Origin of the sequence: Pseudomonas sp. 14P_5.3_Bac1, from assembly GCF_025466135.1 — a bacterium.
In the GTDB taxonomy this organism is placed as follows: Bacteria; Pseudomonadota; Gammaproteobacteria; order Pseudomonadales; family Pseudomonadaceae; genus Aquipseudomonas.
The window spans coordinates 1-56848 of sequence record NZ_JANLOF010000038.1; the positions used below are offsets into that span (position 1 = coordinate 1).

At 60.4% G+C, this 56848-nt stretch carries 53 protein-coding genes and 1 other RNA gene (1 of these 54 cut by a window edge); 25 read left to right on the forward strand and 29 right to left on the reverse strand.

The annotated features are described in order from the left end of the window. Positions 1 to 75: 75 nt before the first annotated feature. Together NTD89_RS08650 and NTD89_RS08655 are read right to left on the reverse strand one after the other, a co-directional pair. Positions 76 to 714: a peroxiredoxin gene (locus NTD89_RS08650; protein WP_003195267.1), complete on the reverse strand. Its 639-nt coding sequence runs from the start codon at positions 712 to 714 to the stop codon at positions 76 to 78. A 273-nt stretch (positions 715 to 987) separates the two neighbouring features. Further along, positions 988 to 2346 carry an OprD family porin gene (locus tag NTD89_RS08655; RefSeq protein WP_145157909.1) on the reverse strand — a complete coding sequence of 453 codons (1359 nt, stop codon included), beginning with the start codon at positions 2344 to 2346 and terminating at the stop codon, positions 988 to 990. Between the two features lie 370 nt (positions 2347 to 2716). Between NTD89_RS08655 and tauA the strand changes: the two genes are divergently transcribed. Beyond that, positions 2717 to 3703 (forward strand): taurine ABC transporter substrate-binding protein, encoded by a 987-nt coding sequence (gene tauA / locus NTD89_RS08660; protein ID WP_262207125.1) that lies wholly within the window; start codon positions 2717 to 2719, stop codon positions 3701 to 3703. Positions 3704 to 3834: 131 nt separating this feature from the next. On the opposite strand, the gene argA is transcribed toward tauA, so the two are convergent. Both argA and argE read right to left on the reverse strand, forming a co-directional pair. Continuing rightward, the gene (gene argA, locus NTD89_RS08665) at positions 3835 to 5133 is read right to left on the reverse strand and encodes an amino-acid N-acetyltransferase (RefSeq protein ID WP_119737335.1); all 1299 of its coding nucleotides are present in this window, start codon (positions 5131 to 5133) and stop codon (positions 3835 to 3837) included. Positions 5134 to 5266: 133 nt separating this feature from the next. After that, positions 5267 to 6415, reverse strand: a complete 1149-nt coding sequence (gene argE / locus NTD89_RS08670) for an acetylornithine deacetylase (protein ID WP_262207127.1) — start codon at positions 6413 to 6415, stop codon at positions 5267 to 5269. 158 nt (positions 6416 to 6573) lie between these two features. On the opposite strand from argE, the gene NTD89_RS08675 reads away from it, so the two are divergent. Next, entirely contained in the window at positions 6574 to 7941 is a 1368-nt protein-coding gene (locus tag NTD89_RS08675; protein ID WP_242199752.1) for an inorganic triphosphatase, read from the forward strand. A gap of 49 nt (positions 7942 to 7990) precedes the next feature. Here the strand turns inward: NTD89_RS08675 and NTD89_RS08680 are convergent, their stop codons facing one another. Next, positions 7991 to 8461 carry an Lrp/AsnC family transcriptional regulator gene (locus tag NTD89_RS08680; RefSeq protein WP_145157919.1) on the reverse strand — a complete coding sequence of 157 codons (471 nt, stop codon included), beginning with the start codon at positions 8459 to 8461 and terminating at the stop codon, positions 7991 to 7993. Between the two features lie 127 nt (positions 8462 to 8588). Between NTD89_RS08680 and NTD89_RS08685 the strand changes: the two genes are divergently transcribed. From NTD89_RS08685 to NTD89_RS08715, 7 genes are all read left to right on the forward strand, one after another. After that, entirely contained in the window at positions 8589 to 8927 is a 339-nt protein-coding gene (locus tag NTD89_RS08685; protein ID WP_262207128.1) for a hypothetical protein, read from the forward strand. A gap of 82 nt (positions 8928 to 9009) precedes the next feature. Continuing rightward, positions 9010 to 10701, forward strand: coding sequence for a GspE/PulE family protein (locus NTD89_RS08690; RefSeq protein WP_262207130.1), 1692 nt, complete (start codon positions 9010 to 9012; stop codon positions 10699 to 10701). A gap of 77 nt (positions 10702 to 10778) precedes the next feature. Further along, complete coding sequence (locus tag NTD89_RS08695; protein WP_024077991.1) at positions 10779 to 11699, forward strand: SPFH domain-containing protein; 921 nt, start codon at positions 10779 to 10781, stop codon at positions 11697 to 11699. Positions 11700 to 11709: 10 nt separating this feature from the next. Further along, positions 11710 to 12156: an NfeD family protein gene (locus NTD89_RS08700; protein ID WP_242199742.1), complete on the forward strand. Its 447-nt coding sequence runs from the start codon at positions 11710 to 11712 to the stop codon at positions 12154 to 12156. 69 nt (positions 12157 to 12225) lie between these two features. Continuing rightward, entirely contained in the window at positions 12226 to 12540 is a 315-nt protein-coding gene (locus NTD89_RS08705; RefSeq protein ID WP_003176799.1) for a DUF2388 domain-containing protein, read from the forward strand. 176 nt (positions 12541 to 12716) lie between these two features. Next, entirely contained in the window at positions 12717 to 13382 is a 666-nt protein-coding gene (locus tag NTD89_RS08710) for an outer membrane protein (RefSeq protein WP_262207132.1), read from the forward strand. 156 nt (positions 13383 to 13538) lie between these two features. After that, entirely contained in the window at positions 13539 to 14681 is a 1143-nt protein-coding gene (locus tag NTD89_RS08715; RefSeq protein ID WP_145157933.1) for a DegT/DnrJ/EryC1/StrS family aminotransferase, read from the forward strand. Positions 14682 to 14826: 145 nt separating this feature from the next. On the opposite strand, the gene gcvH is transcribed toward NTD89_RS08715, so the two are convergent. The 9 genes from gcvH to NTD89_RS08760 all read right to left on the reverse strand — a co-directional run bounded on the left by gcvH (position 14827) and on the right by NTD89_RS08760 (position 24250). Next, positions 14827 to 15210 (reverse strand): glycine cleavage system protein GcvH, encoded by a 384-nt coding sequence (gene gcvH / locus NTD89_RS08720; protein ID WP_262207134.1) that lies wholly within the window; start codon positions 15208 to 15210, stop codon positions 14827 to 14829. A gap of 52 nt (positions 15211 to 15262) precedes the next feature. Beyond that, positions 15263 to 16345, reverse strand: a complete 1083-nt coding sequence (gene gcvT / locus NTD89_RS08725; RefSeq protein WP_262207136.1) for a glycine cleavage system aminomethyltransferase GcvT — start codon at positions 16343 to 16345, stop codon at positions 15263 to 15265. 156 nt (positions 16346 to 16501) lie between these two features. Further along, positions 16502 to 18118, reverse strand: a complete 1617-nt coding sequence (locus tag NTD89_RS08730) for an ABC transporter permease (protein WP_145157942.1) — start codon at positions 18116 to 18118, stop codon at positions 16502 to 16504. Between the two features lie 178 nt (positions 18119 to 18296). Further along, positions 18297 to 19301, reverse strand: a complete 1005-nt coding sequence (locus NTD89_RS08735) for an extracellular solute-binding protein (protein ID WP_119737320.1) — start codon at positions 19299 to 19301, stop codon at positions 18297 to 18299. 159 nt (positions 19302 to 19460) lie between these two features. Next, positions 19461 to 20678 (reverse strand): 2-octaprenyl-3-methyl-6-methoxy-1,4-benzoquinol hydroxylase, encoded by a 1218-nt coding sequence (locus NTD89_RS08740; RefSeq protein ID WP_262207257.1) that lies wholly within the window; start codon positions 20676 to 20678, stop codon positions 19461 to 19463. 9 nt (positions 20679 to 20687) lie between these two features. After that, a complete protein-coding gene (locus NTD89_RS08745) occupies positions 20688 to 21173 on the reverse strand; it encodes a DUF4442 domain-containing protein (protein WP_262207137.1) in 486 nt (161 codons plus the stop codon). Beyond that, entirely contained in the window at positions 21166 to 22353 is a 1188-nt protein-coding gene (gene ubiH, locus NTD89_RS08750; RefSeq protein WP_262207138.1) for a 2-octaprenyl-6-methoxyphenyl hydroxylase, read from the reverse strand. The genes NTD89_RS08745 and ubiH overlap by 8 nt, the downstream gene beginning before the upstream one ends. Continuing rightward, a complete protein-coding gene (gene pepP, locus NTD89_RS08755; RefSeq protein ID WP_106575773.1) occupies positions 22350 to 23672 on the reverse strand; it encodes a Xaa-Pro aminopeptidase in 1323 nt (440 codons plus the stop codon). Before pepP ends, ubiH begins: the two co-directional genes overlap by 4 nt. 20 nt (positions 23673 to 23692) lie before the next feature. Then, a complete protein-coding gene (locus tag NTD89_RS08760; protein WP_106575774.1) occupies positions 23693 to 24250 on the reverse strand; it encodes a YecA family protein in 558 nt (185 codons plus the stop codon). A gap of 138 nt (positions 24251 to 24388) precedes the next feature. Between NTD89_RS08760 and NTD89_RS08765 the strand changes: the two genes are divergently transcribed. From NTD89_RS08765 to NTD89_RS08780, 4 genes are all read left to right on the forward strand, one after another. Further along, positions 24389 to 24598: a TIGR02449 family protein gene (locus NTD89_RS08765; RefSeq protein WP_003177365.1), complete on the forward strand. Its 210-nt coding sequence runs from the start codon at positions 24389 to 24391 to the stop codon at positions 24596 to 24598. Then, a complete protein-coding gene (locus tag NTD89_RS08770; protein WP_003213956.1) occupies positions 24595 to 24912 on the forward strand; it encodes a cell division protein ZapA in 318 nt (105 codons plus the stop codon). The genes NTD89_RS08765 and NTD89_RS08770 overlap by 4 nt, the downstream gene beginning before the upstream one ends. 30 nt (positions 24913 to 24942) lie before the next feature. Further along, a non-coding RNA gene (gene ssrS, locus NTD89_RS08775) (6S RNA) lies at positions 24943 to 25121 on the forward strand. Between the two features lie 57 nt (positions 25122 to 25178). Then, positions 25179 to 25808 carry a 5-formyltetrahydrofolate cyclo-ligase gene (locus NTD89_RS08780; RefSeq protein WP_145158576.1) on the forward strand — a complete coding sequence of 210 codons (630 nt, stop codon included), beginning with the start codon at positions 25179 to 25181 and terminating at the stop codon, positions 25806 to 25808. A gap of 6 nt (positions 25809 to 25814) precedes the next feature. On the opposite strand, the gene NTD89_RS08785 is transcribed toward NTD89_RS08780, so the two are convergent. Then, positions 25815 to 25964 carry a hypothetical protein gene (locus NTD89_RS08785; RefSeq protein WP_010207387.1) on the reverse strand — a complete coding sequence of 50 codons (150 nt, stop codon included), beginning with the start codon at positions 25962 to 25964 and terminating at the stop codon, positions 25815 to 25817. Between the two features lie 194 nt (positions 25965 to 26158). On the opposite strand from NTD89_RS08785, the gene NTD89_RS08790 reads away from it, so the two are divergent. The 4 genes from NTD89_RS08790 (at position 26159) to NTD89_RS08805 (ending at position 31547) form a co-directional block, all read left to right on the forward strand. Continuing rightward, entirely contained in the window at positions 26159 to 26608 is a 450-nt protein-coding gene (locus NTD89_RS08790) for an EVE domain-containing protein (RefSeq protein WP_262207141.1), read from the forward strand. A gap of 141 nt (positions 26609 to 26749) precedes the next feature. Beyond that, positions 26750 to 27715: an HlyD family secretion protein gene (locus NTD89_RS08795; RefSeq protein ID WP_262207143.1), complete on the forward strand. Its 966-nt coding sequence runs from the start codon at positions 26750 to 26752 to the stop codon at positions 27713 to 27715. After that, positions 27712 to 30429, forward strand: a complete 2718-nt coding sequence (gene rbbA / locus NTD89_RS08800; RefSeq protein ID WP_262207145.1) for a ribosome-associated ATPase/putative transporter RbbA — start codon at positions 27712 to 27714, stop codon at positions 30427 to 30429. The genes NTD89_RS08795 and rbbA overlap by 4 nt, the downstream gene beginning before the upstream one ends. Then, positions 30429 to 31547: an ABC transporter permease gene (locus tag NTD89_RS08805; RefSeq protein ID WP_262207147.1), complete on the forward strand. Its 1119-nt coding sequence runs from the start codon at positions 30429 to 30431 to the stop codon at positions 31545 to 31547. The genes rbbA and NTD89_RS08805 overlap by 1 nt, the downstream gene beginning before the upstream one ends. A gap of 31 nt (positions 31548 to 31578) precedes the next feature. Here the strand turns inward: NTD89_RS08805 and NTD89_RS08810 are convergent, their stop codons facing one another. Further along, complete coding sequence (locus NTD89_RS08810; protein WP_106575780.1) at positions 31579 to 31986, reverse strand: flagellar basal body-associated protein FliL; 408 nt, start codon at positions 31984 to 31986, stop codon at positions 31579 to 31581. Positions 31987 to 32136: 150 nt separating this feature from the next. Here NTD89_RS08810 and NTD89_RS08815 point away from each other — a divergent pair, with 150 nt between their 5' ends. Then, positions 32137 to 33114 carry an NADPH:quinone oxidoreductase family protein gene (locus NTD89_RS08815; RefSeq protein WP_145157970.1) on the forward strand — a complete coding sequence of 326 codons (978 nt, stop codon included), beginning with the start codon at positions 32137 to 32139 and terminating at the stop codon, positions 33112 to 33114. 232 nt (positions 33115 to 33346) lie between these two features. Then, on the forward strand, positions 33347 to 34684 hold the full coding sequence (glpT, locus tag NTD89_RS08820) for a glycerol-3-phosphate transporter (RefSeq protein WP_145157973.1): 1338 nt from the start codon (positions 33347 to 33349) through the stop codon (positions 34682 to 34684). Here glpT and NTD89_RS08825 read toward each other — a convergent pair. Both NTD89_RS08825 and NTD89_RS08830 read right to left on the reverse strand, forming a co-directional pair. Continuing rightward, positions 34681 to 35334 (reverse strand): gamma-glutamylcyclotransferase, encoded by a 654-nt coding sequence (locus tag NTD89_RS08825; protein WP_145157976.1) that lies wholly within the window; start codon positions 35332 to 35334, stop codon positions 34681 to 34683. The genes glpT and NTD89_RS08825 overlap by 4 nt on opposite strands. A 40-nt stretch (positions 35335 to 35374) precedes the next feature. Next, on the reverse strand, positions 35375 to 37762 hold the full coding sequence (locus tag NTD89_RS08830) for a TonB-dependent receptor plug domain-containing protein (RefSeq protein WP_262207151.1): 2388 nt from the start codon (positions 37760 to 37762) through the stop codon (positions 35375 to 35377). 322 nt (positions 37763 to 38084) lie between these two features. Between NTD89_RS08830 and NTD89_RS08835 the strand changes: the two genes are divergently transcribed. Then, a complete protein-coding gene (locus NTD89_RS08835) occupies positions 38085 to 38567 on the forward strand; it encodes a sn-glycerol-3-phosphate transporter (RefSeq protein ID WP_262207153.1) in 483 nt (160 codons plus the stop codon). On the opposite strand, the gene NTD89_RS08840 is transcribed toward NTD89_RS08835, so the two are convergent. The 6 genes from NTD89_RS08840 to NTD89_RS08865 form a co-directional block, all read right to left on the reverse strand. Further along, complete coding sequence (locus tag NTD89_RS08840; protein WP_262207155.1) at positions 38564 to 39532, reverse strand: CDP-6-deoxy-delta-3,4-glucoseen reductase; 969 nt, start codon at positions 39530 to 39532, stop codon at positions 38564 to 38566. The genes NTD89_RS08835 and NTD89_RS08840 overlap by 4 nt on opposite strands. Continuing rightward, complete coding sequence (ubiD, locus tag NTD89_RS08845) at positions 39532 to 40998, reverse strand: 4-hydroxy-3-polyprenylbenzoate decarboxylase (protein WP_145157988.1); 1467 nt, start codon at positions 40996 to 40998, stop codon at positions 39532 to 39534. The genes NTD89_RS08840 and ubiD overlap by 1 nt, the downstream gene beginning before the upstream one ends. A gap of 59 nt (positions 40999 to 41057) precedes the next feature. Further along, entirely contained in the window at positions 41058 to 43061 is a 2004-nt protein-coding gene (locus NTD89_RS08850; protein ID WP_262207156.1) for an acyltransferase family protein, read from the reverse strand. Between the two features lie 156 nt (positions 43062 to 43217). Further along, positions 43218 to 44477, reverse strand: a complete 1260-nt coding sequence (gene rho, locus NTD89_RS08855; protein ID WP_003176825.1) for a transcription termination factor Rho — start codon at positions 44475 to 44477, stop codon at positions 43218 to 43220. A 234-nt stretch (positions 44478 to 44711) separates the two neighbouring features. Beyond that, positions 44712 to 45041, reverse strand: a complete 330-nt coding sequence (gene trxA / locus NTD89_RS08860; protein WP_106575789.1) for a thioredoxin TrxA — start codon at positions 45039 to 45041, stop codon at positions 44712 to 44714. Between the two features lie 121 nt (positions 45042 to 45162). Beyond that, positions 45163 to 45858, reverse strand: coding sequence for a FadR/GntR family transcriptional regulator (locus tag NTD89_RS08865; protein ID WP_242199665.1), 696 nt, complete (start codon positions 45856 to 45858; stop codon positions 45163 to 45165). Positions 45859 to 46113: 255 nt separating this feature from the next. On the opposite strand from NTD89_RS08865, the gene NTD89_RS08870 reads away from it, so the two are divergent. Genes NTD89_RS08870 through NTD89_RS08885 form a run of 4 tightly spaced genes read left to right on the forward strand, consistent with a single transcriptional unit; the run spans position 46114 to position 48956 of the window. Further along, positions 46114 to 46899, forward strand: a complete 786-nt coding sequence (locus NTD89_RS08870; RefSeq protein WP_106575791.1) for a transporter substrate-binding domain-containing protein — start codon at positions 46114 to 46116, stop codon at positions 46897 to 46899. Between the two features lie 17 nt (positions 46900 to 46916). Next, positions 46917 to 47585 (forward strand): amino acid ABC transporter permease, encoded by a 669-nt coding sequence (locus NTD89_RS08875; protein ID WP_064454658.1) that lies wholly within the window; start codon positions 46917 to 46919, stop codon positions 47583 to 47585. Then, positions 47582 to 48232: an amino acid ABC transporter permease gene (locus tag NTD89_RS08880; RefSeq protein ID WP_262207159.1), complete on the forward strand. Its 651-nt coding sequence runs from the start codon at positions 47582 to 47584 to the stop codon at positions 48230 to 48232. The genes NTD89_RS08875 and NTD89_RS08880 overlap by 4 nt, the downstream gene beginning before the upstream one ends. Next, complete coding sequence (locus tag NTD89_RS08885) at positions 48219 to 48956, forward strand: amino acid ABC transporter ATP-binding protein (protein WP_242199663.1); 738 nt, start codon at positions 48219 to 48221, stop codon at positions 48954 to 48956. Before NTD89_RS08880 ends, NTD89_RS08885 begins: the two co-directional genes overlap by 14 nt. Here the strand turns inward: NTD89_RS08885 and NTD89_RS08890 are convergent. The 4 genes from NTD89_RS08890 to NTD89_RS08905 all read right to left on the reverse strand — a co-directional run bounded on the left by NTD89_RS08890 (position 48928) and on the right by NTD89_RS08905 (position 53447). Beyond that, complete coding sequence (locus tag NTD89_RS08890; protein WP_262207160.1) at positions 48928 to 49479, reverse strand: hypothetical protein; 552 nt, start codon at positions 49477 to 49479, stop codon at positions 48928 to 48930. The two genes, NTD89_RS08885 and NTD89_RS08890, sit on opposite strands and share 29 nt — an antisense overlap. Beyond that, positions 49469 to 51907: a fimbria/pilus outer membrane usher protein gene (locus tag NTD89_RS08895; RefSeq protein WP_262207162.1), complete on the reverse strand. Its 2439-nt coding sequence runs from the start codon at positions 51905 to 51907 to the stop codon at positions 49469 to 49471. The genes NTD89_RS08890 and NTD89_RS08895 overlap by 11 nt, the downstream gene beginning before the upstream one ends. A gap of 70 nt (positions 51908 to 51977) precedes the next feature. Continuing rightward, positions 51978 to 52664, reverse strand: a complete 687-nt coding sequence (locus NTD89_RS08900) for a fimbria/pilus chaperone family protein (RefSeq protein ID WP_262207163.1) — start codon at positions 52662 to 52664, stop codon at positions 51978 to 51980. Between the two features lie 135 nt (positions 52665 to 52799). Next, complete coding sequence (locus NTD89_RS08905; protein ID WP_145158009.1) at positions 52800 to 53447, reverse strand: DUF1120 domain-containing protein; 648 nt, start codon at positions 53445 to 53447, stop codon at positions 52800 to 52802. A gap of 483 nt (positions 53448 to 53930) precedes the next feature. On the opposite strand from NTD89_RS08905, the gene ppx reads away from it, so the two are divergent. Further along, complete coding sequence (gene ppx / locus NTD89_RS08910) at positions 53931 to 55433, forward strand: exopolyphosphatase (RefSeq protein ID WP_106576072.1); 1503 nt, start codon at positions 53931 to 53933, stop codon at positions 55431 to 55433. A 138-nt stretch (positions 55434 to 55571) separates the two neighbouring features. Here ppx and ppk1 read toward each other — a convergent pair whose 3' ends face one another. After that, positions 55572 to 56848, reverse strand: the 3' portion of a protein-coding gene (gene ppk1 / locus NTD89_RS08915; RefSeq protein WP_106575798.1) for a polyphosphate kinase 1. 946 nt of this gene lie beyond the right edge of the window; the window shows 1277 of its 2223 coding nt (coding positions 947-2223); its start codon lies beyond the right edge, outside the window; it ends in the stop codon at positions 55572 to 55574.

The following is a 56848-nucleotide window of genomic DNA, read 5'->3' on the forward strand; positions in this document are numbered from 1 at the left end:
GGCCCCCCCCCCCCCCCCCCGGGGGGGGGGGGGGGGGGGGGGGGGGGGGGGGCCCCCGCGATGGCGGTGCCAGTGTTAACGGTTAGGCTGTGGGGTAAGGCGCAGGTACGGCTTCACGGCGCGATAGCCCTTGGGAAAGCGCTTCTTGATCTCTTCCTCATCCTTGAGCGACGGCACAATCACCACCTCATCACCGTCCTGCCAATTGGCGGGCGTGGCCACCTTGTGGTTATCGGTCAGTTGCAGCGAGTCGATGACCCGGAGGATTTCGTGAAAATTGCGGCCGGTGCTGGCCGGGTAGGTAATCGTCAGGCGGATCTTCTTGTTCGGGTCGATCACGAACAAGGAGCGCACGGTGAGGGTGTCACTGGCGTTCGGGTGGATCAGGTCATACAGGTCCGAGACTTTGCGATCGGCGTCGGCGAGGATCGGGAAGTTGACGACCGTGTTCTGGGTTTCATTGATGTCTTCGATCCACTTGTGGTGCGAGTCCACCGGGTCGACCGACAGGGCAATGGCCTTGACGCCGCGCTTGGCGAATTCGTCCTTGAGCTTGGCGGTAAAGCCAAGCTCGGTGGTGCACACCGGGGTGAAGTCCGCCGGATGGGAAAACAGCACGCCCCAGCTATCGCCCAACCATTCGTGGAAACGAATCTTGCCGGCGCTGGAATCCTGTTCGAAGTCGGGGGCGATGTCGCCCAGTCTTAGGCTCATGGTGTGGCTCCTGGTGAGTGCTTATGGAGCCCACTGTGCATGGGTTGAAGATTATTTAAAAAGAATAAATATCGATTTATTTAGACGATAAACGAATATTAAAAATCAATTCATTGGACGCGGGAAAGGCCGAGGATCAACATCCATCACAAGGTTCGAGAAGGCCTTGAGACGCTGTACAAAGATGGGATTCAGGAAGGGCTTGCGGGGGTTGAGCCCGACTTGAAAGTAAAGCACCTTGCCCGGCGTTGCGCCGGGCAAGGTTTTACGCTCTTACTTGAACGCGTAGCTGTAGCTAACGATTACGCGGTTTTCGTCCTGGGCACGGGTGTTAACCAGGTCGGTACGCCACATAGCGTTTTTCCAGGCGACGCCGAGGTTTTTCAGCGGGCCTTCTGGAACAACGTAAGCCAGAGTCAGGTCGCGTTCCCACTCGGTTTTATCACCGGCGGTGGTCTGGATGTTGCTGCCTTTGAGGTAGACAACACCAGCAGTCAGGCCTGGCAGGCCAACCTTGGCGAAGTCATACGCGTAGCGAGCTTGCCAGGTGCGTTCGCCAGCACGGGCAAACTTCTGGATTTGCATGTCGGTGGTGGTGCTGTTCGAAGAGCCATCACCTTGGTTCAGCCAAGGGAAGTCGCTGTCGCCCTTGGTGTACTGGTAGCCACCGCCGAAGGTGTGACCGGCAACCGAGTACAACGCCAGGTAGCTGTACAGATCGTTGTCGACCTTGCCTTTAACCTTGGTGGCGTTGGTCGGGTGATCCGAGTAGTAACCCGAAGTGTAGTAGCCCGCTTCGTTGCCGTTGGCGCCGTTGTCGCGGCTGCGGTAGTAACGCAGGTCACTTTTCAACACGCCAGGACCGATAGCCCAGTTGTGGACCAAGCCCAGGAAGTTCTGCGCGTAAAAGTCTTTCAGCTCGCCGTAGTAGTACGAAGCGGTCAGATCTTTGGTGATTTTGTAGTCAGCACCGGCGTAGTAGAACTTGTTGACGAAGTTGCCAGCGTCATAGTTCGAGCTACCGTTGGCACCCGCCAGCGACAGGCCTTCGTTGTTGCTGGAGTTACGGCCCTTGGAGTGCTCGATCTGACCGGCAGTCAGGGTCAGGTCCTTGATCTCGTTCGAGGAGATCTCGCCACCTTGGAACGTTTGCGGCAGCAGACGACCGTCGTTGGTTTTGATAACCGGGTTGTTTGGCTGCAGGGTGCCGATTTTCAGCACGGTCTGGGAAACCTTGACCTTACCGGTCACACCCAGGCTGGCGAAATCGTTGACCGCTTTGTTGCCATCGCTTGGGAACACGGTGCCGCCAGACGCGGTGCCCGTGTAGTTACCGTGATCGGCACGGCTGGAATCCAGACGTACGCCGTACAGGCCGATAGCATCAAGACCGAAACCAACGGTCCCTTCGGTGAAGCCGGAGATGAAACGCAGGTCAAAACCTTGGCCCCATTCAGCGTTCTTGCTGCGGGTGTTCGAGGTCGCCGAAGGCTTCAAATCACGGTTGTCGGTGTTGATGTAAAAGTTACGCAGACCCAGTGTTACTTTGCTGTCATCGATGAAACCGGCGGAGTTTGCCTGTTGGGCAATCGCAGCGACAGCCACGGCCAACGCCAATGTTGACTTCTTCATGTACCGCTCCTCTCATTTCTAATTTTTGTATTTCTTAGGTCCTGGGTCTGACGCCCCGGATCCACAGATGCGCGATTAGCGCCAGATAGTGACTACCAAGTCAATCGTAACTTTGTATGTCTACTACCTTCGTCTAACCGCAGTTAATTTGGTCCCTGCAGGGTAATGAGTTTTTCATACACCCAAAAAGAATTGTTTCATTCTTTTTCATACGATCCAGGAATAAGCCTTTCCATGAGGCGAGCCGATCAGCGTAGACCAACCGCTCCATAAGCTAATTCCTAAAGGGTATTTAATAGCCTTTTTTTAGATCGATTAGTGTGGCCGTACTGTTGCATACGTCACCCACGATCAAAAAGGCGACGCCATCATGGCCAAAGGCACATCCTCCCGTCAATTTGTTACAGTTTTTGTGTCACTAATACTTTCTTTTGGTGTCAAAGCGGCCGATTTAACCATCGGCTACCAAACCGGCATCGACCCCAGCAAAGTCCCACAGGCCGACGGCCTCTACGAAAAAGCCCTCGGCGAGAAGATTGCCTGGCGCCGTTTCAACAGTGGGCCCGACGTTGTAACCGCGATTGCGTCTGGCGATGTGCAAATCGGCAACCTCGGTTCCAGCCCCCTCGCAGCGGCGGCTTCACGCAATCTACCCATCGTGGCCTTTATCGTATCGGCGCAGATCAATGCTTCTGAAGCCCTGGTTGTGCGCAATGGCAGTGGCATCGACAAACCGCAGGACCTGATCGGTAAAACCATCGCTACGCCCTTCGTCTCAACCTCTCATTACAGCCTGCTCGGCGCGCTGAAACATTGGGGGCTGGACACCAAACAAGTCAAAGTAGTGAACCTGCAGCCCGCGGAAATTGCGGCCGCGTGGAAACGTGGCGATATCGACGGCGCCTTCGTGTGGTCACCGGCGCTGGGAGAAATCCGCAAGACCGGAAAAACCCTGACAGACGCAGCCCAGGTGGGCCAGTGGGGGGCGCCGACATTTGAGGTGTGGGTAGCGCGCAAAGATTTCGCGGAAAAACATCCTGACGCAGTGGCCAAGTTTGCCAAGGTCACGCTGGATGCATTCGCCGACTACGCCGCCCATAAAGACGGCTGGACAGTGGATTCGGAGCCGGTGCAGAAAATCGCCAAACTGACAGGTTCAAATGCGGCCGATATTCCTGAGCTGTTGGCCGGCAGCACCTTCCCGGACGCCCAGGCGCAACAAACCGATGCCCTGCTTAAAGGGGGCACGGCGAAAGCGATTGGGGAAACGGCGAAGTTTTTGAAGGAACAGGGGAAGGTTGAGACGGTGTTGCCGGACTACTCGGCCTTTGTGACCGATAAATTCATCAGCCAATAAGGTAATCAAATGTGGGAGCTGGCTTGCCTGCGATAGCATCACCTCGGTTTATCTGAAAAACCGAGTCGGCTGCATCGCAGGCAAGCCAGCTCCCACATGAGCCAGCTCTTTATCAGGCAGGAAGATCAGGCTTACAGAGCCTTCTCGAAAATCTTCGAGTTACGCTGATAGTTGTACAGCGACGCCCGCGCTGACGGCAGGCGGTCGACGCTGCTCGGCACAAACCCGCGCTCGCGGAACCAGTGTGCGGTTCGCGTGGTGAGCACAAACAGCGTCTTCAAACCCTGCGCCCGCGCACGGGTCTCGATGCGCTCCAGCAACACGTCGCCGCGTGCGCCGTGACGATACTCCGGGTTGACCGCCAGACACGCCAGCTCCCCTGCATCCGAATCCGCGATCTGATACAGCGCCGCACAAGCGATGATCATGCCTTCGCGCTCAACCACACTGAACTGCTCGATCTCACGCTCCAGCACTTCCCGCGAACGCCGCACCAGAATGCCCTGCTCTTCCAGCGGGCTGATCAGGTCGAGCAAACCGCCGACGTCCTCAATCGCCGCCTCGCGCACCTGTTCGAATTGCTCCTGGGCCACCAGCGTACCGCCGCCGTCCCGGGTGAACAGCTCGGTGAGCAACGCGCCGTCTTCGGCGTAGCTGACGATATGGCTGCGCCCTACCCCGCCACGGCACGCTTCGGCGGCAGCGTCCAACAGTTCAGCTTGATAGTTGCTGCCCAGGCGCTGCAGGTGCGCCGGCACTTGCTGCGGACGCAGCTCGCGGACCAGGCGACCATGTTCGTCGATCAGGCCCAGATCGGCGCCAAACAGCAGCAGCTTGTCGGCGCCCAGGTCGATGGCGGCGCGGGTGGCGACGTCTTCGCAGGCCAGGTTGAAGATTTCGCCGGTCGGTGAGTAACCCAACGGCGACAGCAGCACGATGGAGCGCTCGTCCAGCAGGCGGTTGATGCCCTTGCGGTCGACCCGGCGCACTTCGCCGGTATGGTGGTAATCCACGCCTTCAAGCACTCCGATCGGCCGTGCCGTAACCAGGTTGCCGCTGGCGACGCGCAGGCGCGAGCCCTGCATCGGCGAGGAGGCCATGTCCATCGACAGGCGTGCTTCGATAGCAATGCGCAGGTGGCCGACCGCGTCGATCACACACTCCAGCGTCGCGGCATCCGTGATGCGCAGGCCTTCGTGATAAGCCGGGGTAAGGCCGCGCGCTTCAAGGCGCGCTTCGATTTGTGGGCGCGACCCGTGAACCAATACCAACCGCACGCCCAGGCTATGGAGCAGCACCAGGTCGTGGACGATGTTGCCGAAGTTGGGATGTTCCACACCATCGCCGGGCAGCATGACCACAAAGGTGCAGTCGCGGTGAGCGTTGATGTAGGGCGAAGCGTGACGAAGCCAATTGACGTATTCGGGCATAAAACCTGGGCCTGTAATAAAAAGCAGCCAAAAAAGGATGAAACATAAAAGCGCACAGCGGGCTGATGGTTATCGTCGGAACAGGCTTGGCGACACGCTCGCTCTCCTTATGTACGAATGGGCAGGGGTTAATTTATGCAGGTTTCAGGCAGTAATGGTCGATCAGTTCCCGCAATAGACGCACTGTAGGCGTCAAGCGTGACATTTCGAGGTACTCGCCCGGCTGGTGGGCGCAGGCAATATCGCCAGGGCCAAGCACCAGAGTTTCACAACCAAGGCGCTGAAGATAAGGCGCTTCGGTGCCGAACGCTACTGCTTCGGCACGATGACCGGTCAATCGTTCCGCCACCCGCACCAGCTCGGCGTCTTCGGCCTGCTCGAACGGCGGCACTTCGGGGAACAACGGCGCGTAGTCGATCTTGACTTTATGGCGCTCGGCCAGGGGTTCGAGCTTTTGCCGGATAGCGTCGCGCAGCACCTTGGGGTCCATGCCCGGCAGGGGCCGCAGGTCGAACTCCAGGGAACATTGGCCGCAGATACGGTTGGGGTTGTCGCCGCCGTGGATACAACCGAAGTTCATGGTCGGTTGCGGCACGCTGAATTGCGGGTTGCGGTACTCGCGCTGCCAGGCCAGCCGCAGGCCGCGCAGTTCACCAATGGCATCGTGCATGGCTTCCAGAGCACTGTGGCCCAGGCTTGGGTCCGACGAATGGCCGCTTTGCCCAAGGATGTCGATGCGCTCCATCATCACGCCTTTGTGCAGGCGGATCGGCTTGAGGCCCGTCGGTTCGCCGATCACCGCCGCGCGGCCCAACGGGCGCCCGGCCTCGGCCAGTGCGCGGGCGCCGGACATCGAGCTTTCTTCATCGCACGTGGCGAGGATCAGCAGCGGTTGTTTGAACGGCTGGTCCAGCAAGGGCAGCACGGCTTCGATGATCAGCGCAAAAAAGCCTTTCATGTCGCAACTGCCCAGTCCTACCCAACGGCCGTCAACTTCCGTCAACTTGAGCGGATCGGTCGTCCACAGCGCGGCGTCGTAGGGAACGGTATCGCTATGCCCGGCCAGCACCAGGCCGCCAGGGCCACTGCCGAAGCTGGCGAGCAGGTTGAACTTGCCCGGGCTGACTTGCTGGATGTCGATGGCGAAACCCAGGTCGCCCAGCCACCCGTCGAGCAGGTCGATCACCGGGCGGTTGGTCTGGTCGAGAGACGCTTGGGTGCAACTGACCGACGGCGCGGCAATCAATGCGGCGAATTGCTCTTTCATGGACGGTAACGGCATGCGCGGCCTCTCAACTTCCCGGATGAGCCCCACTATAGAACCATCTGCACGCCACAATAAACCGTTGCGGCGCGTTGCCGGGCTCAGTCCTGTACACTGCACGACCTTGGCAGCCACTCTTTTCCCCGGCTGCGCTCCCGATCCTGGATTTTCCGGCCATGCAGAAAGAAACCGAAATCAAGCTCCGCGTCAGCCGCGAAACACTCGCCGCGCTGCGTGAGCACCCGCTACTGAAAAAACGCAACAAAAGTGGCTGGGAACGCCGTGAGTTGATGAACCAATACTTCGACACCCCCGAGCGCGACCTGGCTCAGGCCAAAGTCGCCCTGCGTTTGCGCAAGGACGGTGACGAAATCATCCAGACCCTCAAGACCCGTGGCCAAAGCGTCGCCGGCTTGTCGGAACGCAACGAGTACAACTGGGACCTGCCCAAAGCCAAGCTCGACGTGAAGAAGCTCGACGGCGAATGCTGGCCCGAGCAACTGGCCGAGTTGGACAAAAAGACCCTCAAGCCGATTTTCACCACCGATTTTGTGCGCGAACGTGCCGAAATCGCCTGGGGCCGTGGCAAGGCCAAGGTCGTGATCGAAGCCGCTCTGGACCTGGGCCACGTCGTGGTCGGCAAGCAGAAAGAAGAAATCTGCGAGCTGGAACTGGAACTGCGCGAAGGTGAACCGGCCGCCCTGCTGGAACTGGCCGCCGAACTGGCCGCCACCCTGGCGCTGATGCCGTGCGATATCAGCAAGGCCGAGCGCGGCTACCGTCTGTATGACGCCAGCAGCTACTCGCTGAGCCTGCCGGCGCCGCAGATCCACGCCGAAATGCCGCTGGACGACGCCTTCGCCGCGATCATGTGGCACCTGTTGGGCAGCAGCCAGCGCCTGGCCGAGCAATATCGCTTCAATGGACACTGGCGCTTGCTGCAGGACTGGGTCGAAAACCTCGGTGAACTGCGCGCGCTGATCGGCAGCCTCGGTCAGGCCGCCCCGCGTCAATCCACCAGCGAGCTGCGCAGCGCACTCGATGCATTGCTGGAAGACTGGCGCCCACTGGTGCAGGCCGGTGACGACGATGAAGACATCCGCAAAGCCGCGCCGGAACAGTTTGTTGAAGAACTGCAAGACGTGCGCTGGGGCTTGTTCTCGCTGAACACCTCGCGCTGGCTGCTGGCCCGCACCTGGACCGCCGACCGCAACGTACGTGGCAACCGCCAGGGCGCTGCGCAAATCACCAACTGGCTGCCGCGCCTGCTGGCTGACGACGCCGTTGCCCTGCAACTGCAACGTTACCAGCAACAACCGGAAGACCTGGCCGAGCAGCTGCCGCGCATTGAACGCATCCAGGCCTGGCTGCACCACGCGCGTCAGGTGGTGGATATTCCGGAACTGGACCGCTTGTACGGCGAGCTGAACAAGCTGGCGGTACTGGCTAATCAGCCGATTACCGACGAGTCGCTGGATGCGCGTATGCATCAGGCGATTGCGGTGTATCAGAACCGTGCATGGAAGACGTTGCTGCGTCTGTAATACCAGGCAACTCGGTCAAATGTGGGAGCGGGCTTGCCCGCTCCCACAGTCAGCGCAACACTGGCAGGCTGGTGGTGGACTTGATCTCCGACAGGGCCACAATCGAGTTCACCTCCTGAATCCCCGGTACCATCGACAGCTTCTCGAAGAAAAACCGCTCATACGCCTCGATGTCAGAGGTAACGATGCGCAGCAGAAAATCCACCGCCCCCATCAGCACATAGCACTCCAGGACTTCCGGAAACCCGCGAATCGCTTCGGTGAATTCGGTGAAGTTGGACCGTCCGTGAGCATTGAGTTTGACCTCGGCAAAAATCTGCGTGTTGAGGCCGATCTTCTTGCGGTCCAGCAGCGTGACCTGCGCGCGAATCACGCCCTCCTCTTTAAGCCGTTGAATACGCCGCCAGCATGGCGATTGCGAGAGACCCACCTGCTCGGCGATCTGCGCGCTGGAAAGCGAGGCGTCCTCTTGCAGCAGGGCCAGAATGCGGCGGTCGTAGGCGTCCAACTCACTGTGCATAAAAATACCTATGAAGGCGCTAAGCCTGAATTACTTGAGTCGTTTTTTCACCAATAGGGCGCATCTTAGATAAGAAATCTCCGCGTGCGAATGTAAAAATTTCTCCAGTCGAATCTGGAGAGTCAGCATGCACGCCGTCGAAACCACCTGCCCCGCTACGCGTCTCGATGCATGGGCCGTCAACAGCGCCCACTGCCAAGCGCATTATCAGATCACCGCCGAGGCAGAACCGGACCTGCTGTGCCGGGTACTGAATTACTTCGCGCTGCAGTTCCTGACGCCGCAACAGGTCAATGTGCGCCGTGACGACGACCTGCTGAGCATTGATATCGTGATGAACGGCCTGAGCTGGCACCGTGCCCAGGTGATCGGTGAAAAGATTCGAAACCTGATCAGCGTGTGCTCGCTGGAGGTGTGGCAGGCCGATTCCCCGCGGCCTCACGCGGTGGCGGCGGCCAATCAGTAAAAACCTGCAATACACCCTGAGCGGTGGGCGTTCAGAGGATGGCTAGCCTGAGATTACGCCCGCCGTCACTCAGGAATTCTTCATGCTCGCCGCCTTGCACGATCATCGATTGGAACTGCATCAACTGTTACCTGCATTGGTCGAGCAGGGGCTGATTACAGCGGACGAGGCCCAAAGGTCAGCGAAAGCACCCGCCACTCGACATCCGTTGGAAAGCATCGCGGCTGAAGGGCCTTGCCTCGAAACGTTGACTCAATGGCTTGCCGGGCATGTCGGGCAACCTTATCTGCGTATCGACCCGCTGAAGATCGACGTGGCGGCGGTGGTGCCGTTGATGTCCCACGCGTTCGCGCAACGCCACGCCATCCTCGCGGTGGCGGTGGATGCGCAGACCGTCACCGTCGCCAGCGCCCAGCCGCATATCCGTGGATGGGAGGCCGGTTTGGCACAGGTGCTCAAGCGCTCGATCAGGCGCGTGGTCGCCAACCCCCGAGAGATTCAGCGCTGTATCGGTGACTTCTACCGGCTGGCCAAGTCCGTCAGCGGTGCCGATCAAAAAGTCGCGGTGGCTGGCAACTTCGAACTGCTCAACCTCGGCACCGGTGATCAGGAGCCGGACGCCAATGACGCGCATATCGTCAACATCGTCGACTGGCTGTTGCAGTACGCCTTCGGCCAGCGAGCCAGTGACATTCATATCGAACCCTGTCGCGACCAGGGCCGCGTGCGTTTTCGCATCGACGGGCTGCTGCATGACGTCTATCAGTTTCCACCCCAGGTCACCATGGCGGTGGTCAGCCGCCTGAAAAGTCTGGGCCGTATGAATGTGGCGGAAAAACGCAAACCCCAGGACGGCCGGGTCAAGACCAAGAGCCCGGCGGGCATCGAAGTGGAGTTGCGCCTCTCCACACTGCCGACAGCGTTTGGCGAAAAACTGGTGATGCGGATTTTCGACCCGCACGTCTTGCTCAAGGATTTTGACCAGTTGGGTTTGTCTGCAGATGATCAGCAACGCTGGCATGCCATGGCCGGTCAGGCCAACGGCATCATCCTGGTCACCGGGCCTACCGGTTCAGGCAAGACCAGCACGCTCTACACCACGCTCAAGCACCTGGCGACCCGCGAGGTCAACCTGTGCACGGTGGAAGACCCGATAGAAATGGTGGAACCCGCCTTTAACCAGATGCAGGTGCAGCACAACATCGACCTGACCTTCGCCAGCGGTGTTCGCGCACTGCTGCGCCAGGACCCGGACATCATCATGATCGGTGAGATTCGCGATCAGGAAACGGCAGAAATGGCCATCCAGGCTGCGCTCACCGGGCACCTGGTGCTATCGACCCTGCACACCAACGATGCACCCAGCGCTATCAGCCGTTTGCAGGAACTTGGCATTGCTCATTATTTGATCAAAGCTACGCTGATAGGTGTGATGGCGCAGCGCTTGGTGCGGCTTTTGTGCCCTCACTGCAAACGTGGGGTGACTGGGCACGGCAATACCCATGAAGCGGTCGGCTGCGCGGACTGCCGTGATAGCGGTTATCGAGGCCGCGCCGGGCTCTACGAAATCATGGTGATGGACGAGAAGCTCAAGGCGCTGATCACACCGGGCGCCGACGTGCAGGCCTTACGTCGGGCATCGCGGAGCCAAGGCATGCGTAGCCTGCGGATGAGCGGCATCGACAAAGTGAATGCCGGGCTGACAACGATGGCAGAAGTATTACGGGTAACGCCTGGGGATTCAGAAACAAATGATTTGCTTGTTGCACCCTGAAACCGTCCTTATCAGTGACCAGACCGTTACAATCGGCCGCACGTCGCTTCACTGACACCATCAGATAGGGAATCGCTATGCAGATCGGAACCGTACTGCTTCTTTTCGTGGGGTTGGCCGTGGCCATCCTTTTCATGGGTTTCAAGGTGGTGCCTCAGGGTTACCAGTGGACGGTCGAGCGTTTCGGCCGGTACACCAACACCCTTAAACCTGGCCTCAACATCATCATCCCGGTCATGGACCGCATCGGTCGCAAGATCAACGTGATGGAAAGCGTGCTGGATATCCCGCCCCAGGAAGTGATCACCGCCGACAACGCCACCGTGCAGATCGACGCCGTGTGCTTCTTCCAAGTGGTCAACACCGCCCAGGCCGCCTACGAGGTCAATAACCTCGAGCATGCCATCCGTAACCTGCTGCAAACCAATATCCGTACCGTGCTCGGCTCCATGGAGCTGGACGCGATGCTTAGCCAGCGTGACGGCATCAACGAAAAGCTGCTGCGCACCGTGGACGAAGCCACGGCGCCGTGGGGCATCAAGATCACCCGGATCGAGATCAAGGACATCAGCCCACCCGCCGACCTGATGGCCGCCATGTCCGGCCAGATGAAAGCCGAGCGGATCAAGCGTGCGCAGATCCTGGAAGCCGAAGGCCTGCGGGCATCGGCGATCCTGACCGCCGAAGGCAAGAAGCAGGCGCAGATCCTTGAAGCCGAAGGTGGACGCCAGGCAGCCTTCCTCGAATCCGAAGCCCGTGAACGCCAGGCAGAAGCAGAGGCCCGTGCGACCCAGGTGGTGTCCGAAGCAATCGCCACCGGTAACGTGCAGGCCATCAATTACTTCGTGGCGCAGAAATACATCGATGCATTGGGCAAGCTGGCGTCGGCCAACAACAGCAAAGTCATCCTGATGCCGCTGGAAGCCAGCCAGGTGATTGGCGCCGTCGGTGGGATCGGCGAAATCGTCAAGGCAACGTTCGACAACAAGAAAGGCTGAGGCGATCGCCATGTGGGATTTCCTGCAGCATCTGTCGTTCTGGGATTGGTTGGCACTGGGTACGGTGCTGTTGATTCTTGAAGTATTCGGCGCCGGTGGCTACCTGCTGTGGATGGGGATCGCTGCAGCTGCTGTGGGCGTGATCAAGTTTTTGATCCCACCGCTCGGGCTGGAATGGCAGCTGCTGCTATTTGCCGTGTTGTCGATCCTCACAGCGGTGTACTGGTGGAAGCGCCAGCGCAGCAGCGCCAAAGTCAGCGATCAGCCGGGGCTGAATATGCGCGGCTCGGAATTGATAGGTCGCACCTTTGTGGTGCATCAAGCCATCGTCGATGGCCGAGGCAAGATAAAAGTCGGCGATGGCGTGTGGATGGCAACCGGGCCGGACAGCCCCGTGGGCGCTCAAGTACGTGTCATTGGTCAGGATGGCGTGGTTTTACAGGTCGAAACTGTTTAGTCAGTGATGGAACTCGCCTGGGTTATCTACAATCAAACTGTTCAGATAACCCACCCGGAGTCACCCACCATGCGTCTCAAATATGCTGTCGCGACCCTCGCTGTGCTTTCCCTACCTGTCGGTTCAGCCATGGCCGACAGCTTCTGGCGCAATGTCATCTCGTCGGGCGCCACGACTGGCTCGACGTACCTGACCTTCAAGGACCACAAGCTGGTGGTCGCCGCCCAAGACGACGCCGGTAGCTTTGTCGCCAGCGACGGCGGCATCCGCGGCCCGTACCTGGAAGCTGCCATGCAGAAAGTTCGCGCCGACAACCCTGGCCTGCAGGCCACGGACATGGAGTTGGCCAACGCCATCCTCGCGAAAAATGCTGTGACCGAGTAATACCTGCCCATAAAAAATGCCGCTTTTTAAGCGGCATTTTTTATGCCTGTTTCTCTACGATCGCCGCCGCCGCCCAGACCTTCTGCTTTTTCCCGTTGAAAGCGGAAAACTCCTGCCGAACACAAAAGTACCAAGCGCCACACTGAGATTCTCTTAGTTAAAGTGAATCCTCTCCCATGCAAAAACTTGCTTACGCTTTGGCTCTCTCTGCGTTAGCTGCACCTTTGGCTCAAGCAGAAAATTGGTACGGGTCGGCAAAACTCAACAGTGCCCGTCAGAACCTCTCCAGTGCGCAATTGACCAGCCCACGCGTCACTGATCGCGTGGAGGCCCCTGACAGTAACAAGGCGTTCACTGGGTCATTGGCTCTAGGTTACGCCTTTGCCGATGGCTGGCGCCTGGAAGGGGAATACACCACGCGCAGCAGCTCGACGTTCGACTCCTATTGGGCCCCTTTCAATACCAACGTTAACCGCCTGGAGGTCGACAGCCAGCGCGTGATGCTCAACGGCTATAAAAATATCCCGGTCAATGACTGGCTGTCGTTCTACGCAATGGCCGGTATCGGCATGGCGCAAATCGATGCCGCGGGGTACCAGAGCAATGCGACTCGCCAGTTCGCCAGTAACCGCCACTACAACTTTGCCTACAGCGCAGGCTTGGGCCTGGAGGCCAAGGTCAGCGAAAAGGTCACTTTGGGCACAGGTTGGCGTTACGTGGACATGGGCAAGGTCGAAACCGGCTACAACACCTTCGCTAACCGGATAAACGCCCGCGATGAACAGCTCAAGGGCAAACTCAAAGAGCAGAATGTGTTTCTTGAAGCGCGCGTTTCATTCTGACCTGCAACAGAAAATGCCGCTGATAAGCGGCATTTTTTATGCGCAACATGACAATTCGTTCACCGACGACAGGCTATATTCAGTCGAGCCGTGCAACCATGCGGTACTGATACCTCTATTACTCATCGCCTATCTGAAACGGATGCCTTCGTCGTTATGAGCCAACAGCCCTTTCTGCCGTTTTCCAAACCTACCATTGACGAAGCGACCATCTCGGCGGTCGGCGATGTACTGCGCTCGGGCTGGATCACCAGCGGGCCGAAAGTGCAGGCGTTCGAAGCACAGCTTTCGGAATACTTTGGCGGCCGTCCGGTGCGGACCTTCAATTCCGGCACCTGCACCATGGAGATCGCGTTGCGCATCGCCGGCATCGGGCCTGGCGATGAAGTGATCACCACGCCGATTTCCTGGGTCGCCACGGCCAACGTGATTCTGGAAGTAGGGGCCACGCCGGTATTTGCGGATATCGACCCAGTCACCCGCAATATCGACCTGGCTCAGGTAGAAGCCGCGATCACCCCACGCACCAAGGCGATCATTCCGGTGTACCTGGCGGGCCTGCCCCTGGATATGCCGATGCTCTACGCGCTGGCCAACAAGTACAACCTGCGCATTGTCGAAGACGCCGCCCAGGCGTTGGGCTCCAGCTGGGATGGCGAGCGTATCGGCGCGACCGGCGACTTCGTCTCGTTCAGCTTCCAGGCGAACAAGAACATCACGTCTTCCGAAGGCGGTTGCCTGGTGTTGAACAACGCCGAGGAAGCCCGTCTGGCTGAAAAGTATCGCCTGCAAGGTGTGACCCGCACCGGCTTCGACGGCCTGGACGTGGATGTGCTGGGTGGCAAATTCAACATGACCGACATAGCCGCAGCCATCGGCCTGGGGCAATTCGCGCATATCGAGAAAATCACTGCGCATCGCCAGAAACTGGCACGCCATTACTTCAAGTGCTTCGGCAGCGATTTTGAAGCGCAATACGGCGCGCAACTGCCGCCAGCGGATTTCGAAAACAGCAACTGGCACCTGTTCCAGCTGGTATTGCCGGAGCGTCAGGATGGTCTGCCCGCCCGCGCTACGTTCATGGAACAGATGCAGGCCCACGGCGTCGGCATTGGCTATCACTACCCGCCAATCCACCTGCTGAGCTTGTACCGGGCACAGGGTTTCAAGGAGGGCATGTTCCCGGTGGCTGAGCGTGTTGGGCGTTTGATCGTGTCGTTGCCGATGTTCACGGCGATGACAGAGGCGGATGTCGAGCGGTCGGTTGCGGCGGTAAAAGCGGTACTGAAAGCGAGCTGAAAACGAACTGCCAGCTATCCGCAATCAACTGTGGGAGCTGGCTTGCCTGCGATGCCGGCACCGCGGTGATTCAACCACACCGCAGTGATGCTATCGCAGGTAAGCCAGCTCCCACATTGATTTGTGCTGTTGCGACGGCTTGCGTTTACTCGCCGATGGCCGCTTTGTAGCCAGCAGCATCAAGCAGTTTTTCCAGGTCAGCCGGGTTGCTTGGCTTGAGCTTGAAGATCCAGGCGCCATACGGGTCGGAGTTCAGCAGTTCAGGGCTGCCACTCAGTTCCTCGTTAACGGCGATCACTTCGCCAGCAACCGGTGAGTAGATATCCGAAGCGGCTTTCACAGACTCAACCACACCAGCCTGGCCTTCAGCGTCAAACTTGGCGCCGACTTCGGCCAACTCAACAAACACCACATCACCCAAAGCTTCCTGAGCATGGTCGGAGATACCGACGGTCACGGTGCCGTCGGCTTCCAGGCGGGCCCACTCGTGACTTTCGGCAAAACGCAGGTCGGCAGGGATATCGCTCATAGTCTGTGTCCTCAAAAAGAAATGTCAGCGGCCTCAGGCCTGCCGGAAATAGTTAGATCAAGGTTTTGCCATGGCGCACGAAGGTCGGTTTGACCACTCGAACCGGGTACCACTTGCCGCGGATTTCCACTTCGGCCCGATCGGCGGTGGCCGTCGGTACGCGCGCCAGGGCAATGGATTTGCTCAGCGTAGGAGAGAAACTACCACTGGTTATCTCCCCTTCGCCAACATTGGCGATACGAACCACCTGATGAGCGCGTAAAACACCACGCTCTTCCAGTACCAGCCCGACCAATTTGAACTGCACACCTGCGGTCTTTTCCGCCTCAAGGGCAGTGCGGCCGATGAACTGACGCTCAGCCGGTTCCCAGGCGATGCTCCAGGCCATATTGGCCGCCAGAGGCGAAACGTCCTGGTGAATATCCTGGCCGTACAGGTTCATGCCGGCTTCGAGGCGCAGCGTATCGCGGGCGCCAAGGCCGATGGGTGAAATACCGGCCCCTACCAGATCGTTGAAAAAGCCCGGAGCCTGCTCGGCCGGCAGGACAATTTCCAGACCGTCTTCGCCGGTGTAACCCGTGCGGGCGATAAACCAATCGCCATCGGCCTGGCCTTCAAAGGGCTTGAGCTGGTGGATAAGCGTGCCGCGGGCCTGCGTGACCAGCTCGGCGATTTTCTGCCGGGCGTGCGGGCCTTGAATGGCGAGCATGGCCAATTCTGGCCGCTCATGCAGCTGCGCCGCGTAGTCGCCCAGCTGTGCTTGCATCCAGGCCATGTCCTGATCACGCGTAGCGGCGTTGACCACCAGCCGATAACCGGTCTCGGTGCGGTAAACGATCATGTCGTCCACCACGCCGCCCTGCTCGTTGAGCATGGCGCTGTAAAGCGCACGGCCGCAGCCATGCAAACGATCGACATCATTGGCCAGCAGGTGCTGGAGCCATTCCTTGGCCTGAAGGCCTGTGACATCGATCACGGTCATATGAGATACGTCAAACACCCCGCAGTCGCGTCGCACCTGATGGTGTTCTTCAACTTGCGAGCCGTAGTGCAGAGGCATATCCCAACCGCCAAAATCGACCATTTTCGCGCCGAGGGCGAGATGCAGGTCATACAGAGGCGTACGCTGTCCCATGGGTTTCTCCTTCCGGGATTGGCGAAGATGCACAGAGCTGCTGTTTGCGCTCAACACCTCTGACTACAAGGCCTGCAGCGACATACAGCGACTCGATCCGAAGGACGGAGCGCACCGAATGCCGCGCATTGTAGCCGCAAGCCGTAGGACTGGCACCTAACCGATTTGCCGAGCGGAGCGTCGAATCAGGCCGATCACCGGCAACAGGCCCACCAACACCAACGTGAGTGCGGGTAATGAGGCTCGCGCCCATTCCCCTTCGCTGGTCATTTCAAAAATTCGTACGGCCAGGGTGTCCCAGCCAAACGGGCGCATCAGCAGGGTCGCAGGCATTTCCTTGAGCACATCGACAAACACCAGCAGCGCCGCGCTCAACGTCCCCGGCAGCAACAGCGGCAGATACACTTTGCAAAACAGTCGCGGTCCACTCACGCCGAGGCTGCGCGCTGCTTCCGGCAACGAGGGACGGATTCGCGCCAGGCTGTTTTCCAACGGCCCGTAGGCCACTGCCAGGAAACGCACCAGATACGCCAGCACCAACGCCGACAGGCTGCCCAGCAACAGGGGCTTGCCCGCGCCGCCGAGCCAACTCGACAAAGGAACCACCAGCTCACGGTCCAGGTAGCTGAACGCCAGCATGATCGACACCGCCAGCACCGAACCCGGCAAGGCATAGCCGACATTGCCCAGGCTGATCCCGGAGCGGATCGCCCGCGTGGGCGCCAGGCGATTGGCAAAGGCCAATATCAACGCCACGCTGACTGTAATCAGTGCCGCGATGCCACCCAGGTAGAGGGTATGGATGATCAAGCCGCTGTAGCGCTCATCCAGGTCGAACCGGCCACGTTGCCAGAACCAGGCGACCAGTTGCAGCATCGGGATGACAAAGGCGCAGGCGAACACCAAGCCACACCACGTGCTGGCTGCCGCCGCCTTGAAACCGCGCAGGTGGTACAACGCCTTGCCGCGTGGCCGCTCATTACTCGGGCGGCTGGCGCCTCGGGCGCGTCGTTCGCCGTACAGCACCAGCATCACCACCAGAAGCAACAGGCTGGCCAGTTGGGCGGCGCTGGAAAGGCTGAAAAAGCCGTACCAGGTCTTGTAGATGGCCGTGGTGAAGGTGTCGAAGTTGAACACCGAGACAGCGCCGAAGTCCGCCAGGGTTTCCATCAGTGCCAAGGCGACGCCGGCACCAATTGCCGGCCGCGCCATGGGCAATGCGACACGCCAGAACGCTTGCCATGGCGATTGACCGAGCACCCGCGCCGCTTCCATCAGGCCTTTGCCCTGCGCCAAAAATGCAGTACGCGCCAACAGGTAGACGTAGGGATAGAACACCAGCACCAGCACGATGATCACGCCGCTGGTAGAGCGCACGCGTGGCAGGCGCAAGCCGTTGCCGAACCCTTCGCGCAGCAGGGTTTGCACCGGCCCCGCGAAATCCAGCAGGCCTACAAACACAAAGGCCAGCACGTAGGCCGGAATTGCGAAGGGCAGCATCAACGCCCAGTCGAGCCAGCGCCGCCCCGGGAATTCGCAGAGGCTAGTCAGCCAGGCCAGGCTTACGCCCAACAGCGTCACGCCGGTGCCAACGCCCAGCACCAGGGTCAGGGTGTTGCCCAGCAGGCGGGGCATCTGGGTTTCCCACAGGTGCGACCAGATTTGTTGATCGATGCTTTGCCAGGACAGCAACAACACGCTCAGCGGCAGCAGCACCAGGGCGGCGACGGTGAAAACCGGCAGGTACCAGCGACGTTGGGCGGGGTGGGCCAAGGAAAAGCTCTCTGGAAATGATGGTTTTGAAGTCGCGGCTAACACTGTGGGAGCGGGCTTGTGTGGGTGCCGGGCTTGCCGGCGATGCAGGCACCTCGGTGTGTCATTTACACCGAGGTGATGCTATCGCAGGCAAGCCAGCTCCCACACAAGGCCGCTCCCACAGTTAGATCTGTACTCAGTTCCAGCCAGCGCGATCCATCAGGCGAATGGCCTCAGCCTGACGTTTACCGGCCACTTCCACCGGCAGAGTATCGGCCACGAACTTGCCCCAGGTCGCGACTTCCGCCGATGGCGGCACGGCGGGGTTGGCTGGGAACTCCTGGTTCACATCGGCAAAGATCTTCTGCGCCTCAGGCGTGGTCATCCATTCCACCAAGGCCTTGGCGGCTTCCGGGTGCGGCGCATGTTTGGTCAGGCCGATGCCCGACAGGTTCACATGCACGCCGCGGTCGCCCTGGTTCGGCCAGAACAGCTTCACCGCAAGGTCCGGTTTCTGCTTGTGCAGGCGGCCGTAGTAGTAAGTGTTGACGATGCCCACGTCGCACTGCCCGGCGTTGATCGCTTCGAGCACCGCGATGTCATCGGAGAACACGTCGGTAGACAAGTTGTTGACCCAGCCCTTGACGATTTCTTCGGTCTTGGCCGCGCCATGGGTTTCGATCAGCGTGGCGGTCAGCGACTGGTTGTAGACCTTCTTCGCCGTACGCAGGCACAGACGCCCTTCCCATTGCTTGTCGGCCAGCGCTTCGTAGGTGGTCAGGTCACCGGGTTTTACCCGGTCGGTGGAATAGGCAATGGTCCGCGCGCGCAGGCTCAAGCCGGTCCACGCATGGTTGGAAGAGCGGTACTGCAGGGGAATATTCTTGTCGATCACCGCAGAGGTGAACGGCTGCAGGATGCCCATCTGTTCGGCTTGCCAGAGGTTGCCGGCATCAACGGTGAGCAGCAGGTCAGCCGTGGCGTTTTCGCCTTCGGCCTTGATCCGCTGCATCAAGGGCGCTTCCTTGTCGGTGATGAACTTCACCTGCACGCCGGTCTTCTGGGTGTAGGCATCGAACACCGGTTTGATCAGTTCATCGATGCGCGAGGAGTAGACCACGACTTCGTCGGCTGCCTGCACGGTGGTGCTGCCGATGAGGGTGAGTGCCAGGGCAGTCAGGAGGCGCTTGGGTGCCAACATGGGTGCGGTCTCTCATTTGCAAAAAGAGGGCAAATGATAAGGACTCACATTTGGTGGCGCTTGCTAGAGGCGTTACCAGATGTTGCATAGTTGGGATTTGCGCCGGATGGACTGGCCTCATCGGGGGCAAGCCCCCTCCCACAGGGGGCATATTTCAATTCAGGGCTTTGCGAGGTCTGGCAGGTCGCCCGTCAGCCCGAGGGCCTGGCGCACAAACACGGCCTTGGCTTCGGGCATCTGGTCGACCAGTTTCAAGCCTGCATTACGCAACCAGCGCAATGGCAGTTGGTCGGCCTGGAACAAGCGTTCAAAGCCCTCCATCGCGGCCATCAGTGCCAGGTTGTGCGGCATGCGTCTACGCTCGTAGCGGCTCAGCACCTTCACATCCGCCAGGCGTTCGCCACGTTCCGTCGCAGCCAACAGCACCTCGGCCAGCACCGCCGCGTCAAGGAAACCCAGGTTCACGCCCTGCCCGGCCAATGGGTGGATCACATGGGCGGCATCGCCAATCAACGCCAGGCCTTCGGCCACGTAGCGCTTGGCGTGGCGCTGGCGCAGCGGTACGCATACGCGCGGGTCGGCGCTGATCACATTGCCCAAGCGCCCTTCAAACGCGCGCTCCAGTTCACGGCAGAAGCTTTCGTCGTCCAGCGCCATCAAGCGTTCGGACTCCGTCGGCGTGGTCGACCACACGATCGAACACCAATCCTCCTGCCCATCGCGCACCAGCGGCAAAAACGCCAGCGGGCCGGTATCGGTAAAGCGTTGCCACGCCGTGCGCTGGTGCGGCTGGTTGCTGCGCACGCTGGTGACGATGGCGTTGTGCAGGTAATCCCATTCGCGCGTGGCAGTGCCGGTCAGGCGGCGCACGGCGGAATTGGCGCCATCGGCGGCCACCACCAGCGGCGCACGCAATTTGCGACCGTCGGCCAGGGTCAGCAGCCAGTCATCGCCGGAGCGACGCATCTGCTCCAGGCGCGCGTTGGCCAGCAGGCCCAGGTCGCAGTCGTGCAGGCGGTCGAGCAAAGCATCCTGAACCACCCGGTTCTCGACGATATGCCCGAGCACTTGGGCATGCACACTGGCTGCCGAAAAATGGATCTGCCCGGTGCCGCTGCCGTCCCACACCTGCATTTCACCGTAAGGGCTGGCGCGCCGTTCGACGATGCCATCCCACACGCCCAGGCGCTCCAGAATGCGCTGGCTGGCGGCCGACAAGGCGCTCACGCGGGGTTCGAAGGCCGCATCCTGGTCGAACGGTTTGACACTCAGCGGGCTGCCATCGAGCAGCAGCACCTGCAGGCCACTGCCCTGCAACGCCAGCGCCAGGGCGCTTCCGACCATTCCGGCCCCGACAATCAGCACATCTGCGCGCATGTCCATGCTTTAAGCCTGCTTTGCTGGCGGCTTGCGCCGCACGTAAAGGGTTTTGTCGACCAGCGCCACCAGAGTGCCGGAGCCGTCATGAATCTGTACTTTGAGGAGGGGCAAATACTTCTCGCCGCCTTCGGTTTGCCGGCGAATCTCGTCCAGCAAGGCCTCGTCGATGGAGAACTCAGCGTAGACCGGGCCTTTGCCCGGCGACACGAAGTCGATGCTCGCGGCTTTGTCCCAGACGATGTAGTCGCGCCCCAGGTTCTCCATCAACAGCAGCATGTAGAACGGATCGACCATCGAATACAGGCTGCCGCCAAATTGCGTACCGACGTAATTGCGGTTGTACCAGCCCAGGCCCATGCGCACCTTGGCATGACGAAAATCGGCGCTGAGCGCCTGCACCCGAATTCCCGCGCCCAGGTACGGCGGGTACAGGGACAGCACCCAGCGCAACAGCCGCGCCTTGCCCAGGCGCCGGGTCAGCCAGTTAAGCATCAGGGCGTGTGCCCAGGCCCATGGCCTGACGGGCGAACCAGCGTTTGGCGGGCGGTAACAAATCCAGGCCCAGCAGGCCCAGGTTACGGCCCAATGCCACTAACGGTTGCGCGCTGCCAAACAGTCGGGTCACTTGATCGGAAAAACCTACGGTCAGTTGCTGGTCCTGGCGCTGGCGCTCGCGATAGCGCTGCAACGTTGCCAGGTCGCCCGGCACTGCCGGCCCGGCCAGCAAGGCCTCGGCCAAGGCGTTCGCGTCGCGCAGGGACAGGTTGAAACCCTGCCCGGCAATCGGGTGCAGGCTGTGGGCGGCATTACCGAGGATCGCCAGGTGCGAGCGCACTTGCTCTTCGGCCTCCACCAGCGTCAGCGGGTACAAATGGCGGGCGCCGACTTGTTTCAGCGTGCCCAGGCGGTAGCCGAACACGCCCTGCAATTCACTCAGGAAACTGCGTTCATCAAGGTTGGCCAGGCGCTGGGCGTCCATGCCGATGCGCGTCCACACCAGCGCGCAACGGTTGTCCGGCAGCGGCAGCAAGGCCATTGGGCCTTCGTCGGTAAAGCGCTCGAACGCCTCGCCGTTGTGCGCTTCGCTTGGGGTGATGTTGGCGATCAGCGCGCTCTGGTTGTAGGGCCGGGTTTTGACGCCGATGCCCAATTGCTCGCGCAAACCGGAGCGGCCGCCATCGGCCAATACCGCAAGGTCGCATTCCAGCACGGTTTCGTCGTTGAGCGTCAGGCGATAACCGTCGGGCAGTGGCTCCATGCGGGTGACTTCGGCCGGGCAGCGCCAACTGACCACTTCTTTGTCCAAACCTTGCCACAGGCACTGGCCGAGCCAGGCGTTCTCTACCACGTAGCCGAGGGCCGGCACGCCCTCCTCCATGGCGGACAGGCGCGCAGTGGAGAAGCGGCCTCGGTCCGACACGTGAATCTGTTTGATCGGCTCGGCACGTCGGGAAATGGCCTGCCACAGGCCCAAACGCTGATAAATCTGCCGAGCGCCGTAGGACAGCGCCGAGGAACGCGCGTCGTAGCTCGGTTGGTAACTGTCGCCTGGCGCGAACGGTTCGATCAGCACGATTTTCCAACCCCGCGCCTTGGCACCCGCCTGCAAGGCCAACGCCAGGCTGGCGCCTACCAGTCCGCCGCCGATGATGGCCAGATTGACCCGGCTCATCGGGCAGCCGCCATCAGCGCTTCGATGTCGGCGACGGTCTTGGGCACGCCGCCGGTCAGAATTTCACAGCCTTGCTTGGTCACTACCACGTCGTCCTCGATGCGTACGCCAATGCCACGCCATTTCTTCGCCACGTTCTGGTTGTCCGGCGAAATATAGATGCCGGGTTCCACGGTCAAGGCCATGCCGACTTCCAGCACCCGCCATTCGCCGCCCACCTTGTATTCGCCCACATCATGCACGTCCATGCCCAGCCAATGGCCGGCGCGGTGCATATAAAAAGCGCGGTAGGCTTCGCTGGCGATCAATTCGTCGACGTCGCCTTGCAGCAGTCCCAGCTTTACCAGCCCGGCGGTGATGACGCGCACCGTTGCCTCGTGGGCCTGGTTCCAATGTTTGTTCGGCGCGATCTCGGCAAAGGCGGCTTCCTGGGAGGCCAGCACAATCTCGTAGATCGCCTTTTGCTCGGGCGAAAACCTGCCGTTGACCGGCCAGGTGCGGGTGATATCGCTGGCGTAGCAGTCGATCTCGCAACCGGCGTCGATCAGCACCAGGTCGCCGTCCTTGAGCACGGCGTCATTCTGCTGGTAATGCAGGATGCAGCTGTTACGCCCGGCAGCGACGATGGAGCCATAGGCCGGCATTTTCGCGCCGCCCTTGCGGAATTCGTAATCCAACTCGGCTTCGAGGCTGAACTCATATAACCCGGCGCGGCTGGCCTGCATCGCCTTGACGTGCGCCGCACAGGAAATTCGCGCGGCCTCGCGCATCACCTTCACTTCTGCCGCCGATTTATACAGGCGCATGTCGTGAAGCAGGTGATCCAGGGCAACAAACTCGTTGGGTGGCTGGGCGCCCAGGTGCGCTTTAGAGCGGATCACGTTGATCCACTCCATCACGTGCCGGTCGAATTCGGCGTTGCTGCCCATGGCCGAATACACCCGGTCACGGCCTTCGATCAGGCCGGGCAGGATGTCGTCGATGTCAGTGATGGGGAAGGCATCGTCGGCGCCAAAGTCACGGATCGCGCCTTCGGTGCCCGCACGCAGGCCGTCCCACAATTCGCGCTCGGCATTGCGCTCGCGGCAGAACAGCACGTACTCACCGTGCTGGCGACCGGGCATCAGCACGATCACCGCTTCCGGTTCAGGGAAGCCGCTCAGGTACTGAAAGTCGCTGTCCTGGCGGTAAACGTGCTCGACATCACGGTTGCGGATCGCCACGGCGGCGGCCGGCAGAATTGCGATGCTGTTGGGTTCCATCTGCGCCATGAGCGCCTTGCGGCGACGGGTGTATTCCGCTTTCGGGATATGGATCATGGGCAGATGGGCTTCCTTTCTTAGTGCAGCGACGGCTTGGGTGCGGCTGGCTCAGCGGCTTTCTTGGTCTCGGTGAACAGCAGCAGCGGCGCGACGCGCAGGTATTCCATGACTTCCATGTAATCGCCTTCGCCGTCTTCGGACTCTTCCAGGGCGTCTTGCACCTGGGAAATGGCCGCCAGGTCCTGCAGCACTTCCTTGGCGTCGGTGCTCAGTTCCAGGCCGCCGGCGTTCACGCCGAAACCATGGAGGAAACCCTGGCACCATTGGCCCAGCGCAGCGGCGCGCTCGGTCAGCGGCGCGTCGTCGGTCGGCAGCAGCAGGACCACGGTGACGTCATCACCGGTCAGCTCGCCTTTGACCATCTCTTGCAGGCCGATCAGCGCGTTACGCACGTTCTCGGTCGGCTCGGTTTCCAGCAGCTCGGCTACATCAGCCAGCCAATTGTCGGCATCAAAGCCAACACCAGTGCAGCTGCGGCCCAACAGTACGCCGTGCAGTTCGGCAGGCGAGCAAGGATGACCGCTGGTGCTCAGCAGTTTGGAAAAAGCGTCGTACGGGGAGTTCTGAATAGGCATGGTGAGCTAGGCGCCAGACGGCGCAATGTCTAGAATGAAGCGCTGTATCCTAGCACCGGCAGACGTACCAAGACTATCGAGGGCGTCAGATCGTTTATCCTGCAGTTGCCATTCATCAGACAAATCCAGTGGAACCCAATGGAAGACACCGACCTGCAAGCGCTGATGGCCAGACTCGAATTGCTAATTGATCGGGTCGAGCAACTTAAGAGTCAAAACGGACTCCTATTAGCTCAGGAAAAGACCTGGCGCGAGGAACGCGCTCACCTCATTGAAAAAAACGAAATCGCCCGGCGTAAGGTCGAATCGATGATTTCGCGCCTGAAGGCCCTGGAGCAAGACTCATGAGTTCAAGCAATAGCGTTACCGTGCAGATCCTCGACAAAGAATATTCGATCATCTGCCCCCAGGAAGAACGCAGCAACCTGGTGAGTGCTGCCCGTTACCTGGATGGCAAGATGCGTGAAATCCGCAGCAGCGGCAAAGTCATCGGCGCCGATCGTATCGCCGTGATGGCCGCGCTGAACATTACCCACGATTTGCTGCATAAGCAGGAACGGCCTGACGTGCAGGCCAGTGGTTCGACGCGCGAGCAAGTGCGTGACCTGCTGGAACGGGTTGATCTGGTACTTTCTACCGATCCAGAGCCACCCAAGGGCTGATTGCCGAGTCTGTTTAAGGTATACTCGCCCCACTCCCTGGCGTGTTTGCCAGTCGGCGATGTCCCTGAGCCGATTCGCACTACCCTGGAAGTTGCACGTTGGGCTGGTGTGCATGTCCGCTAGACGGAAAGCCTTAAAGCCTACTGCATCTTCCACCTTGAACTTTCGGGTTCAAGGGCTAAGTCGACAGCGGCTCTGTCGGGGAGCCTGAATTCCAAACTCAATGCCAGTCCTCGGACTGGCATTGTTTTATGAGCCGAAAAACCATGACCGAACCTGCGCCGCTTTCCCGTCCGCAACTTCGACGCATGTTGCGCAAAGCCCGCCGCGAACTGACGCCGAGCGAGCAGCGCAAGGCCGCCCTTGGCCTGTATCGGCAACTGGCACAGCACCCGCTGTTTCGCCGGGCCAAACATATTTCCTTATATCTACCGACGGACGGTGAAATCGATCCGCGCCTGCTGCTGCGCGCCGCTCAGCGCCGGGGCAAGGCCACTTACCTGCCAGTGCTCAGTGCCTGGCCGCGAACCAAGATGGTGTTCCAGCGCGTGCGGCCTGGGGATAAGTTGTCGCCTAACCGTTTTCGTATCCTGGAGCCGCAAGTGAATGCCAATCGCCAGCGCCGCGTCTGGGCACTCGACCTGGTGTTGCTGCCGCTGGTGGGGTTCGATGATGTGGGTGGGCGTCTGGGCATGGGCGGTGGGTTTTACGACCGCAGCCTGGCCTACCTCGCCAGGCGCCAGAGTTGGCGCGCGCCAGCGCTGCTGGGGCTGGCCCATGAATGTCAGAAAGTCGAGCGCCTGGCGCAGGCAAGCTGGGATGTGCCGCTGGCGGGCACCGTAACGGATAAGCAGTGGTATGTCGCACAAACGTCGCTGGAACCAGCGACGCCTTAAACAGTATTAACGCTTGAACGGTTGCGGCTGCTGCTGAGCCAGCTCAACCGGCGCATCGGTCTTGTTCGACCACAAGCTCTGGGCATACCCGGTGGTTACGACGCCCAGACCAAACAAAATAACCAAAATCCATAGTAAATCCGGTTTACGTTGCATCGATTGCCCCCCTTCAGGCACCTCGTACACGATGACAACAACGTTCCAAAGTAGTCCGTTGCAGCTGCGCCAAGCTTAAAAGCGCGCATTCTGCGGTAACGTGAACCAACACGCAAACCTTGGCGCCAACCGACTGTCGGTTTGTCATGGAATTGCCCGACAACTTTCCCAATGCCTTTTTCAGGAGCCCAACAATGGCCTACTGGCTGATGAAATCCGAGCCCGACGAACTGTCCATCAAGGGCCTGGAAACGCTCGGCGAATCTCGCTGGGACGGCGTGCGCAATTATCAGGCGCGCAATTTCCTGCGCGCCATGGCCGTCGGTGACGAGTTTTTCTTTTACCATTCCAGCTGCCCCGAGCCCGGCATTGCCGGCATCGGCAAGATCGTCGAGGCAGCCTACCCGGACCCGACAGCGCTGGAGCCACAAAGCCACTATTTCGACGCCAAGGCCAGCCCGGAGAAAAATCCGTGGAGTGCAATCAACGTGGCCCACGTCGAGACCTTCGCAAAGGTGCTGGGCCTGGGCTATCTGAAACAACAAAGCGCCCTCGCCGAATTGCCTTTGGTACAAAAAGGCAGCCGACTGTCGGTGATGCCGGTGACCGCCGAGCAGTGGGCGGCGGTGCTCGCACTGCGCTGAAAGGGCAGAACCCTGCGGTCACACTTCTGGCGCATGCATCTGCGTGCCATGCGGGTTAGGCTTGCGCTTCATTTGACCGGTATCAACGGCCGCTCCGGCGCTATCGGTCAAACTAGGATGCTAATGCCGCAGGATGCAGCCATGTCTACGAACCACCATATGTCGCGCCTTTTCGCCGTCGCCCTGATCGTCCTGTTACTGGGCGCAGGCGGTTTCGGTTACTGGCGATCAACCCAGGACCGCCTGCCCGAAGGCTTGAGCATGGGCAATGGCCGCCTGGAATCCACCGAAGTACAGATCGCCGCGAAGATCCCCGGGCGCCTGGCCGAAGTGCGCGTGGATGAAGGCGACAAGGTGCTCAAGGGCCAATTGCTCGCGCGCATGGACACCCGCACCCTCGAAGCCCAGCGTGCCCAGGCCGAAGCCGAAGTGCTGCGCGCCAAGGAAAACTTCGCCGCCGCCGAGGCCAACGTGCAGTTGCGCCAAAGCGAGCAGTTGCTGGCCAATCAGGAACTCAAGCGCACCCAAGAGCTGTACAAGCGCGGCTTCGCCAGCAGCCAGTTGATTGACCAACAGCAAGCACGCCAGAACACCGGTAATGCCGCGGTGATCGCCGCGCAAGCCCAGGTCAACTCGGTGAAGGCTGCCATCGGCGCCGCACAGGCCCAGGTTGCGCAGCTCACCAGCGAAATCGACGACAGCAGCCTGCGCGCGCCCATCGACGGCATTATCCAATTGCGCCTGGCCGAGCCAGGTGAAGTGCTCGGCGCCGGCGGTCGCGTGTTGCTGCTGATTGATCCGAACGACCAGTACATGAACCTCTACCTGCCCGCCTCCGTCACCGGTCGCCTGACCGTCGGCAGTGACGCGCGCATTCTGCTCGACGCCCTGCCCCAACAACCGCTGCCGGCCAAAATCAGCTTTGTCGCGGCTAAATCGCAGTTCACGCCCAAGGAAGTGGAGACCCGCGACGAACGCCAGAAGCTGGTGTTTCGCGTCAAGCTGCGTCTGACCCAACCCAGTGCCGTACCGCAAGCCAAACCGGGCATGCCCGGCGCCGGCTACGTGCGCACGGCAGATATCGACTGGCCGGCCAACCTGCAATGACCGGCCTGGCGCTGCACGCCACGGGCATCAACCATCGCTACGGCAAGCAACAGGCACTGATCGACATTGCCTTCAGCCTGCCCGCCGGCACGCGCTGCGGGCTGATCGGTCCGGATGGCGCGGGCAAATCGAGCTTGCTGGGGTTGATCGCCGGGGTTAAAAAACTTCAAGACGGTCAACTGGAAGTGCTCGGCGGCTCCATCGAGGATCGCCGCCACCGCAACAGCCTGTACCCGCGTATTGCCTTCATGCCCCAAGGCCTGGGCGGCAACCTGTATCCGGAATTGTCCATCAGCGAGAACATCCGTTTCTTCGCCACACTGTTCGGTCTGTCGAAAGCCGATTGCGAACAGCGCATGCACAACCTGCTGCTGGCCACCGACCTTGCACGCTTCGCCGAGCGCCCGGCCGGCAAGTTGTCCGGCGGCATGAAACAGAAACTCGGCCTGTGCTGTGCACTGATCCACGACCCGGACCTGTTGATCCTCGACGAGCCCACCACCGGCGTCGACCCGCTGTCGCGCCGACGCTTTTGGGAACTGGTCGACAGCGTACGCCGCGAGCGCCCGCAACTGACGCTGCTGGTGGCAACGGCCTACATGGAAGAAGCCGAGCAGTTCGAACATTGCCTGATGCTCGATCGCGGCAAACTCATCGCCGATGGCCTGAGCCGCGAACTGGCAGCCGCGACACCCAGCGGCAAACTCGATGAAGCCTTTACCCATTTCCAGGGCGACAGCGCCCACAACAATCAGCCGTTGGTGATCCCGCCGCGCGAAAGCGCCAACACCGATATCGCCATCGAAGCCCACGAGCTGACCCTGCGCTTTGGTGATTTCACGGCGGTAAACAAGGTCAGCTTCGCGATTGGCCGCGGTGAGATTTTCGGCTTTCTCGGCTCCAACGGCTGCGGCAAGACCACCACCATGAAAGTCCTCACCGGGCTGATGCCGGCCACCGAGGGCAGTGCCACGCTGCTCGGCAACCCGGTGAATGCCAAGGACCTGGCGACCCGCAAGCGCGTTGGGTTCATGTCGCAAAGTTTCTCGCTGTACGGCGAACTCAGCATGCGCCAGAACCTGGTGTTGCACGCGCAGCTGTTCGATTTGCCCAAGGCCGACAGCGGCCCGCGTATCGATGAGTTGATTCAGCGCTTCGACCTCGGCGAGGTGGCCGAGCAGCCTTCCGGCGAATTGCCCCTTGGCCTGCGCCAACGCCTGTCATTGGCCGTGGCGGTGCTGCATCGCCCGGAAGTGCTGATCCTCGATGAGCCCACCTCGGGCGTCGACCCGGCAGCGCGGGATGACTTCTGGCGGCTGCTGATCGAGCTGTCCCGCGAACAAGGCGTGACGATCTTCCTGTCCACCCATTTCATGAACGAAGCCCAGCGCTGCGACCGCATCTCTCTGATGCACGCGGGTAAAGTGCTGGCGTGCGACACACCCGACGCCCTGCAACAGCAATTTCACGGCGACACCCTGGAAGCCGCGTTCGTCACCTGCCTGGAGCAAGCTCAAGGCGCTCCCGAACCCGCAGCACCGAGCAGCACCGTCAGCGAAACCAGTGCGCCGCCCGTGAGCAAACGTGGTTTCAGTCTTTCTCGGCTGCTGGCCGTGGCCAGCCGCGAAGGCAAAGAGCTGCTGCGTGACAAAGTGCGCATGGCCTTTGCCCTGCTCGGGGCGATGTTCATGATGGTGATCTTCGGCTACGGCATTTCCCTGGACGTGGAAAACCTCGCCTTCGCCGTCTACGACCAGGACCAGACCCCACAAAGCCGCGCCTACCTGGAAGCCTTCCGCAGTTCGCGCTACTTCGCCGAGCAGGCGCCGATTCGCGATGCGAGCGAACTGCACCGGCGCCTGCAACGCTCGGAAATCAAATTGGCCCTGGAAATCCCGCCGGGTTTTGGCCGCGACCTGTACGCCGGTCGCCAACCCACCGTGGCGGCCTGGATCGACGGCGGCATGCCGTTTCGCGCGGAAACCAGCCGTAACTACGTGGAAGCGGTACACCAAGGCAATCTCCAGCAACTGGCCGACCTGAGCAGCCTGCCCCGCAGCACTCAAGCTGCCGCCAAGCTGGAAACGCGCTTTCGCTACAACCAGGACGTGGTCAGCGTGAATGCCATCGGCCCCGGCGTGATGGCGCTGATCCTGGCGTTTATCCCGGCGATGCTCACCGCACTGGGCATCGTGCGCGAAAAAGAGCTGGGACCGATCACCAACTTCTATGCCACGCCCCTGACCCGCCTGGAATTTCTGCTGGGCAAGCAGGCGCCGTACCTGGCCGTTAGCCTGGTCAACCTGGCGTTGCTGGTGGCCATGAACCGTTGGTTGTTCGGCGTGCCATTCAAGGGCAGCGGCCTGGCGCTGGCATTCGGCGGCCTGTTGTATGTGTTGGCCACCACCAGCATGGGCTTGCTGATTTCGGCGTTCACACGCACGCAGATCGCGGCAATCCTGGGCACCATGATCATCACCAGCCTGCCGACCATCCAGTTCTCCGGGCTGATCGTGCCGCGCTCATCCCTGGAGGGCGCCGCCGCGCTGATGGGCATGCTGTTTCCCGCCGGGCATTTTCTCGACATCGCCGTGGGCACCTTCACCAAGGCCCTTGACCTGCGCCAGTTGTGGCCGCAATGCCTGGCGCTGTTCGGGTTTTTCGTCGGGTTCACCGGCCTGAGCCTGATCATGCTCAAGAAGCAGGAGGCCTGATGCACAAGCTCGCTCATATCCTGCGCCTGGGCCTCAAGGAATTGACCAGCCTGCGCCATGACAGCGTATTGCTGCTGTTCCTGGCCTACGCCTTCACAGTCGCGATCTACATGCCCGCCGCCGGTTCGGTGATTGGCGTGCACAACGCCAGCGTGGCCTTCGTTGATGAAGACCACAGCGCGCTCTCGCGGCAAATGGCCGAGGCGTTGCAACCGCCCGAATTCCAGCCGCCTGCACCGCTGGCCTACGACCAACTGGACAGGGTCATGGACAGCGGCGAGTACACGTTCGTGATCAACGTGCCGGCCAATTTCCAGGCCGACCTGCTGGCCGGGCGCCAGCCGGGTGTACAGGTCAACGTGGATGCCACGGCGATGAGCCAGGCGTTTATGGGCGCAGGTTACATCGGCAGGATTTTCCAGCGCGAATTGCTCAACTACAGCGGCCAAACCGACGCCAGCCAAAAGGCGCCTGCGCTGCTGACCACCCGCGCGCTGTTCAATTCCAACCTGGAAGGCGGCTGGTTTCTGGCGGTGATCCAGATCGTCAACAACATCACCATCCTCGCGATTGTGCTGACCGGCACCGCGCTGCTGCGCGAACGCGAGCACGGCACCCTCGACCATTTGCTGGTGCTGCCGCTGACCGCGCTGGAAATCATGCTGGCAAAAATCTGGAGCAACATGCTGGTGGTGGTGCTGTGCACGTGGCTGTCGCTGGAGCTGGTGGTCAAAGGCCTGCTCGGCGTGCCGTTGGCCGGCTCCTTGAGCCTGTTTCTGTTTGTGACGGCGCTGTATTTGTTTGCGAGCACCGCGTTGGGGATATTCCTCGCCACGCTCGCCCGTTCGACGCCGCAGTTCGGGCTGCTGGCGATTCCGGTGATCATCCCGATGCTGTTGCTGTCGGGCGGCAGCACGCCGCTGGACAGCATGCCCGAGTGGTTGCAATGGGTGATGCAGGGATCGCCGTCCACACACTTTGTGAGTTTGAGCGCGGCGATTCTGTTCAGGGACGCAGGCGTGAGCGTGGTGTGGCCAGATGTGCTGGCGCTGGCGGGGATTGGGTCAGTGTTTTTTGCAGTAGCACTGGCTCGGTTCAGAAAAAGCCTGGCCTCTTAATTGTGGCGAGCGGGCTCGCCACATGGAACCGTTACTGGATGATCAGGTTATTGAACAACAGGTCTTCCACCACCGGCTTGCCGGTCTCGTCGTTCATCACTTGCTGGGTTTGCTTGAGAGCTTCCTGGCGCAGCTTTTCTTTGCCCTCAACGGTGCTCATGGCCTCATTGGTCTGCTGAGTAAACAACGCCACCAACTGGTTCCGGATCAACGCATCGTTGGCTTTGACCGCAGCGGCGGCTTCAGGCCCGGTCACGCGCAGGGCGATGTCGGCCTTGAACACCTTGAGTTTTGCGGAGCCGTCCAGGCCATAGTTGCCCACGAACGGCGGCGTCAGGCTGATATAGCTGACCTTCGGTGCCTCGCCTTCTTTCGCTTCTTCGGCCTGGGCTGCCATCGGCAAGGTCAGGGCAAGCATCAACAGGATCCACGCTTTCACAGTTCATTCCTCAAATTCGGTTGCCGGGTAGCATAACGCTAGCAAGGCTGAGCACAAGCTTATGGCGACTTATCAGGCCTGGGCATGCTCGTTGACCCACGGGCGTACCCTCCTACACTTATCGGCCATGACGCCAAAAGGAATAGTCCGATGAAAGCTGTGCTGTGCAAAGCCTTCGGCCCCGCCGAAACCCTGGTGCTGGAAGAGATCGCAAGCCCGGCGATCAAGAAGAACGAAATCCTGCTGGACGTGCACGCGGCCGGGGTGAATTTCCCGGACACCTTGATCATCGAGGGCAAATACCAGTTCAAGCCGCCCTTCCCGTTCTCGCCGGGTGGCGAAGCGGCGGGCGTGATCAGTGAAGTGGGCGAGAAGGTCAGCCATTTGAAAGTTGGCGACCGGGTCATGGCGCTGACCGGCTGGGGCAGCTTTGCCGAACAGGTCGTGGTCCCCGGCTACAACGTGCTGCCGATCCCGCCGAGCATGGATTTCAACGTCGCCGCCGCATTCAGCATGACCTACGGCACGTCGATGCATGCCTTGAAACAACGGGCCAACCTGCAGCCCGGCGAAACCCTGCTGGTGCTCGGCGCCTCTGGCGGCGTGGGCCTGGCCGCCGTGGAAATCGGCAAGGCCATGGGTGCCCGCGTGATCGCCGCCGCCAGCAGCGCCGACAAACTCGCCGTGGCCAAGGCGGCCGGTGCAGACGAGTTGATCAACTACAGCGAAGCCAGCCTCAAGGATGAGATCAAGCGCCTGACCGACGGCAACGGTGTCGATGTGATCTACGACCCGGTGGGCGGCGATCTGTTTGACCAGGCCGTTCGTGGCATCGCCTGGAACGGCCGCCTGTTGGTGGTGGGTTTTGCCAGCGGACGTATTCCCGAGCTGCCGGTGAACCTGGCGCTGCTCAAAGGTGCGTCGGTGGTCGGGGTGTTCTGGGGTTCGTTTGCCCAGCGCCAGCCGCAGGACAATGCGGCGAATTTCCAGCAACTGTTCACCTGGTACGCCGAGGGCAAGTTGAAGCCGCTGGTGTCGCAGGTGTATCCGCTGGAGCAGGCTGCCCAGGCGATCAATGATCTGGGGCAGCGCAAAGCGGTGGGCAAGGTCGTCGTTCAGACCCGCTGATTGATCTGAAACGCGGTCAATGTGGGAGCGGGCTTGCCCGCTCCCACATTTGGATTCCCATCGTTCTGAAGAACGCAATCACGACCCACACTTGCCTATTAGCGACATGTTCATAAGAGAACATGCAATCACTCCGATTTCCTGTGTTTGCGGATAAGAGGCGATGCTATTTTCGGTAACGAAACTGTAACATTCGCATCCGCAGTCAAAACAAGAAATTTGGAGCTCTTGAATGTTTGCTTTCTTTCGTCCTGCCGCACACCAGGCGCCCCTGCCTGAAGAAAAAATAGACAGTACCTACCGACGGCTGCGCTGGCAGATCTTCGCCGGTATTTTCTTTGGTTACGCCGGTTACTACCTGCTGCGCAAAAACTTCTCGCTGGCCATGCCGTACTTGATCGACGAGGGTTACACCCGTGGTGAGCTGGGCCTGGCGATGTCGGCGATTGCGATTGCCTACGGCTTGTCCAAGTTCCTCATGGGCCTGGTGTCCGACCGCTCCAACCCACGCTATTTCCTGCCCTTCGGCCTGCTGATATCGGCCGGGGTGATGTTCATTTTCGGTTTCGCGCCTTGGGCAACGTCCAGCGTGACCATGATGTTCATTTTGCTGTTCATCAACGGCTGGGCCCAGGGCATGGGCTGGCCGCCGAGCGGACGCACCATGGTGCACTGGTGGTCGCAGAAAGAACGCGGCGGCGTGGTGTCGGTCTGGAACGTGGCGCACAACGTCGGCGGCGGCCTGATCGGCCCGCTGTTCCTGCTGGGCATGGCCTGGTTCAACGACTGGCACGCGGCGTTCTACGTGCCGGCGACAGTCGCGTTGCTGGTGGCGGCATTTGCCTTCATCACCATGCGTGACACCCCGCAATCGGTCGGCCTGCCGCCAATCGAGGAATACAAGAACGACTACCCGGAAGGCTACGACGCCAGCCACGAAGACGAATTCAGCGCCAAGGAAATCTTCGTCAAGTACGTGCTGCGCAACAAAATGCTGTGGTACATCGCCTTCGCCAACGTCTTCGTCTACCTGCTGCGCTACGGCGTACTGGACTGGGCGCCGACATACCTCAAGGAAGCCAAGCACTTCGACGTGGATAAAACTTCGTGGGCGTACTTCTTCTATGAGTGGGCGGGTATTCCGGGCACGCTGCTGTGCGGCTGGATGTCGGACAAGATCTTCCGTGGCAACCGCGGCCTGACCGGCATCGTGTTCATGGCGTTGGTCACCGTGGCGACCCTGGTTTACTGGCTCAACCCGCCAGGCAACCCGATGATCGACATGATCGCGCTGTTCTCCATCGGCTTCCTGATTTACGGCCCGGTGATGCTGATCGGCCTGCAGGCGCTGGAACTGGCGCCGAAAAAAGCCGCGGGCACCGCTGCGGGTTTCACGGGCTTGTTTGGTTACCTGGGCGGTTCAGTGGCAGCGAGTGCGGCCATGGGCTACACCGTGGACCATTTCGGCTGGGACGGTGGTTTTGTGTTGCTGGTGGGCGCGTGCCTGTTGGCGATTGCATTCCTGATCCCAACGCTGTGGCACACCAACAGCGTCAGCGCAGCGCGTTAATCGCCTGAGCAATCCTTTGCACAACGCTTGAGCCGCGCCTCCAGATTTTTATCTGGCATGGCGTGGCTACGCAGGGCGTTAACGGTCTGCTCGACATAATCGCGCGTGGTGCCGTAACGCCCGCAAGCGCTTTGCAGCACGTGATTGAGCACGATATCGGGCAAGTTGCCGGCGTAGCTGGGCAAATGCCGCTCCAACACAAACCCCAACGCTTGTACCTGACTACCATCTTCCAGACGGCAGCTGAGCCAGTGCGGCCGGTACGAAGGGTAAGGCATCTCGCGTTGCCACAAGGCGTAAAGCGAGGCCTCCAGCTGATCCTCCGGCAAGCGGTAGGCAAACCCGCTGCATGAGCCGCCGCGATCCAGACCGAACACCAACCCTGGCAACTCCGGCGTACCCCGATGCTCGTGCGACCACAGGTACAAGCCCCGGTGATAGCCGTGAACCCGCGCGCGCATGCGCTGGGTCGACGAGCATTCGGGGCGCCAGATCAGCGAACCATAAGCGAACAGCCAGACCGGCCCACCCTTGTGCTTGGCCATGGTGGCCTGCATCGAACTCATTAATTGCTCGTGAGTCAGTTGCGGCCCCAGATCGAGCCGCGGAGGGTAAGCCAATTGCAAAAGATCGGTTTCAATAACGGTCATGGCGGATCGCTTAGGTCTCCTTTATCACTCAAATAAGCTGTTACCAGTTGTAAGCAACTTTACCGTAATAAAACGCGCCGCTGTAACCGTACGGCGAAAAAGTGCTATAGGCGAGGTTGCCGCCACTGCTGGCGTAAGCGTTGACCTTTTCCGGGTATTTATCGGTGACGTTGTCGCCGCCCAGGGTGAAGGTCCAGTTCTTGAGCTTGTAGTCCGCCGACAGGTCCAACACCCAGGCAGCCTTGAAGGTCTGGTCGTTGACCTTGTCCGCCTGATAACTGGTGAATTCACCGTAGCGAACCAGGTTGCTGTGCAGCGCCCAATGGCCATAGGTGAAATCGTTACCCAGGCTCAGTTTGTGCTCAGGCGTGGTGTCGCCGAGCAAACCGATGCGCTCACGACGGTCCACCCGCACCAGGTTGGCGCCCAGGCTGTCCAGAATCGCCGGGTTAGGCTTCACGTCGGTCACTTTGGTGTGGTTGTAGTTGTAGCCCACGGTGCTGTTCCAGCGGATGCCGTTATCGAACTGGAAGCGATAGTTGGCGACCAGATCGACGCCGTCGGTGCTGGTGTCGGTGGCGTTGGTGAAGTAACGGGCGCTGGTGTAGTTGATGTTGCCAACCCCATTGGCTTGCAGGTAGCCGATGGTGGCCGGGTTGAGATTGAGGTTGGAGGACAGGCTGATGCGATCGCGGATGTCGATCCGGTACACGTCGAGCGTCACGGTCAAGTCATCGGCAGGCTCCAGCACCAGGCCAAGGCTGTAGTTGCGCGACTTCTCGGCTTTCAGGTCTTCGGCGCCGAGCAGGCGGGCCACCTGGCTGTTGGCCGGGAACGTGCCGGCTTCCTGAATGGTGTTACCGATCAACTGGGACGAGGTGTAGGCAAAGTTCTGCTGGGCCAGGGAAGGCGCGCGAAAACCATTCGAGACGCTGCCACGCAAGGCCACTTGCGGGGTGAAATCATAACGGGCCGACAGCGAACCGCTGACGTTGGAACCAAAGTCGCTGTAGTCCTCATGACGCACGGCGGCCGAGGCGCTGAGTTTTTCAGTGAAGTTGGTTTCCAGGTCCAGATACTGGGCCCAGCTATGCCGCGCGCTGCTGCCGGCGTCGGCATCACGGAAACCACCCAAGCCCGAGCTGCCGCTCTGGTAGTAGGACGCGGGCTCTCCGGCTTCGATTTCATAGCCCTGGCGCAGGTAATCGCCGCCAAACGCCACCGACACCGGATACGGCAGAAAGCCCACGTCGAATTCGCGCGACAGGTCCAGGCTGACTTGCTTCTGGTCATTGCTCAGGGTGCCGTTATCGAACTTGCGCGGCGTGGCCAGGCCCAGTGAGGTGTTAATGGTTTCGGTGCTCAGCGCGTACTGGTTCTTGCCGTAGTTTGCCGACAGGTCGTAATGCCAGTCGTAAGCCAGCAAGCCGCGCAGGCCGACGACCAATGAGGTGTCTTCCAGGTTGCCTTTGATCAACGGCAGATAACCATTAGGGTTCAGCGCCGGGATGTTATTGGACGCATTGCTCGCCCGGTAGAACGCCGCCGTCTCGCCGCGACGCTTGCTGTAGCCGCCGAAGGTGTAGAACTGGGCTGCATCGTTGAAGGAATATTCCGAGTTGAACTGGAATTTGCCTTCATTGGTGGCCGGTTCGCCCTGACGGAACACACGCTGCCCATACGTGGTGGAACCGATGCTGCCAGGGCGCAAGTCGTCGCCGGCGCGGTTGGTGTAATCGTTGTCGGCACCTTCGCCCGAGACATTGATAAAGCCGTTGTCGCCCAAGGCAAACCCGGTATTGCCGCTGACATTGCGCTGGATGCCATCACCCTTTTTGTACTCGCCGAACTTGGTCGAGATCGAACCGCCGTGGTCGTCGTGCTTGAGGATCACGTTGATCACGCCGGCGATCGCGTCAGAGCCATAACGCGCTGACGCGCCGTCACGCAGCACTTCGATGTGGTCGACTGCCGACAACGGTATCGCATTCAAATCCGCCGGGGCCGAGCCACGCCCCACCGCCCCGCCAAGGTTGACGAAGGCGCTGGTGTGGCGGCGTTTGCCATTGACCAGCACCAGCACCTGATCCGGCGACAGCCCGCGCAGTTGCGCAGGGCGCACCAGTTCGGCGCCGTCCACCAGGCTCGGACGCGGGAAGTTGATCGACGGAATCAGGCGCGCTAACACTGCGCCCAGCTCATCGGAGCCGGTGCTGCGCAGGGTATCGCCGGAAATCACATCAATGGGCGACAGCGAAGCACTGGCCGTGCGCTCTTGGGCGCGAGTGCCGGTGACGATGACGGTGTCGAGTTTTGGTGCATCGGTGGCCGCTGTCTGCGCGGCCATGACGGGATTGAATCCCACAGCAGTCAGCAAATTGGCCGACAAAATTGCCGTGTACAACGCGTGCTTCTTGTAGCTCCCCATACCGCTCCCCTCAGAATCAAACTTCAGAACGTCAATGCTCTGAGTTCCTACGATCGATCCGGCTGGCGGGCGGTGGCGGTCAGTTATTGGTTATTGGCAGATAGTCGGTAGTCCGTTGAGATATAGCTTAATGATATCTATGTAACAAATTAAATACCTTTAAAGCATAAGCAAAAGCATAAGCGCCGCACCTGTTCATCAGGATTGGGGCCGGCAATCCCGGTAATTTCAGCCGCGGTTCAGCCTGACAACGCGCCAAACCCTCAAAATAGCGCACAGCACGACCCACTTAGCCGTCCAACCGCCTATCGAGGTCGCACCCATGAAGAAGTTTCGATTGCCCAGCCTGTTGTTCCTGGCCCAGGCCACCACCGCACTGGCGGCCGAAGTACCGCCGGCTGATGACAACAAGGGGGTCTGGTACGCGCAGACCAGCGTCTACACCCGGCATTTCGCGCCCGACCCAAAGCACAACAACAACCAGGACCTGATCGGCCTAGAGCGCAATGAAGCGTCAGGTTTTGTGTATGGCGCGGCGACATTTCGCAATTCGTTCAGCCAACGCTCTTACTACGCCTATGCAGGCAAGCGCTATGACATGGCCGACTATCCGGTGTATGTGAAACTCACGGGCGGGTTATTGCAGGGCTATCGCGGCGAGTACCGCGACAAGATCCCGTTGAACCGTTTCGGCGTTGCGCCGGTGATCATCCCGTCCGTGGGGGCCCACTATGGGCCGGTAGCAGCAGAGCTGGTGTTACTGGGCTTTAATGCCGCGATGGTCACCACCGGCCTGCGCTTTTAAGGGCGCGGTGCGTAGGCGAACACATCGGCGCGCATCTGGTGCGCATCCATACCCGCTTCAACCAGCGCATCCAGCGTGCCGTAGATCATCGCCGGCGAGCCACTGGCGTAGACATGCACGGCCTTGAGGTCGCTGATGTCTTCACACACCGCTTCATGCAGGAGCCCGCAACGGCCTTCCCAGCCACAGAGGTCGCTGACCACTTTGTGCAGGAACAGGTTGGGCAGTTTCAGCCACTGGTCCCAGTGCTCGATTTCGTAGAAGTCTTCCGGGCGGCGCACGCCCCAGTACAGGTGCACCGGGTGCTTGAAGCCAGAGGCGCGGCAATGCTCGATCAGGCTGTGCATCTGCGCCATGCCGGTGCCGGCGGCGATCAGTACCAGCGGCCCGTCCGGCAGTTCAGCCAGGTGAGTGTCGCCAAACGGCAATTGGATGCGAGCCATCCGATTACGCTGCAACTGTTCGAGCAGGTTACGCGCGCTGTCCTCACGGGCCAGCACATGCAATTCCAGCTCACGCCCGGCATGGGGCGCCGAGGCCAAAGAAAACGCCGATTTCTCGCCATTCTCCCGCTCGATCATCAGGTATTGCCCGGCGTGGTAACGCACCGGCTTGCCGGCCGGAGCCCGCAGGCGCACGCGCCATACATCGCCACCGACTTCCACACACTCACTCAATTGGCACGACAACTTGCGCAACGGCAACTCTCCCGGCGCCAGCACGCCATCCCACAACACAACGCAATCTTCCAGCGGCTCGGCGATGCAGGTGTAGAACTCACCATGGTCGCGCACCTCGCCGGCTTGCTGCACCCGCCCTTCCACCAGCAGCGCCGCGCACACATGGCACACGCCATTGCGACAGGCCTGCGGGCACTCGTAGCCCAGGCGGCGTGCACCTTCGAGGATCCGCTCGCCAGGGACCAGTTCCAGTACAGCGCCGGAAGGTTGCAGGGTTACACGCATCAATCTATTCCCAATTCTTTCCAGATTGCATCGACACGCGCAGTCACGGCGTCATCCTTGACAATTACCCGGCCCCATTCGCGCGTCGTTTCACCCGGCCATTTGTGGGTGGCATCCAGGCCCATTTTCGAGCCCAGGCCTGACACTGGTGATGCGAAGTCGAGGTAGTCGATCGGCGTGTTGTCGATCATCACCGTGTCGCGCTTGGGGTCCATGCGCGTGGTGATGGCCCAGATCACGTCGTTCCAGTCCCGCGCATTGATGTCGTCGTCGGTGACAATAACGAATTTGGTGTACATGAACTGTCGCAAAAACGACCACACGCCGAGCATTACCCGCTTGGCGTGGCCCGGGTACGACTTCTTCATCGTCACGATGGCCATGCGGTACGAGCAGCCCTCCGGCGGCAGGTAGAAGTCGGTGATTTCCGGGAATTGCTTCTGCAGGATCGGCACAAACACTTCGTTGAGCGCCACGCCCAGAATGGCCGGCTCATCCGGTGGACGGCCGGTATAGGTGCTGTGGTAGATCGGTTTGATGCGGTGGGTAATGCGCTCGACGGTGAACACCGGGAAGCTGTCGACTTCGTTGTAGTAGCCGGTATGGTCGCCGTAAGGGCCTTCATCGGCCATTTCGCCTGGATGAATCACGCCTTCAAGGATGATTTCGGCGGTGGCCGGCACTTGCAGGTCGTTGCCGCGGCACTTCACCAGTTCGGTACGGTTACCGCGCAGCAGGCCGGCGAACGCGTATTCGGACAGGCTGTCGGGCACCGGCGTGACGGCGCCGAGAATGGTCGCCGGGTCAGCACCCAGGGCCACGGAAACCGGGAACGGCTTGCCGGGGTGTTTTTCGCACCACTCACGAAAGTCCAGTGCGCCGCCACGGTGGCTCAGCCAGCGCATGATCACCTTGTTGCGGCCGATCACTTGCTGACGGTAGATGCCCAGGTTCTGGCGGTCTTTGTTCGGGCCTTTGGTGACGGTCAGGCCCCAGGTGATCAGCGGGCCGACGTCGCCGGGCCAGCAGGTCTGCACGGGCAGCATGCCGAGGTCGACGTCATCGCCTTCGATGACCACTTCCTGGCACACGGCGTCTTTGACCACCTTGGGCGCCATGGCGATGATCTTGCGGAAGATCGGCAGCTTCGACCAGGCATCCTTGAGACCCTTGGGTGGCTCGGGCTCTTTGAGGAAGGCCAGCAGCTTGCCGATCTCGCGCAGCTCGCTGACCGACTCGGCGCCCATGCCAAAGGCAACACGGTCGGGCGTGCCGAACAGGTTGCCGAGCACCGGGATATCAAAGCCGGTCGGGTTTTCGAACAGCAGCGCCGGGCCCTTGTTACGCAGGGTACGGTCGCAAATCTCAGTCATTTCCAGCACCGGGGAAATCGGCATCTGGATACGTTTCAACTCTCCGCGCTGCTCAAGCTGCTGCACGAAATCCCGAAGATCCTTGAATTTCATTAACCATGCCACCCGTAAAATAGGCGTACATCCTACCTGCTCTTACGAGCGCTGGCAGCTTATTGCACATCATTGCGGCTTACATCTGTTCGCACCGAGGCCTGGCGAAGGGTGCGGAAGAACGGCTCCAGGAACCCTTCCACATACCGCGTGCCCACGCTTGAGAGGTGGTTGTCATCGGTATACAGAGACTGGCCGCCGAGTTCGACGCGACACCACCCGTTGGTGTCGCACAGCTTCGGCGCCGGGTCCAAGAGTTGAACACCTGAATCGGCCGCTGCGATCTGCTCAAAGACACTGCTGATAAAGGTTTGACGCTGCTGGTGTTCGGCCAGGGGCAAGCCTTCGCGGTCGGTCGGGCGCCCCAACATGGCCAAACGGCTAAGCCGGTACGGCACATTGAATTCCTGCAGCGGCACTTCCTTGACCAGCCATACCCGATGACCACCGGCGCGTAATTGCTGCACCAAGGTATTCAAACCGTCGCTGAATAGCTGCTCAGCCACGGCGCGGTCATATTTCCCGGTCGCCGGGTCATGGATCGACGCACCGGTATCACCGGAGCGCTGCCCATACACGTAGAGACTCCAGCGCGCCACCAGAACCACATCACTGAAGGGCTCACGCTTTAGCAACTGCGTAACGCGCTCGTTGAACGCCCCGCACCCTGGAGTGTTTTCTTTGCGGTAGAACGGCAGGCAACCGGCGTAGCCCGCCTGGGTGATGCTGAAGTCGTACTGTTTTGAAGCATCGCTCAACGCCGGAATCAACGCCGAGGCATGGCTGTCGCCCCAGACCAGCGCCTTGACCGTGGCCGCCTGCGGACCGAAATGGCACAACTCACGGTGCTTGTTTTTCTTGTCGTCCGACAAGCAGTTCATGAGCGTGGGACTCCAGGTGTACGCCTGGGCAAATTGCAGCGCCTGAGGCGGCAGCCGCCACGCAAAACCATCCGACCACACCAGGCTCTTGCCGATCAGGCCGAGGCTGACGAGCGCCATGACGCCCGCGGCCAGGATTGCCCGATTGCCCGCCAACAGACGCCGCTCGCGAAAGGGCCCCTCAACGAATCGCCAGGACCCATAGCCCAGCAACAGGCTCAGGAAAAACAGCCCCGCAATCTCCACAGGCGCCAGGCCGAAAATACTGGCGTACTTGCCAAACACCAGCACCGGCCAGTGCCACAGGTACCAGGAATAGGAAATCAGCCCCACGCCTACCAGCACACGGCTACCCAACAACCGGCCTACCAGTGTGGCGTGCTGGCCGTTGGCCCAAATAAGCCCCACCACACCCACTACCGGCAACAGCGCTGCAACCCCTGGAAAGGCGGTGCTGGCGTCATAGCCCAATACCGCCACCAGAATCATTCCCAGGCCGATCAAGCTGACGGTCTGCGCCAGCATCGGGCTTGCGCGCTGCGCCCGCGCCGGCATAACGGCCAACATGGAGCCCGCCAGCAACTCCCAGGCCCGCATTGGTAACAGGAAAAAGGCCTTGTCCGGCTCTCGGGACACCGCCCATACGCTGGCAGCAAATGACGCGAGCATCAGCACAAACAAGGCACCACGCCATTGCTTGAGCCGGCTCGACAGCAGCGCCAGCAAGAGTGGGAAACCGATGTAGAACTGCTCTTCAACCGAAAGCGACCACGTGTGCAGCATCGGCTTCATATCGGAGGCTGTATCGAAGTAGCCGTCCTGACGCATAAAGAAGAGGTTGGAGATGAAGATCACTTGGTTGTGAATCGAGCGTCCCAGCTCTGAATAGTCCTTGGGCGCCATCAAAAACCAGCCAGCCACCAATGACACGAACATCATGACGACCAGTGCCGGCAGGATGCGCCGGGCCCGGCGAGCCCAGAAATCGAGAAAACTGAAACGCCCGGCCTCACGCTCGCGCCAGATGATCGAAGTGATCAGGAACCCTGAAATCACAAAGAACACGTCAACGCCAACAAAGCCGCCAGTGACGCCTGGAACTCCAAAATGGAACAGCACAACAGCCAGGACAGCGATGGCACGCAGGCCGTCAACGTCCCTTCGGTAAGCAAGAGCGGTCATAAATCGTAGGTCAGCCTGATTCGAATGGAGATGAGCGTAGCCGCACTCAGTCTATTTGTTTCTTAACTGACACTATTGTCCTGCAAAGCTCCCTTTCTCGACACAAAAAAAATGGCGCCCCGAAGGGCGCCATTTTTTCAGACCTGGAGCGTCGTGTTACTTACGCTTCATCGACAGGAAGAACTCGTCGTTGGTCTTGGTGGTTTTCAGCTTGTCGATCAGGAACTCGATGGCGGCTACTTCGTCCATCGGGTGCAGCAGCTTGCGCAGGATCCACATGCGCTGCAGTTCGTCGTCGGCGGTCAGCAACTCTTCGCGGCGGGTGCCGGAGCGGTTGATGTTGATCGCAGGGAACACACGCTTCTCAGCGATACGACGGTCAAGAGGCAGTTCCATGTTGCCGGTACCCTTGAACTCTTCGTAGATCACTTCGTCCATTTTCGAGCCGGTTTCAACCAGCGCGGTGGCGATAATGGTCAGCGAGCCGCCTTCTTCGATGTTCCGCGCAGCACCGAAGAAACGCTTTGGTTTCTCCAGGGCGTGGGCATCGACACCACCGGTGAGGACCTTGCCGGAGCTCGGGATCACGGTGTTGTAGGCACGGGCCAGACGGGTGATGGAGTCGAGCAGGATCACCACGTCTTTCTTGTGTTCGACCAGGCGCTTGGCCTTCTCGATCACCATTTCGGCAACCTGCACGTGGCGGGTTGGCGGCTCATCGAACGTGGAGGCAACCACTTCGCCGCGCACAGTGCGCTGCATTTCGGTTACTTCTTCCGGGCGCTCATCGATCAGCAACACGATCAGGTGAACTTCCGGGTTGTTACGAGCGATGTTCGCTGCAATGTTCTGCAGCATGATGGTCTTACCGGCTTTCGGCGGTGCGACGATCAGACCGCGCTGGCCTTTACCGATCGGGGCGCACAGGTCGATGACACGACCGGTCAAGTCTTCGGTGGAACCGTTACCGGCTTCCATCTTCATGCGCACAGTCGGGAACAGCGGGGTCAGGTTCTCGAAGAGAATCTTGTTTTTCGCGTTCTCGGGACGGTCGAAGTTGATCGTGTCGACCTTGAGCAGGGCGAAATAACGCTCGCCTTCCTTAGGAGGGCGGATCTTGCCAACGATGGTGTCACCGGTGCGCAAGTTGAAGCGACGGATCTGGCTCGGCGAGACATAGATGTCGTCTGGGCCGGCAAGATAGGAAGCGTCTGCAGAGCGGAGGAAGCCGAAGCCGTCCTGGAGAATCTCCAGCACGCCATCACCGGAGATTTCCTCGCCGCTTTTCGCGTGCTTTTTGAGCAGGGAGAAAATCACGTCCTGCTTGCGCGAACGGGCCATATTTTCTATGCCCATTTCTTCGGCCAATTGGAGCAGGTCGGTAATCGGCTTTTGCTTGAGTTCAGTCAGATTCATATAGGAATGACGTAATCATTTATGGAGGGGGGAAATTAAGCTTTTGGCTTAATGAGGCCGCGCCGCAGAGAAGGCGACAGGATCGCGTACTAATCGAAAAGGAATGCGTCGGCGACGGCTTGCAGGGGGCAGTGGAGAAACCAGTGCGGGGCCGAATGTACCACCTGAATTTCGGAGCGTCTAGCCCTGTTTCACGAAAAAGCCCCGCAATTTGCGGGGCTTTTTTGGCGACGATTAAATGTTCGCGTCGAGGAAAGCTTGCAGCTGGGACTTGGACAGCGCGCCTACTTTAGTGGCTTCGACGTTGCCGTTCTTGAACAGCATCAGGGTCGGGATACCACGCACGCCGTGCTTGGCCGGAGTCTCCTGGTTATCGTCGATGTTCAGCTTGGCGATGGTCAGCTTGCCGTCGTAGGTGGTTGCAATGTCGTCCAGAACAGGGGCGATCATTTTGCAAGGGCCGCACCATTCAGCCCAGTAGTCAACCAGGACCGGGCCCTGAGCCTTGAGTACTTGTTCCTCAAAGTTCGCGTCGGTGACGTGCTTGATAAGATCGTTGCTCATGGATGTCTCCGGATTGTAAGCAAAAAAAACGTGGCCCATCATAGCCGCCCTTCCCCCGTTCAGGAAGCCGCCTCTGATTGACTCTTGCTATGGTCACGCATGAGTTTGGGTATAGCTCAACTTACGGTGTCACGGGAGTCACGAAGGCAATGCCAGTGCGCAATGCCGCATTGCGTACGTGTTCCTGCATGGTTTTCTGTGCTTGCGCACTGGCGCGCCGAGCCAGTGCACGCAGTATCTTGCGGTGCTCCTGCCAGGTTTCCATGGCCCGTTCCGGCCGGATGAACGGTAGTTTCTGGCTCTCCAGAAACACCTCGGCGCTGGCACTCAGAATGCTCACCATCGCCTGGTTACCACTGGCCAGCAGAATCCGCTGGTGAAATTCGAAGTCGAGCCGGGCAGCGGCTTCAAAATCGCCGGCCTTGAGCACCTTGCGCATCGCCTCGACATTGTCTTCCAGGCTGTCCAACTCATCGAGGCTCAATGTTACGGCCGCCAGCCCGGCGGCAAAACCCTCCAGCGCATAGCGCAACTGGAAGATATCCAGCGGTGTGGCCTGGGCGGCGAAAGGCCAGGCAAAACCCGGCGCCTCCTGCACCTCTTGCACAAACACACCCTTGCCCGGCTGCACGCTGACCACGCCCAGGGCACTCAATGACGACAACGCCTCGCGCAGCGATGCCCGACTCACGCCCAACTGCACCGCCAGGTCGCGCTGTGAGGGCAACGCATCGCCCGCTGCAAAGCCCTGCTCCTTGATCAGTTTGCGGATGGCCTGCAGGGCCGCTTCCGGTACGGCTTGGGCGATGGAATTCATAAAAAACTCATAGTTCCAGACAACTGAGCGGCTAGTTGTAAAGCTATTCGCAGCCGGCGGCAAGCCACGCCCCAAAGGGGCTCGCGGGCTTTTACCGGCGCTCGAAAAAGGTGCGAAAAGCGCAAGCACTGTTCAGACCAGTAAGACCACCACACCTCAATAAATCCCGGCCCTGCAGGCGATACCAGCGGTGATGGCATGGGCTGTGCACTGAGCAAAATCAGAAAATCCCTTCGCCCTTTTCGGAGAGTTGCCATGACCAAGCGCTACAGCGCCCTGCTCACTGCCCTGTTTGCCAGCCTGATGCTGAGCCAGGCACCCGCCCAGGCCAATGGTCTGGACGACATCGTCGCCCGTGGCACCCTCAAGGTCGCCGTGCCTCAAGACTTCCCGCCGTTCGGCTCGGTCGGCCCCGACATGAAGCCCCGCGGCCTGGACATCGACACCGCCAAGCTGCTGGCTGACCAGCTCAAGGTCAAACTGGAGCTGACGCCGGTCAACAGCACCAACCGCATTCCTTTCCTCACCACCGGCAAGGTCGACCTGGTGATTTCCAGCCTGGGCAAGAACGCCGAGCGGGAAAAAGTCATCGATTTCTCCAAGGCCTATGCCCCTTTCTACCTGGCGGTGTTTGGGCCGCCTGACGCGCCGATCAGCACCACCGACGACCTCAAGGGCAAGACCATCAGCGTGACCCGCGGCGCCATCGAAGACATCGAGTTGACCGCCGTTGCGCCCAAGGAAGCCACGATCAAGCGCTTCGAAGACAACAACTCGACCATCGCCGCCTACCTGGCCGGCCAGGTCGACCTGATCGCCAGTGGCAACGTGGTGATGGTGGCAATCAGCGAGCGCAACCCGAAACGCGTGCCGGCGCTGAAAGTGAAACTCAAGGACTCGCCGGTCTACGTGGGCGTGAACAAGAACGAGCCGGCGCTGCTGGAGAAGGTCAACCAGATCCTGGTAGCGGCCAAAGCCGACGGCAGCCTGGAGAAAAATGCGATGCAGTGGCTTAAAGAGCCGCTGCCCGCCGACCTTTGAAGCGACGGAGCTGATTCATGGCGTATCAATTTGACTTTATGCCTGTGCTCGCCAACACCGACCTGCTGTTGCGCGGCGCGCTGTTCACGCTTGAGCTGACGGCCATCGGCGCGATTCTCGGGGTGGCCCTGGGCACCGTCGGCGCCGTGGTGCGGGCCTGGAAGATCCAGCCGTTTGCGTGGTTCTTCGGTGTGTATGTCGAGTTGATCCGCAACACGCCGTTTCTGGTGCAGTTGTTCTTCATCTTCTTCGGCCTGCCCTCGCTGGGGCTGAAAATCACCGAATGGCAAGCCGCCGTGCTGGCGATGGTGATCAACCTGGGGGCCTACTCCACCGAGATCATCCGCGCCGGCATCCAGGCCATCCCTCGCGGCCAGCTGGAAGCAGCTGCCGCACTGGCAATGACGCGTTTCGAGGCGTTCCGCCACGTGGTGCTGCTGCCGGCGCTGGGCAAGGTGTGGCCGGCCCTGAGCAGCCAGATCATCATCGTGATGCTCGGCTCGGCCGTGTGTTCGCAGATCGCCACCGAAGAGCTGAGCTTTGCCGCCAACTTTATTCAGTCGCGCAACTTCCGCGCCTTTGAAACCTACGCGCTGACCACGCTGGTGTACCTGTGCATGGCGTTGATGATTCGCCAGTTGCTCAACTGGATCGGCCGGCGGTTTGTGATGAGGAACAGCCGATGAGTGATTTTTCGTTCTGGGACATCGTGCGCAACCTGGCGGTTGGCCTGCAATGGACCCTGTTGCTGTCGCTGGTGGCGTTTGTCGGCGGCGGCCTGATCGGTCTGCTGGTGATGACCATGCGCATCAGCCGCAAAGCCTTCGCGCGCAATATTGCGCGCACCTATATCGAACTGTTCCAGGGCACGCCGCTGTTGATGCAGCTGTTCCTGGTGTTTTTCGGCATCGCCCTGTTGGGCGTGGATATTTCGCCCTGGCTGGCGGCGGCCATTGCCCTGACCCTGTTTACCAGCGCCTACCTGGCCGAGATCTGGCGCGGCTGCGTCGAATCCATCGCCCACGGGCAATGGGAAGCGTCGGCCAGCCTGGCACTCAACCCGCTTGAACAACTGCGCTACGTGATCCTGCCCCAAGCGCTGCGGATTGCCGTGGCACCCACCGTGGGTTTCTCGGTGCAGGTGGTCAAAGGCACCGCCGTGACCTCGATCATTGGCTTTACCGAACTGACCAAGACCGGCGGCATGCTCGCCAACGCCACCTTCGAACCCTTCATGGTCTACGGCCTGGTGGCCCTCGGTTACTTCCTGCTCTGCTACCCCTTGTCCCTCAGTGCCCGCTACCTGGAAAGGAGACTGCATGCCTCTGCTTAGAATTTCCGCCCTGCATAAGTATTACGGCGATCACCACGTACTCAAGGGCATCGACCTGACAGTCGAAGAAGGCCAGGTGGTGGCGATCATCGGCCGCAGCGGCTCGGGCAAGTCCACCTTGCTGCGTACCCTCAATGGCCTGGAATCGATCAACGACGGTGTGATCGAAGTCGATGGCGAGTACCTCGATGCCGCGCGCGCCGACCTGCGCAGCCTGCGGCAGAAAGTCGGCATGGTGTTCCAGCAGTTCAACCTGTTCCCGCACCTGACGGTGGGCGAGAACGTCATGCTCGCGCCGCAAGTGGTGCAGAAAGTGCCCAAGGCCAAAGCCGCACAGCTCGCCAGGCAGATGCTGGAGCGCGTCGGGCTGGGGGAAAAGTTCGACGCCTTTCCGGATCGCCTGTCCGGTGGCCAGCAGCAACGCGTCGCCATTGCGCGCGCACTGGCCATGTCACCCAAGGTGCTGCTGTGCGACGAAATCACCTCGGCCCTGGACCCTGAACTGGTCAATGAAGTGCTCAGCGTGGTGCGTCAACTGGCCAACGACGGCATGACCCTGATCATGGTGACCCACGAAATGCGCTTCGCCCGGGAAGTCGGCGACAAACTGGTGTTCATGCACCAAGGCAAAGTGCATGAGGTGGGCGACCCCAAGACATTGTTCGCCAACCCAAAAACGCCGGAATTCGCCAACTTCATTGGCTCGGTGGAACAGCCGAGCTGACCAGTTCGAAACTGCCCTGCGCCTCAAGGTGTGTTTCGCTACGCACCTGGAAGGCGTCGGCAGCCAGGTCGGTGTCGATATCGACCTGGGCCGTGAATTGACGTCCTGCCCTCGGTCCCCCGGCCACTCGCGCTATCAACGTTTGGCCGGGCAACAGGTGCCCGCTGACGGTCTCGCCGGGTGAGTGCGCGAGCGCCCAGCCGACGGCCTGCCCATCTAAACGGGCGTGTTTGAGGTTCAGGCGCAAACGCCCCTGGCGCCCAAAACGAAAGCCCTCGCCATCGGCAGCCACGCCGACAAAACGCAACGCGATTGCCGCGGGCTCAGCACACAGTACATTCAGGCTCAACGAGCGAGTGCCGAGCGCCACGGAAGGGCTTTCAACGAGCGCCTCCCTTCGAATAACGCCGTAGTCTATGCGCGGCTGGCTCACCGATAAGCGGCAATTTTCAGACCGGGCATCAGCCGTCGCGAGCAGTGCGCAGAGCATGACCCAGGGCACGCTTTTAAGCTTAACGGCCATGGCACACCGCCGAGGTGGTTTCATAGAACTTGTCATTGTCGGGTTGGCTCTTGAGGTCAATGCGTAGCAGGCAGGTGGAAGCGTCCGGCAATGAAACACGCAGGCTTTGCGCCTCATTGACGTCATTGAGGAACACCATGCCCTCACCCACCACGCTGGTCAGGAAGCGATCGCCCCTTCCAAACACCGAGGCACCCTGGGGCAATGGCCGGCCCTGCTGATCCTTTGCAGTGAGCAAAATACGGCGCACTTTCACCACATCGAAATCCACGGCATTGAAGGATCCACGGCCCGCCGTGAGCACCTGCGTGCCGTTTTTCAGGTCGACGCGCCTGGGCAAGGACGGGGTCTGCACCTCAACCCGGCTGTTGGTGTAGGCCGGCAGGCCTGCGATCACGGCTTGCCCGCTGAAATCGGTCCACACGGGGCCTTGGGGGGTCTCGACTTTGGCCGCGCCGATATCCCCGACAGAGACGATGCCGAAGGTGTCCTGCACGGGGTAAGGCGAAAAGGTCAGCCCGCCTGCGTGAGCCACCACGCCGCCTTGCAGCTGCCCGGTGTAACTGCTGCCCTGCGGGTCGCGGCTGACACCCAGGCCGACCCGGGTATAACGGGGCAGCAGGTCCACCTGCCCGCGCACCGATGCCTGCCGGGCCTTGAGGTCGCGCTCGACGCCCACTTCGTAATTTACATACTCGTTGACCCGTTCGCTGAGCGATGTGCCGGCGGTGAACTGATCACCGCGACGACTGGTGTAACTGTGCACACGACGGTCCCCACCCAATGGCACGCTGACCTGCAACCGCACGGACAGGTCGTTGTCCAGCGCCCGTTCGCGCCGGTTGCCTGCACGCGTGACGTCACGATCCGACCGAGTGCCGCCCACTTGCGAATCGGCAATCAACGCGACATCGGCGCGGCTGAATGACTTGTTCCACGAGGTAAACACATGCTCGCTCGTTCGCCCGTCAAATTGAGCGCTGCGGGTATAGCCCAGCGAGAACACACCCAGCATGGGATCGGCCCAGCTCATGCCTGCCGTGTACTGGTTCTTGAAGCGCGAACCCAATTCGTCGGGCCGGGCGACGCGGCCGGCTTCAGTGACCTCACGATAACCCTGGGTCTGGGTGGTCGCACTGAGGTTGACGTCAACATTGGCCAGCACCGGGCTGCTCACGGAGACGCTGCTGCGCGACCCGGACACTGCGTTTTTGCTGTCTCGCGACAGGTTGTGACGTGCCCCCACGGAAACCCGCTGCATGAACACGCTGCTCAGGGTGCCGCCCGCCGACCCATAGTCATCGGCGCTCAACAAACCAAAGCCCGCCGACGAATCGCGCCCCAGCCCCCAAGTGCCGCTGGCCATGGCGACCCGCGGTGACGGCCCCTCTTCGAGGGTGTTTTTGCGCAGCTTGCCAACCGAAAAATAATAACCAGGCGCCGCCGGGCCATCCCCTGCAAACGAAGCCGCCGGCACCACGAAGCTGCGCCTGACACCGCGCACATCGATCACGCTGACGTCCAGGTCACTGGTGGCATTGAGCAGAGGCAACCCTGCAAGCCTGAACGGGCCTTCGGGCACCAACGTGCTGTGGATCAACGCGCCGGACTGGCGCACTTCAACCCGCGACTGGCTCTGGGCGAGGCCTTCGACCACCGCATTGTTGCCGCCCGCAGCGACACGGGATTGGCCATCAGGGTAAAACTGCAGCCCGGACAACTGGACCCCGCCAAACAACGGGTTATGGCTGGAGATCTGGCCGACCTGGAAAGTCGACTGCAACGCAGCAACATCCCGCTGGGCAAAAGCGTAAAGGTGTTCGGTACGGGTCTTGCCGTTGTCGGACACATAGAACTGGCGACTGCGAACCACCCAATCCTCAAGGTTGAAACCTGCCTCGGTGTAGGCCGAGATGAACCGGCTGGGCCCACTGCGCGAATGACTGTCAAAACCCAGCACATCATAGTTGAACAGCGCTGCTGCGCCGCCCGTGGAAAAGGGCCCGGCCTCCCACTGCGGCGCACGCAATGACTGGGTCGGCACAACCAGCGTCACTTCCTCGGTACCGGGACGCAACCTCAGCATTGTGGTCGGGAACGCAGCGAGAAAGTCATGACAGGTCGCGTCCGGTGTAGCGCCTTCGCGGAGGATTTCGCGCGGCTTTACCAGCCCGGCTTTTTCCAGCAGCCCAGGCGTAAAACACAATCGCCCCTCGTGATCGAAACGTGCATCCACCAGCCCAAGCGGGTTTCCATTGACCCGCAGGCCCACCACATGGACACCTTCACGAAAGCGCGCTGCACTGCGAAAGTAGTCGGAGACCTTTGGGTCAATACCGTGGGTTGTCAGTGCCGCAAGGTCAAAGCCCTCTCCCAGCTCCAGCGCAGAAACAACGCCGGGCAAGCTCCAAAGGGCTGCAAACCCCATGATCAAGGTGGGCCTGCCAGACCCAAAAAATGCCGCAATGCGGTGACTCGAAGGGTTAATCATCGGCCGATCAACCCTCATCGGTATGGATCGGGGCGCGGTAGTTTTCTACCGAAAACCCATAGACCGTGGCGGGCTGGATCTCGACCTCGGCCATACCGTCCAGTGGGCCATCAACCTGTGCGGTCAGTGCTTCACCGGGCAAAAGGTAGGCGCGCGGCAACGTGGCCGGGGCGCCTTGTGGAAGCAGCCGCACCTGCGGCGCCAGGCGCACCACATAGGCACTGTCGTTATGGACCGTGAGGCCCTGCCCGGTCCGCCGCCACTTCAGCAGCTCCCAGGGTGTTGAGTGCCGAGGCAAACCTTTGGGGTGCAGGATCAGCGGCAAATTCTGCCGAAGGGTGATACCGATGGTCGCACCGCCCGCCGTGCGCGCCTGGGGGATGCCCTCGAACGACACGCGCTTGAGGCGTTGGGTCTTGAGCGGCTCACTCTGGGTGCTGATAAAACGCACCAGCTGCGTGTCGCCCGCTTCCACTCGCGTGATGGGCGGGGTGACGATCAACAGCAGTTGCTGGTCCTCGGGCACGTTCTCCACCACCGAATGAAGCAACGCCGGCCCTGCATCGGTGTTCTTGATGTTTATTGTGGCTTCGCCCTCTTCCTCATAAAGCACCACCACCGTTGTTTCCGGCAGCATGCCGTCCGCCTGTGCAATACCGGTAAAAAAGCCACAGGCACTTGCACTCCAAAACACTATAAAACTTATGATTGAAAACCCACGCACTCGACGTCCCCCACAACCGACAAAGTTGCCAATGGGCAGTTAAACGCCCACAAAAAAACAGCCAACCAGAAAGTGTCAGTTTCTTTATTGGCTGTTTTGCGCTGTTTAGATGTAACTCAATACCAGTGTGGCGCGCCCATCAAGGGAGACATCGCGACTCAAGTCCAGATCCTGCGCCCGGTTGATGACCGCCTTCACCGCAAGCGTGCCGGTCAACTGGTTAATAGAGGCCGGCGTAAAGGTGGTGCTATTGCGCCACGAATACTGGGCAGGCGACTGAGCAACTTTGCCATCGCTGCTCAACCAAACGCCGGCGCCATTACGCAGGATGGGGTACAGCGCCACACCGGCAGAACGCAGATCCCTGAGCGTGACCGAATAGCCACCGGTTCGCCGAGCGCCTACGGAACCCAGACCAAAATTCTGCGCCTCGGTAAAGCCTGGGCCCAGGACACCTGGCACTTTGCTGCCCGCCTGCAGGTCGGTGAAGGAGAGACCGAACCTCGCCGGCGTTGTGCCGCAATTGACCACCAGGGAAGTGGTCTTCTCTTCGCGCGTGTTGAACGCGGTCTGGGATAATTCGCCGGAACGAATCGTGCCGTAATCAATGATGCCGCTGCCGGCCAGGCTGAGGTTACAGGCGGCGGGTGTAATCGTGCCCCTGACGACCAGCTGGGCGCTGGTGGTCGCCTGAGCGGTCAGAGTTGCAGCCAGGCAGGCGATACCGAGAGTCAAACCAACAATTGTTTTCATTTTTGTCCTGTCACTACGAAGTTAACAGGCGCTGTTTATTCGCGTTCTGGCGAATCCATCGCCCAACCACTTATCTTCCCGGACATACATAACGATAAATAAATAACACCCAGGCAACATTGCCGAGTGACAGTCTGTCGCTTTGGTACCTCATTAAAAAATCGGACAACACATCAGTTATTGTCGGAGTGATGAAAATAAACAGTGGCTCTCAGTTAATAACAAGGTAGTCCATAACAAAACAAACTAAGAGAACAGCGACTCAACCATTGTAGGCAAAATCAGAATCCGCCTTGAACACTACAAAAGCCAAAATGCCTACATCATCGACTGACTTATTCGTCGCATGCTTACAAAACCGGCCTACATTTCCCACATGAATTCCCCACAGACAGCATCAGGCAAATTACTGAAGCACAACGCGTTGGCGCCAGCGTTCGATCGTGGCACGATGGTCAGGTTATCGACCGAGACCCCCAAACCATGCCGCAATCCCAAGCCAAGAATCTGTCCTTGATCGCCGCTATCGACCTGGGCTCCAACAGCTTTCACATGGTCGTGGCCAAGGCCCAGAACGGCGAAATCCGCATCCTCGAGCGGCTCGGCGAAAAAGTGCAACTGGCTGCCGGGATCGACGACGAGCGCCAGCTCAATGAAGAATCCATGCAGCGCGGGCTCGATTGCCTCAAGCGCTTTGCCCAACTGATCAACGGCATGCCCTTGGGCGCTGTGCGCATCGTTGGCACCAACGCCTTGCGTGAAGCCCGCAACCGCGGCGAATTCATCCGCCGCGCCGAAGCCATCCTCGGGCACCCGGTAGAAGTCATTTCCGGCCGCGAAGAAGCGCGCCTGATCTACCTCGGCGTCTCTCACACCCTGGCCGACACCCCCGGCAAACGCCTGGTAGCGGACATCGGCGGCGGCAGTACCGAATTCATCATCGGCCAGCGTTTCGAACCGCTGCTGCGCGAAAGCCTGCAGATGGGTTGCGTCAGTTATACCCAGCGTTATTTCAAGGACGGCAAGATCACCCCGGCGCGCTATGCCCAGGCCTACACCGCGGCGCGTCTGGAAATCATGAGCATCGAACACGCCCTGCATCGCTTGACCTGGGATGAAGCCATCGGCTCATCCGGCACCATCCGCGCCATCGGCCTGGCCTTAAAAGCCGGCGGCCATGGCACCGGTGAGGTCAACGCCGAAGGCCTGGCCTGGCTCAAGCGCAAGCTGTTCAAGCTGGGCGACGCAGAGAAAATCGACTTCGACGGTATCAAGCCTGATCGGCGCACCATTTTCCCGGCCGGCCTGGCGATTCTCGAGGCGATTTTCGACGCCCTCGAATTGCAACGCATGGACCACTGCGACGGCGCCCTGCGCGAAGGCGTGCTCTATGACCTGCTGGGCCGCCATCACCATGAAGACGTGCGTGAACGCACCCTCAGCTCGTTGATGGAGCGCTATCACGTCGACCTCGAACAAGCCGCGCGCGTGGAGCGCAAGGCCCTGCATGCCTTCGACCAGGTGGCCGAGGACTGGGACCTGGCAGACGGCGTGTGGCGCGAGCTGCTCGGCTGGGCTGCCAAGGTGCACGAAGTGGGCCTGGACATCGCCCACTACCATTACCACAAGCATGGCGCCTACCTGATCGAGCACTCGGACCTCGCCGGTTTCTCCCGCGAAGACCAACAGATGCTCGCCCTGCTGGTGCGTGGCCATCGCCGCAACATTCCCAAGGACAAGTTTGCCGACTTCGGCAGCGAAGGCAGCAAGCTGATTCGCCTGTGCGTGCTGCTGCGCTTTGCGATCCTGTTCCACCACATCCGCGGCACCCAGGAAATGCCCCAGGTAACCCTGCGCGCCCACGGCGACAGCCTGGACGTGGTGTTCCCCAAAGGCTGGCTGGATGAAAACCAGCTGACCCAGGCGGACTTCGCCCAGGAAGCGGAATGGCTGACGCGGGTGGGGTTCAGCCTGAACCTGCGCTGAGCCGATCTAAAGAACACTGCAAAAACACATGTGGGAGGGGGCTTGCCCCCGATGGCGGTGGACCAGTCAATGAATCTGTTGACTGACACTCCTTCATCGGGGGCAAGCCCCCTCCCACATTTTCAGAGCGCGTTGGCTTTAGTTCACCGCAAGAATCGGGCTACCCAGCTTCTCCAGCAACGTCGCCTGCGCACTGCGCGGGTTCTGGTTGCCGGTCGGCGTGTTGCGCACGTAGCGGCCGTCCGACTGCAGGCTCCAGCTGTGCGTGTTGTCAGTAAGGTAGCTTTCCAGCTCTTTCTTGACGCGCATGATCAGCTTCTTGCCTTCCACCGGGAAGCAGGTCTCTACACGCTTATCGAGGTTGCGCTCCATCCAGTCGGCACTGGAGAGGAACATCTGCTCTTCGCCGCCGTTGAGGAAGTAGAACACCCGCGTGTGCTCCAGGAAGCGGCCGATGATCGATCGCACGTGGATGTTATGCGAGACCCCGGCGATGCCCGGACGCAGGCAGCACATGCCACGCACCACCAAGTCGATGCGCACACCGGACTGGCTGGCCTTGTACAGCGCGCGGATGATCTTCGGATCGGTCAGCGAGTTGAACTTGGCGATGATGTGCGCCGGTTTGCCGTCGAGGGCGAACTGGGTCTCGCGGGCAATCATGTCGAGCATGCCCTTTTTGAGCGTGAACGGCGCGTGCAGCAGCTTCTTCATGCGCAAGGTCTTGCCCATGCCGATCAGCTGGCTGAACAACTTGCCGACGTCTTCACACAAGGCGTCGTCAGAGGTCAGCAGGCTGTAGTCGGTGTAGAGCTTGGCGTTGCCGGCGTGGTAGTTGCCAGTGCCCAAGTGCGCATAACGCACGATCTCGCCGGCTTCGCGGCGCAGGATCAGCATCATCTTGGCGTGGGTCTTGAAACCGACCACGCCGTAGATCACCACCGCACCGGCCGCTTGCAGACGGCTGGCCAGTTGCAGGTTGGACTCTTCGTCGAAGCGCGCACGCAGCTCGATCACCGCGGTGACTTCCTTGCCGTTTCGCGCGGCGTCTACCAGTGCGTCGACGATTTCCGAGTTGGCGCCGGAGCGGTACAGCGTCTGGCGCACGGCCAGAACATGCGGGTCCTTGGCGGCCTGGCGCAACAGGTCGACCACCGGGGTGAAGGACTCGAACGGGTGCAGCAGCAGAATGTCCTGCTTGCTCACCACGCTGAAGATGTTCTCGCTGTTTTGCAGCAGTTTCGGGATCTGCGGAGTGAACGGCGTGTATTGCAGCTCCGGGTGGCTGTCCAGGCCGGTGATGCTGAACAGGCGCGTCAGGTTGACCGGGCCATTGACCTGGTACAACTCGGACTCGGCCAGGTTGAACTGCTTGAGCAGGTAGTCCGACAGGTGTTTAGGGCAAGTGTCGGCCA

Coding starts and splice junctions, on each gene's coding strand:
- ppx (WP_106576072.1), top strand. CDS start 53,931: ATGCCGCAATCCCAAGCCAAGAATCTGTCCTTGATCGCCGCTATCGAC.
- NTD89_RS08785 (WP_010207387.1), bottom strand. CDS start 25,964: ATGCAACGTAAACCGGATTTACTATGGATTTTGGTTATTTTGTTTGGT.
- NTD89_RS08805 (WP_262207147.1), top strand. CDS start 30,429: ATGCACAAGCTCGCTCATATCCTGCGCCTGGGCCTCAAGGAATTGACC.
- NTD89_RS08705 (WP_003176799.1), top strand. CDS start 12,226: ATGCGTCTCAAATATGCTGTCGCGACCCTCGCTGTGCTTTCCCTACCT.
- NTD89_RS08850 (WP_262207156.1), bottom strand. CDS start 43,061: ATGACCGCTCTTGCTTACCGAAGGGACGTTGACGGCCTGCGTGCCATC.
- NTD89_RS08695 (WP_024077991.1), top strand. CDS start 10,779: ATGCAGATCGGAACCGTACTGCTTCTTTTCGTGGGGTTGGCCGTGGCC.
- NTD89_RS08825 (WP_145157976.1), bottom strand. CDS start 35,334: ATGACCGTTATTGAAACCGATCTTTTGCAATTGGCTTACCCTCCGCGG.
- NTD89_RS08840 (WP_262207155.1), bottom strand. CDS start 39,532: ATGCGTGTAACCCTGCAACCTTCCGGCGCTGTACTGGAACTGGTCCCT.
- NTD89_RS08865 (WP_242199665.1), bottom strand. CDS start 45,858: ATGAATTCCATCGCCCAAGCCGTACCGGAAGCGGCCCTGCAGGCCATC.
- NTD89_RS08875 (WP_064454658.1), top strand. CDS start 46,917: ATGGCGTATCAATTTGACTTTATGCCTGTGCTCGCCAACACCGACCTG.
- NTD89_RS08650 (WP_003195267.1), bottom strand. CDS start 714: ATGAGCCTAAGACTGGGCGACATCGCCCCCGACTTCGAACAGGATTCC.
- NTD89_RS08830 (WP_262207151.1), bottom strand. CDS start 37,762: ATGGGGAGCTACAAGAAGCACGCGTTGTACACGGCAATTTTGTCGGCC.
- NTD89_RS08690 (WP_262207130.1), top strand. CDS start 9,010: ATGCTCGCCGCCTTGCACGATCATCGATTGGAACTGCATCAACTGTTA.
- NTD89_RS08890 (WP_262207160.1), bottom strand. CDS start 49,479: ATGGCCGTTAAGCTTAAAAGCGTGCCCTGGGTCATGCTCTGCGCACTG.
- NTD89_RS08790 (WP_262207141.1), top strand. CDS start 26,159: ATGGCCTACTGGCTGATGAAATCCGAGCCCGACGAACTGTCCATCAAG.
- tauA (WP_262207125.1), top strand. CDS start 2,717: ATGGCCAAAGGCACATCCTCCCGTCAATTTGTTACAGTTTTTGTGTCA.
- NTD89_RS08815 (WP_145157970.1), top strand. CDS start 32,137: ATGAAAGCTGTGCTGTGCAAAGCCTTCGGCCCCGCCGAAACCCTGGTG.
- NTD89_RS08780 (WP_145158576.1), top strand. CDS start 25,179: ATGACCGAACCTGCGCCGCTTTCCCGTCCGCAACTTCGACGCATGTTG.
- ubiD (WP_145157988.1), bottom strand. CDS start 40,998: ATGAAATTCAAGGATCTTCGGGATTTCGTGCAGCAGCTTGAGCAGCGC.
- NTD89_RS08715 (WP_145157933.1), top strand. CDS start 13,539: ATGAGCCAACAGCCCTTTCTGCCGTTTTCCAAACCTACCATTGACGAA.
- gcvH (WP_262207134.1), bottom strand. CDS start 15,210: ATGAGCGATATCCCTGCCGACCTGCGTTTTGCCGAAAGTCACGAGTGG.
- NTD89_RS08680 (WP_145157919.1), bottom strand. CDS start 8,461: ATGCACAGTGAGTTGGACGCCTACGACCGCCGCATTCTGGCCCTGCTG.
- rbbA (WP_262207145.1), top strand. CDS start 27,712: ATGACCGGCCTGGCGCTGCACGCCACGGGCATCAACCATCGCTACGGC.
- NTD89_RS08895 (WP_262207162.1), bottom strand. CDS start 51,907: ATGGGGTTTGCAGCCCTTTGGAGCTTGCCCGGCGTTGTTTCTGCGCTG.
- NTD89_RS08835 (WP_262207153.1), top strand. CDS start 38,085: ATGAAGAAGTTTCGATTGCCCAGCCTGTTGTTCCTGGCCCAGGCCACC.
- pepP (WP_106575773.1), bottom strand. CDS start 23,672: ATGATCCATATCCCGAAAGCGGAATACACCCGTCGCCGCAAGGCGCTC.
- NTD89_RS08905 (WP_145158009.1), bottom strand. CDS start 53,447: ATGAAAACAATTGTTGGTTTGACTCTCGGTATCGCCTGCCTGGCTGCA.
- NTD89_RS08885 (WP_242199663.1), top strand. CDS start 48,219: ATGCCTCTGCTTAGAATTTCCGCCCTGCATAAGTATTACGGCGATCAC.
- NTD89_RS08685 (WP_262207128.1), top strand. CDS start 8,589: ATGCACGCCGTCGAAACCACCTGCCCCGCTACGCGTCTCGATGCATGG.
- NTD89_RS08795 (WP_262207143.1), top strand. CDS start 26,750: ATGTCTACGAACCACCATATGTCGCGCCTTTTCGCCGTCGCCCTGATC.
- ubiH (WP_262207138.1), bottom strand. CDS start 22,353: ATGAGCCGGGTCAATCTGGCCATCATCGGCGGCGGACTGGTAGGCGCC.
- NTD89_RS08770 (WP_003213956.1), top strand. CDS start 24,595: ATGAGTTCAAGCAATAGCGTTACCGTGCAGATCCTCGACAAAGAATAT.
- glpT (WP_145157973.1), top strand. CDS start 33,347: ATGTTTGCTTTCTTTCGTCCTGCCGCACACCAGGCGCCCCTGCCTGAA.
- trxA (WP_106575789.1), bottom strand. CDS start 45,041: ATGAGCAACGATCTTATCAAGCACGTCACCGACGCGAACTTTGAGGAA.
- NTD89_RS08655 (WP_145157909.1), bottom strand. CDS start 2,346: ATGAAGAAGTCAACATTGGCGTTGGCCGTGGCTGTCGCTGCGATTGCC.
- NTD89_RS08700 (WP_242199742.1), top strand. CDS start 11,710: ATGTGGGATTTCCTGCAGCATCTGTCGTTCTGGGATTGGTTGGCACTG.
- NTD89_RS08710 (WP_262207132.1), top strand. CDS start 12,717: ATGCAAAAACTTGCTTACGCTTTGGCTCTCTCTGCGTTAGCTGCACCT.
- rho (WP_003176825.1), bottom strand. CDS start 44,477: ATGAATCTGACTGAACTCAAGCAAAAGCCGATTACCGACCTGCTCCAA.
- argE (WP_262207127.1), bottom strand. CDS start 6,415: ATGCCGTTACCGTCCATGAAAGAGCAATTCGCCGCATTGATTGCCGCG.
- NTD89_RS08740 (WP_262207257.1), bottom strand. CDS start 20,678: ATGCGCGCAGATGTGCTGATTGTCGGGGCCGGAATGGTCGGAAGCGCC.
- NTD89_RS08880 (WP_262207159.1), top strand. CDS start 47,582: ATGAGTGATTTTTCGTTCTGGGACATCGTGCGCAACCTGGCGGTTGGC.
- NTD89_RS08765 (WP_003177365.1), top strand. CDS start 24,389: ATGGAAGACACCGACCTGCAAGCGCTGATGGCCAGACTCGAATTGCTA.
- NTD89_RS08870 (WP_106575791.1), top strand. CDS start 46,114: ATGACCAAGCGCTACAGCGCCCTGCTCACTGCCCTGTTTGCCAGCCTG.
- argA (WP_119737335.1), bottom strand. CDS start 5,133: ATGCCCGAATACGTCAATTGGCTTCGTCACGCTTCGCCCTACATCAAC.
- NTD89_RS08760 (WP_106575774.1), bottom strand. CDS start 24,250: ATGCCTATTCAGAACTCCCCGTACGACGCTTTTTCCAAACTGCTGAGC.
- NTD89_RS08735 (WP_119737320.1), bottom strand. CDS start 19,301: ATGTTGGCACCCAAGCGCCTCCTGACTGCCCTGGCACTCACCCTCATC.
- NTD89_RS08675 (WP_242199752.1), top strand. CDS start 6,574: ATGCAGAAAGAAACCGAAATCAAGCTCCGCGTCAGCCGCGAAACACTC.
- gcvT (WP_262207136.1), bottom strand. CDS start 16,345: ATGGGACAGCGTACGCCTCTGTATGACCTGCATCTCGCCCTCGGCGCG.
- NTD89_RS08745 (WP_262207137.1), bottom strand. CDS start 21,173: ATGCTTAACTGGCTGACCCGGCGCCTGGGCAAGGCGCGGCTGTTGCGC.